This window comes from Pandoraea bronchicola (genome assembly GCF_902459805.1).
In the GTDB taxonomy this organism is placed as follows: Bacteria; Pseudomonadota; Gammaproteobacteria; order Burkholderiales; family Burkholderiaceae; genus Pandoraea; species Pandoraea bronchicola.
In genome coordinates this window covers 1-57671 of the sequence record NZ_CABPST010000002.1, presented here as the reverse complement: position 1 = coordinate 57671, position 57671 = coordinate 1, and the positions used below count along the sequence as shown (strand labels likewise).

At 63.2% G+C, this 57671-nt stretch carries 45 protein-coding genes and 2 pseudogenes; 21 read left to right on the top strand and 26 right to left on the bottom strand.

Features of this window, described 5'->3' with window-relative positions:
• Positions 1-120: 120 nt before the first annotated feature.
• On the bottom strand, positions 121-1194 hold the full coding sequence (locus tag PBR20603_RS04550; RefSeq protein ID WP_150558379.1) for a substrate-binding domain-containing protein: 1074 nt from the start codon (positions 1192-1194) through the stop codon (positions 121-123).
• Positions 1195-1424: 230 nt separating this feature from the next.
• On the opposite strand from PBR20603_RS04550, the gene PBR20603_RS04545 reads away from it, so the two are divergent.
• The 7 genes from PBR20603_RS04545 (at position 1425) to PBR20603_RS04515 (ending at position 10100) form a co-directional block, all read left to right on the top strand.
• Positions 1425-3737 (top strand): FdhF/YdeP family oxidoreductase, encoded by a 2313-nt coding sequence (locus tag PBR20603_RS04545; protein WP_150558378.1) that lies wholly within the window; start codon positions 1425-1427, stop codon positions 3735-3737.
• On the top strand, positions 3730-4002 hold the full coding sequence (locus PBR20603_RS04540) for a helix-turn-helix domain-containing protein (protein ID WP_174977779.1): 273 nt from the start codon (positions 3730-3732) through the stop codon (positions 4000-4002). Before PBR20603_RS04545 ends, PBR20603_RS04540 begins: the two co-directional genes overlap by 8 nt.
• 153 nt (positions 4003-4155) lie before the next feature.
• Positions 4156-5238 (top strand): fatty acid desaturase family protein, encoded by a 1083-nt coding sequence (locus PBR20603_RS04535; RefSeq protein WP_150558376.1) that lies wholly within the window; start codon positions 4156-4158, stop codon positions 5236-5238.
• Positions 5239-5538: 300 nt separating this feature from the next.
• Positions 5539-5817: a hypothetical protein gene (locus PBR20603_RS04530; protein WP_150558375.1), complete on the top strand. Its 279-nt coding sequence runs from the start codon at positions 5539-5541 to the stop codon at positions 5815-5817.
• A complete protein-coding gene (locus tag PBR20603_RS04525; protein ID WP_246174398.1) occupies positions 5807-6061 on the top strand; it encodes a hypothetical protein in 255 nt (84 codons plus the stop codon). Before PBR20603_RS04530 ends, PBR20603_RS04525 begins: the two co-directional genes overlap by 11 nt.
• A gap of 10 nt (positions 6062-6071) precedes the next feature.
• Positions 6072-7730, top strand: a complete 1659-nt coding sequence (locus tag PBR20603_RS04520; protein WP_150558373.1) for a PepSY-associated TM helix domain-containing protein — start codon at positions 6072-6074, stop codon at positions 7728-7730.
• 120 nt (positions 7731-7850) lie between these two features.
• On the top strand, positions 7851-10100 hold the full coding sequence (locus PBR20603_RS04515; protein ID WP_150558372.1) for a TonB-dependent siderophore receptor: 2250 nt from the start codon (positions 7851-7853) through the stop codon (positions 10098-10100).
• Between the two features lie 57 nt (positions 10101-10157).
• Here the strand turns inward: PBR20603_RS04515 and PBR20603_RS04510 are convergent, their stop codons facing one another.
• Both PBR20603_RS04510 and PBR20603_RS04505 read right to left on the bottom strand, forming a co-directional pair.
• On the bottom strand, positions 10158-11330 hold the full coding sequence (locus PBR20603_RS04510; protein WP_150558371.1) for an MFS transporter: 1173 nt from the start codon (positions 11328-11330) through the stop codon (positions 10158-10160).
• Complete coding sequence (locus PBR20603_RS04505; RefSeq protein ID WP_246174397.1) at positions 11327-12517, bottom strand: serine hydrolase domain-containing protein; 1191 nt, start codon at positions 12515-12517, stop codon at positions 11327-11329. The genes PBR20603_RS04510 and PBR20603_RS04505 overlap by 4 nt, the downstream gene beginning before the upstream one ends.
• A 127-nt stretch (positions 12518-12644) precedes the next feature.
• On the opposite strand from PBR20603_RS04505, the gene PBR20603_RS04500 reads away from it, so the two are divergent.
• Positions 12645-13541, top strand: coding sequence for a LysR family transcriptional regulator (locus PBR20603_RS04500; RefSeq protein ID WP_150558370.1), 897 nt, complete (start codon positions 12645-12647; stop codon positions 13539-13541).
• Between the two features lie 129 nt (positions 13542-13670).
• On the opposite strand, the gene PBR20603_RS04495 is transcribed toward PBR20603_RS04500, so the two are convergent.
• The 7 genes from PBR20603_RS04495 to PBR20603_RS04465 all read right to left on the bottom strand — a co-directional run bounded on the left by PBR20603_RS04495 (position 13671) and on the right by PBR20603_RS04465 (position 22653).
• On the bottom strand, positions 13671-14441 hold the full coding sequence (locus PBR20603_RS04495) for a ferredoxin--NADP reductase (protein ID WP_039374413.1): 771 nt from the start codon (positions 14439-14441) through the stop codon (positions 13671-13673).
• Positions 14442-14666: 225 nt separating this feature from the next.
• On the bottom strand, positions 14667-15689 hold the full coding sequence (gene galE / locus PBR20603_RS04490) for a UDP-glucose 4-epimerase GalE (protein WP_150558369.1): 1023 nt from the start codon (positions 15687-15689) through the stop codon (positions 14667-14669).
• A gap of 186 nt (positions 15690-15875) precedes the next feature.
• Entirely contained in the window at positions 15876-17252 is a 1377-nt protein-coding gene (pelG, locus tag PBR20603_RS04485) for an exopolysaccharide Pel transporter PelG (protein ID WP_150558368.1), read from the bottom strand.
• Complete coding sequence (gene pelF, locus PBR20603_RS04480; RefSeq protein ID WP_246174396.1) at positions 17252-18898, bottom strand: GT4 family glycosyltransferase PelF; 1647 nt, start codon at positions 18896-18898, stop codon at positions 17252-17254. The genes pelG and pelF overlap by 1 nt, the downstream gene beginning before the upstream one ends.
• Before the next feature lie 5 nt (positions 18899-18903).
• A complete protein-coding gene (locus tag PBR20603_RS04475) occupies positions 18904-20037 on the bottom strand; it encodes a lipopolysaccharide N-acetylglucosaminyl transferase (protein ID WP_150558367.1) in 1134 nt (377 codons plus the stop codon).
• A complete protein-coding gene (locus PBR20603_RS04470) occupies positions 20030-21508 on the bottom strand; it encodes a PelD GGDEF domain-containing protein (protein WP_150558366.1) in 1479 nt (492 codons plus the stop codon). The genes PBR20603_RS04475 and PBR20603_RS04470 overlap by 8 nt, the downstream gene beginning before the upstream one ends.
• Before the next feature lie 317 nt (positions 21509-21825).
• Positions 21826-22653, bottom strand: a complete 828-nt coding sequence (locus PBR20603_RS04465; protein WP_150558365.1) for a phosphodiesterase — start codon at positions 22651-22653, stop codon at positions 21826-21828.
• Positions 22654-23225: 572 nt separating this feature from the next.
• Between PBR20603_RS04465 and PBR20603_RS04460 the strand changes: the two genes are divergently transcribed.
• Together PBR20603_RS04460 and PBR20603_RS04455 are read left to right on the top strand one after the other, a co-directional pair.
• Complete coding sequence (locus tag PBR20603_RS04460; protein ID WP_150558364.1) at positions 23226-23504, top strand: HU family DNA-binding protein; 279 nt, start codon at positions 23226-23228, stop codon at positions 23502-23504.
• A gap of 378 nt (positions 23505-23882) precedes the next feature.
• Positions 23883-24920 carry a CHAD domain-containing protein gene (locus tag PBR20603_RS04455; protein ID WP_150558363.1) on the top strand — a complete coding sequence of 346 codons (1038 nt, stop codon included), beginning with the start codon at positions 23883-23885 and terminating at the stop codon, positions 24918-24920.
• 18 nt (positions 24921-24938) lie between these two features.
• Here the strand turns inward: PBR20603_RS04455 and PBR20603_RS04450 are convergent, their stop codons facing one another.
• Entirely contained in the window at positions 24939-27383 is a 2445-nt protein-coding gene (locus PBR20603_RS04450; protein WP_246174395.1) for a heavy metal translocating P-type ATPase, read from the bottom strand.
• A 68-nt stretch (positions 27384-27451) separates the two neighbouring features.
• On the opposite strand from PBR20603_RS04450, the gene PBR20603_RS04445 reads away from it, so the two are divergent.
• The 5 genes and pseudogenes from PBR20603_RS04445 to PBR20603_RS04425 all read left to right on the top strand — a co-directional run bounded on the left by PBR20603_RS04445 (position 27452) and on the right by PBR20603_RS04425 (position 34225).
• A complete protein-coding gene (locus tag PBR20603_RS04445; RefSeq protein ID WP_150558362.1) occupies positions 27452-27922 on the top strand; it encodes a Cd(II)/Pb(II)-responsive transcriptional regulator in 471 nt (156 codons plus the stop codon).
• A 364-nt stretch (positions 27923-28286) separates the two neighbouring features.
• Positions 28287-29528 (top strand): annotated as a pseudogene (locus tag PBR20603_RS04440) (NAD(P)/FAD-dependent oxidoreductase); the annotation flags it as partial.
• Positions 29529-29843: 315 nt separating this feature from the next.
• The gene (locus PBR20603_RS04435) at positions 29844-31178 is read left to right on the top strand and encodes a putative bifunctional diguanylate cyclase/phosphodiesterase (RefSeq protein WP_150558360.1); all 1335 of its coding nucleotides are present in this window, start codon (positions 29844-29846) and stop codon (positions 31176-31178) included.
• A gap of 234 nt (positions 31179-31412) precedes the next feature.
• Entirely contained in the window at positions 31413-32879 is a 1467-nt protein-coding gene (locus PBR20603_RS04430) for a sensor domain-containing diguanylate cyclase (RefSeq protein WP_150558359.1), read from the top strand.
• A 47-nt stretch (positions 32880-32926) separates the two neighbouring features.
• Positions 32927-34225, top strand: coding sequence for a phospholipase A (locus PBR20603_RS04425; protein ID WP_150558358.1), 1299 nt, complete (start codon positions 32927-32929; stop codon positions 34223-34225).
• 55 nt (positions 34226-34280) lie between these two features.
• On the opposite strand, the gene PBR20603_RS04420 is transcribed toward PBR20603_RS04425, so the two are convergent.
• Entirely contained in the window at positions 34281-34703 is a 423-nt protein-coding gene (locus PBR20603_RS04420) for an EamA family transporter (protein WP_150558357.1), read from the bottom strand.
• Positions 34704-34870: 167 nt separating this feature from the next.
• On the opposite strand from PBR20603_RS04420, the gene PBR20603_RS04415 reads away from it, so the two are divergent.
• Complete coding sequence (locus PBR20603_RS04415) at positions 34871-35086, top strand: DUF1289 domain-containing protein (protein ID WP_150558356.1); 216 nt, start codon at positions 34871-34873, stop codon at positions 35084-35086.
• Here the strand turns inward: PBR20603_RS04415 and PBR20603_RS04410 are convergent.
• Together PBR20603_RS04410 and PBR20603_RS04405 are read right to left on the bottom strand one after the other, a co-directional pair.
• Positions 35067-36500, bottom strand: a complete 1434-nt coding sequence (locus PBR20603_RS04410; RefSeq protein ID WP_150558355.1) for an aldehyde dehydrogenase family protein — start codon at positions 36498-36500, stop codon at positions 35067-35069. The genes PBR20603_RS04415 and PBR20603_RS04410 overlap by 20 nt on opposite strands.
• Before the next feature lie 249 nt (positions 36501-36749).
• Positions 36750-38345 carry an ABC-F family ATPase gene (locus PBR20603_RS04405; protein ID WP_150558354.1) on the bottom strand — a complete coding sequence of 532 codons (1596 nt, stop codon included), beginning with the start codon at positions 38343-38345 and terminating at the stop codon, positions 36750-36752.
• 437 nt (positions 38346-38782) lie between these two features.
• Here PBR20603_RS04405 and PBR20603_RS04400 point away from each other — a divergent pair, with 437 nt between their 5' ends.
• Positions 38783-39223 (top strand): cupin domain-containing protein, encoded by a 441-nt coding sequence (locus PBR20603_RS04400; RefSeq protein WP_174977778.1) that lies wholly within the window; start codon positions 38783-38785, stop codon positions 39221-39223.
• A gap of 94 nt (positions 39224-39317) precedes the next feature.
• Here PBR20603_RS04400 and PBR20603_RS04395 read toward each other — a convergent pair whose 3' ends face one another.
• The 4 genes from PBR20603_RS04395 to PBR20603_RS04380 form a co-directional block, all read right to left on the bottom strand.
• On the bottom strand, positions 39318-40466 hold the full coding sequence (locus PBR20603_RS04395) for a BMP family ABC transporter substrate-binding protein (RefSeq protein WP_150558353.1): 1149 nt from the start codon (positions 40464-40466) through the stop codon (positions 39318-39320).
• A gap of 83 nt (positions 40467-40549) precedes the next feature.
• Positions 40550-41479, bottom strand: a complete 930-nt coding sequence (locus tag PBR20603_RS04390) for an ABC transporter permease (protein ID WP_150558352.1) — start codon at positions 41477-41479, stop codon at positions 40550-40552.
• A 10-nt stretch (positions 41480-41489) separates the two neighbouring features.
• On the bottom strand, positions 41490-42596 hold the full coding sequence (locus PBR20603_RS04385) for an ABC transporter permease (protein WP_425495787.1): 1107 nt from the start codon (positions 42594-42596) through the stop codon (positions 41490-41492).
• 91 nt (positions 42597-42687) lie between these two features.
• On the bottom strand, positions 42688-44226 hold the full coding sequence (locus PBR20603_RS04380) for an ABC transporter ATP-binding protein (RefSeq protein WP_150558894.1): 1539 nt from the start codon (positions 44224-44226) through the stop codon (positions 42688-42690).
• A 235-nt stretch (positions 44227-44461) separates the two neighbouring features.
• On the opposite strand from PBR20603_RS04380, the gene PBR20603_RS04375 reads away from it, so the two are divergent.
• A complete protein-coding gene (locus PBR20603_RS04375; protein ID WP_150558350.1) occupies positions 44462-45400 on the top strand; it encodes a LysR substrate-binding domain-containing protein in 939 nt (312 codons plus the stop codon).
• 173 nt (positions 45401-45573) lie between these two features.
• Here PBR20603_RS04375 and PBR20603_RS04370 read toward each other — a convergent pair whose 3' ends face one another.
• Both PBR20603_RS04370 and PBR20603_RS04365 read right to left on the bottom strand, forming a co-directional pair.
• Positions 45574-46932, bottom strand: coding sequence for an 8-oxoguanine deaminase (locus PBR20603_RS04370; protein ID WP_150558349.1), 1359 nt, complete (start codon positions 46930-46932; stop codon positions 45574-45576).
• A complete protein-coding gene (locus tag PBR20603_RS04365; RefSeq protein WP_150558348.1) occupies positions 46932-48299 on the bottom strand; it encodes a nucleobase:cation symporter-2 family protein in 1368 nt (455 codons plus the stop codon). Before PBR20603_RS04365 ends, PBR20603_RS04370 begins: the two co-directional genes overlap by 1 nt.
• Before the next feature lie 437 nt (positions 48300-48736).
• Here PBR20603_RS04365 and uraH point away from each other — a divergent pair, with 437 nt between their 5' ends.
• From uraH to PBR20603_RS04350, 3 genes are all read left to right on the top strand, one after another.
• A complete protein-coding gene (gene uraH, locus PBR20603_RS04360; protein ID WP_150558347.1) occupies positions 48737-49087 on the top strand; it encodes a hydroxyisourate hydrolase in 351 nt (116 codons plus the stop codon).
• A 40-nt stretch (positions 49088-49127) separates the two neighbouring features.
• Positions 49128-50333 (top strand): urate hydroxylase PuuD, encoded by a 1206-nt coding sequence (locus PBR20603_RS04355; RefSeq protein WP_150558346.1) that lies wholly within the window; start codon positions 49128-49130, stop codon positions 50331-50333.
• A gap of 536 nt (positions 50334-50869) precedes the next feature.
• Positions 50870-52249: an MATE family efflux transporter gene (locus PBR20603_RS04350; protein ID WP_150558345.1), complete on the top strand. Its 1380-nt coding sequence runs from the start codon at positions 50870-50872 to the stop codon at positions 52247-52249.
• 70 nt (positions 52250-52319) lie between these two features.
• Here PBR20603_RS04350 and PBR20603_RS04345 read toward each other — a convergent pair whose 3' ends face one another.
• From PBR20603_RS04345 to PBR20603_RS04320, 6 genes and pseudogenes are all read right to left on the bottom strand, one after another.
• Positions 52320-53165, bottom strand: coding sequence for a proteasome-type protease (locus PBR20603_RS04345; protein WP_150558344.1), 846 nt, complete (start codon positions 53163-53165; stop codon positions 52320-52322).
• A gap of 49 nt (positions 53166-53214) precedes the next feature.
• Positions 53215-54018, bottom strand: coding sequence for a transglutaminase family protein (locus PBR20603_RS04340; RefSeq protein WP_150558343.1), 804 nt, complete (start codon positions 54016-54018; stop codon positions 53215-53217).
• Between the two features lie 4 nt (positions 54019-54022).
• Complete coding sequence (locus tag PBR20603_RS04335; protein ID WP_150558342.1) at positions 54023-55018, bottom strand: alpha-E domain-containing protein; 996 nt, start codon at positions 55016-55018, stop codon at positions 54023-54025.
• Between the two features lie 44 nt (positions 55019-55062).
• Positions 55063-56487: a circularly permuted type 2 ATP-grasp protein gene (locus tag PBR20603_RS04330; RefSeq protein WP_174977777.1), complete on the bottom strand. Its 1425-nt coding sequence runs from the start codon at positions 56485-56487 to the stop codon at positions 55063-55065.
• A 414-nt stretch (positions 56488-56901) separates the two neighbouring features.
• Positions 56902-57471: an ureidoglycolate lyase gene (locus tag PBR20603_RS04325; protein WP_246174394.1), complete on the bottom strand. Its 570-nt coding sequence runs from the start codon at positions 57469-57471 to the stop codon at positions 56902-56904.
• Between the two features lie 71 nt (positions 57472-57542).
• Positions 57543-57671: pseudogene (locus tag PBR20603_RS04320) on the bottom strand (allantoicase); the annotation flags it as partial.

Sequence of the window (57671 nt, the reverse complement as noted above, 5' to 3'; positions counted from 1 at the left end):
TTCATTTTTGCGCCGTTCGCTGCACAGCAACATGCAGTCACGGGCACAAGCCGCACTGGCCGGACGTCTAGCAGCATGAATCTCCGCACTCATAATATGCAAATAATTGCATATGCAATATCACCCCAACGAAGGGAACGCCTCGGCCAGCGGCGTGACGCGCCCCGTCGCCGCTTCGCTGTAGCCGGGAATGGCATGAACCGCCTGCCGGTACTCCCCGCTTTGCAGAATCTCCAGCAGTCCTTGCAGATGCGGAGAATCGCTGCCGCTCTCCGGGAACATCAGGCAATAGCGCTCGGTCAGGATCGGCAGAAAGTCGAGTCCGAACTGACTGGCTGCGGCTTCGATGGCAAGTCCCGCGTCGGCGCGGCCACTCGCAATGTAGGCGGCCACGGCGGCATGCGTGAACTCGATGTTCTCGGCGCCCGCAATGGCGGCCGGATCGATCCCTTCGCGCGCGAGCAGGAGATCGAAGATGATTCGCGTGCCCGACCCGCGCTCCCGGTTGGCGAACCTCGCCCCGGTACGCGGCAAGTCGGCTAGCGAGCGGATACCGAGCGGGTTGCCTCGCGCAACGATGAGCCCGAGACGGCGAGACGCGACATCGGCCACCCGATACGACTTGCCCTTGAGCAAGGGGCCGTAGTGAGCCAGCACAGGTTCCGCGAGCGCACCGATCGGCACATGAAAGCTCGCGACTTCGCACTCATGCTTCGCCAGTGCCGCAATCGCTTCGATACTGCCGCGATAGCTCACGTCGATGGGCAAGCCGGCGCGCCCCGCGAATTCGACCAACGCAGCGACGGCCAATCCGTGACTCGCGAAAAGCCGTAGCTGATCGCTCTCCTGCAGCAGCAGGTCGTCGAGTTCCGTCTGCAACTCCGACGCCATCGTCTCCAGCAGAGGCCCCAGCCGTGCCTGCAAACGCTTTTGCCCCCATAACAGGCGTTGGGCCAGCGGCGTGAGCACCGCACCACGTCCACGAGCCATCGTCAGCAAGGGCGCCCCCATGAGCGATTCGACTTCCTTAATGTGCCCCCACGCGCCGCGGTACGACTGCCCGAGTACCTGGCTGGCTGCCTGCAAGTTGCCATGCGTCTGCACTTCGGTGAGCAGCGACAACACCTTGTCGAGCGGGAGATCGTTGCCGTCGTGGCGAAAGCGGAGCTGCGGGGCGATGGAAATTTGCTTCACTGATTCACCTTATATGCTATTCATTGCATAAATGTATCTATGCAAAATCCTGATAAGATGCCTGAAAACGTCGAATTTACAGGGTGTTTTGCGTTCACATCAGTATGCAAGCACCCTCTCGATGCGCTCAAATTATGCATCAATTTGCCTATTTGACGTTAACGTTTGTCCTTGGCCGAGGCGCCCCCTCTCGACGCACCGTGCCAGCCACCCCCGCCTGAACTCGCGTCATGTCTGCCCCGAAAATTGCTCCGTACGATCGTCCCGCTGGTGGTTGGGGCGCGCTCAAGAACGTCGCCATCCAACTCGTCACCCAAGGCATTCCCCTCAAAGGCGCGCGCACGCTGCTCAGCGCGAACCAGCCCAGCGGCTTCGACTGTCCGGGCTGTGCATGGCCCGACCGAGAGCACGCCTCGACGTTCGAATTCTGTGAAAACGGCGCCAAGGCCGTCGCCGCCGAGGCCACCAAGCGCCGCGTCACGCCCGCATTTTTTGCCGAGCATAGCGTGACCGACCTGCTCGCCCTCGACGATTACACGCTCGAAGGTTACGGCCGTCTCACGCATCCCATGCGTTACGACGCGACCACCGATCGCTACACCCCGATCGCCTGGGACGACGCCTTCGCCTTGATCGGCAAACACCTGCGCGCCCTGCCCGATCCCGATCAGGCTGCGTTCTATACCTCCGGGCGCACGAGTAACGAAGCCGCGTTTCTCTATCAGCTCTTCGTTCGTCAGTACGGCACCAACAATTTCCCGGACTGCTCGAACATGTGCCACGAGCCGACGAGCGTGGGTTTGCCACCGGTCGTGGGACTTGGCAAGGGCACGGTCACGCTCGACGACTTCGCGCTGGCCGACACGCTGCTGCTGTTCGGACAGAACCCGGGCACCAATCACCCGCGCATGCTCGGTGAACTGCGCGAGGCCGCCCGGCGCGGCGCCACCATCGTGTCGGTCAATCTGCTGCACGAACGCGGGTTGGAGCGCTTCGCCGACCCGCAACGTCCGGCCGAAATGCTAAGCATGGGAGGTACCGCAATCAGCGGTCACTACGTCACGCCGTCGAGCGGTGGCGACTTTGCGTTCGTGAAAGGTGTCATCAAGCATGTGCTGGCGCGTGACAGCGAGGCGCGCGCCAATGGCGAACCTGCCCTGCTCGACGACGCCTTCATCGCGGAACACACCCACGGCTTCGAGGACTTCGCGGCCGACGTGCGTGCCGAGCGCTGGGACGATCTCGAGCGCGCTTCCGGCGTGCCGCAAGCGCGAATGTGCCAGATTGCCGACGTCTATCTGCGTGGCGAGCGCGTCATCGCCACGTGGGGCATGGGCATCACCCAGCACAAGCAGGCTGTGGCGACCATTCAGATGATCGTCAACCTGATGCTCCTGCGCGGCAACATCGGACGCCCCGGCGCGGGCCTGTGCCCCGTGCGTGGCCACAGCAATGTGCAGGGCGACCGCACCGTCGGCATCAATGAAAAGCCGTCGGCCGCGTTCCTCGACCGGCTCGGCAAGGTATTCGATTTCGCTCCGCCACGACGCGAAGGGCTTGGCGTCGTCGATACGATCTCGGCCATGCTGGGCGGCCGTATTAAGGTTTTCATCGGCATGGGCGGCAACTTCGCGATGGCCACGCCCGACACGCCGCGCACCTGGGAAGGTCTGCGCCAGTGCGACCTGACGGTGCACGTGGCGACCAAGCTCAACCGCAGCCATCTCGTTCATGGACGCGACGCGCTGATTCTGCCGTGCCTCGGCCGCACCGAAATCGACATGCAGAAGGGTGCCGTGCAAGGCGTCACTGTTGAAGACTCGATGAGCATGGTTCACCTGTCGTATGGCATCAATGCCCCGGCATCGGCGCATTTGCGCTCGGAACCGGCCATCGTGGCGGGCATGGCGCAGGCAACGATGGGCCGCGCCCCCGGCGGCCACGACGACTGGCACTGGTACGTGGACGATTACGACCGCATTCGCGACGCCATCGCCGCCACCTTCGACGATTTCGCAGATTTCAACCGCCGCGTGCGGCGTCCCGGCGGCTTCCGGCTGGCCGTGCCGCCGTCGGAGCGTCAGTGGCTGACGGCCAATGGGCGCGCCAACTTCACCACGCACGCACTGCCGCGCGAGTTGCCGATCGATGTGGCGCGCCGTCAGGCAGGCGAGCGCGGCGCCGACGTGCTGCAACTCGCCACGATCCGCTCGCACGATCAATACAACACCACGATCTACGGCCTGAACGACCGGTATCGCGGCGTGTTCGGACAACGCCGCGTCGTCTTCGCGAACATCGAGGATCTGGATGCCCAGGGCTTGCGCGCAGGCGAACATGTCGACGTCGTAGGTGTCTGGCACGACGGCATTGCACGACGTGCCGATGACTTCCTGCTCGTCGCCTACGACATTCCGCGCGGCTGTATCGCGGCCTACTACCCCGAGACCAACGGGCTGGTGCCGCTCGATGCCACCGCCGATGACGCCGGCACGCCGACGTCGAAGTCGATTCCTGTGCTGCTGGAGCGCCGTCATGGATGATGGAGGTGCCGGCACCCGTCTCGCGCAGGTCGAGCAGGACCTGGCGCGCTTGCTCGTGACGTTGGCCGATGGCCGCCGGGAAGGCCGCGAGTCGCTCTCGCTCGCGCGGCTCGCGAAGCGCTGCGCACTGCCCATGAGCACGCTGCTGCGTTATCTCAGCGTGCTCACCGACGCCGGCTGGATCTCGCTCGAAGACGGCCAACGGGGACTGCGGCTCGCGCGCCTGACTGACGCCGGCGTCTCGCAGTGCGACAGTCTGAGGTGAGCCGCCGGAAAGGCCCCGCAAGTAAGGCACTGCAACGCGACTGACATATTTCCATCCCGAGACGCGACTTACACTCGTCGCCACCGTGTCTGGCCATACCCGATCTGCGTATCTTGGCGTCCAGCACGCGGCCCCCAACGTCACGGAGACCCCATGGAGAATGTCGTTGCGCGTCCGGCAGAGATCGACACCGCCACGTCCGCCGCTGTTTCTGTTACCCCCTTATCGCTTGACCTGCCGCCCCCCCTCGCCAACGAGACCCTTGCGTCTCCCGCTTTGTGGCGTCATGCCCGCCCGTCGCGCTGGAACCCCTGGCTCATCGGTCTGACGGGATTCACCGGGCTCTGGCAATGGCTGGGACTGGGCTGGGCACTGCGCCATTGGGGCGAGGTCGCGGCCTGGACGCTGATTCCCGTGCTGGTGCTCACCCCCATGCACTGGGGTCTGATCCACGAGTCCATCCACGGCCAGTTGCGTCTGAAGGCGCGCGCCAATGAGCGCACGGGCCGCGCGCTCTCCCTGTTGCTCGGCCTGCCGTTCGAGATCATGCGGTTCGGGCATCTGATGCATCACCGCTTTACGCGCCAGCCCTTCGATCGCCCCGATATTTCAACGCTGCCCGACAATGCGCCACTGCCCCTTCGCGCACAGAAGTGGCTCGGCTACCAGTTGCGGCTGCTTGGCGGCATGTGGCTCGCGGAAGTCTTGGCCCCCGTCATCTCGTGGTTGCCCGTCAGGCGTCTGCCCGCACTCGCCCTGAGCGCGCTTGGCGGTGATCCGGAAGACGAGGACGTACGCCGCCGCGTCGTCATGTTCGCGTCCGATCCGATCCGTCGTCACCGGATTCGGCGCGACTTCCTTGTCCTGCTCGCCGCGCTGGCCGTGGCCCTCTGGACATATGGCCCCTGGTGGCCCGTGTTTGTGGCGACGTTCGCCGCGCGCGGCATCTGGCTGTCAATCGCCGACAACCTGCCGCACTATGGCGTGGCAATGGACGAGCCGGCACGCGCACGCAACTTCCTGGCCCCCGCGCCGGGCCGCGCCCTGCTGCTCAACCAGCACCTGCACCGCGTGCATCACCAGTACCCGACAGCGCCCTGGCATCTCTTGCCGCAAATCGATGCCGCCCAACCGACCGGCGGGCCGGCGATTCCGTACTGGCATGCCGTCTTGCGTCAGTTCGCGGGCCCACTGTCGACGGCAACGCTGGCGGCACGCAAAGCAGCGGCACCCTAAGCCCGGCACGTCTCGTCCACGCCCAGCCAATCCCCCGCACACAACGGCGCAGCAGGCGCCGTTGTCTGCTTACCACGCAAGCCACCCCAACGCCTCACGCATTCAGCTCAGGGTATTTCGGGATTTATCCGAATCGTGATATAAATGCGAATCGTTTTCGTTAACGTTCGCATTGAGATTCGCCTATTTGGGTGACCGAAACGTTCGACGAGAGCTGTTGGTGGATTTGCTTCGCCAGCCACGTCGCCCAAGGGCGGCGTTGTTGCTTGCGGGGACCTATTTTTTCAACGATTCCCAAGCATGTTGATTGCATTGGCCATTGCACTGGCATGGCTGGCGGGCGGCGCCTGCTACCTCACTTCGGAACACCAGCGCTTACGGGCGCGGCGTCTGCCGGCGCACCCCGCGCGGGTGCTCTCGTTGGCCGCTGCCATTGCCTGCCTCGCATGCTGGTGGCTGGCTGCCGGCGCGTCGGCCGGCATCGCAGCGACTTTCATGTCGCTGTGTTTCGGCCTGCTCTTCTGGCCGTATGCCGATGGCGGCTGGCACTGGCTGCGCGGAGACGCCCATGTGGAGTAGAACCTTCGCGGGCCTCGTGCTCGGCTTCTTCGCCGCCATGGCGCTGTGCGGAGCCATCGCCTACCTGACGCCCGCCGGTTGGCAAACCGCTGTCATTCCGGTCATCGCCCTCTTCCCGCTCGTGTGGCTCGGCCTGTTCGCCGTGGTCTACGCGAGCCGCACCGCCACGCGCGCTTGGGTTGGCCTTGGCGCCACCACCGTCGTCGCCTGGGCCGCGCTGCTGCTGGCGCGCACCGTCTGGTAAGGATCGTCCGATGCGCGCCCAAACCCTGCGTCAATACCTGAGTGTCCATACGTGGGCCGGCATCGTTGTCGGCTTTGCCCTGTTCATCGCCATGCTCGGCGGTGCCCTGACGGTGTTTCATCACGAGATCGAACGCTGGGAGCAACCCGCCACGCGTCATGCGCCGCTCTCGCTCGCGCAGACGGAACAGCTCGCCGAGAAGGTTCGTGCGAAATTCCCGGCCGCACGCGAGCAGATGGGCGTGGTGTTACCCAATCACTCGCCCACACCGTTCGCTTACTGGCAGGAACCCAACGGCGAATGGATGCAGGCGCGTCTGGGCCCGAGCGCCGAGGGTGCTCCACTGTCGCTGGTCGTTGGCAACGCCCGCCCCGGTCTGTCGAGCACGATCAACGCGCTGCATTACTCGCTGTCGATCCCGACGTACGGCCTTTACCTGATGGGCGTGGTGTCGCTGTTCTACGGCATGGCGCTGATCTCCGGTGTGATCGTGCATTTGCCGCGCGTGACGCGTGACATCTTCGCGCTGCGCCCGGGACGCAACCTCAAGCGCTTCTGGCAAGACGCCCACAACGCCATCGGCGTGCTCAGTTTGCCGTTTCACATCGTCTTCGCCCTCACCGGGGCGCTGTTGTGCTTGAGCCTGCCCCTGATGATGGCATTCAACGTCGTGACGTTCGAAAGCAAGCTGATGTCGCAGATCCCGCAAGTGACGGGCTCCGTGCCGGCCAAGATTGCGCCGGTCGAAGGCAAACCGCTCGACCTGCCGGCCGTGCTCGCGCGCGCCGAACACGCGGCGCCGGACATGGAGGCGACTGCCGTGGCGTGGACCGGTTACGGCAAACCGGATGCGGTGGCCGAAGTCTACGGCGAAGCCAATGGCTCTCTCGGCGTTTTCTCGGCTGTGGCCGTGCGTCTGAACGACGGAGAGATCGTCGGGCAGCACAGTCCGGGTGTACGGGACACGAACCATGCCGTACTCAGCATGATCTATGGCGCGCACTTCGGTAACTTCGCGGGCGACGCCATGCGCTGGGTGTACTTCGTGCTCGGACTGATGGGGGCAGTGCTTGTGTATAGCGGCAATCTGCTGTGGCTCGAATCGCGTCGCAAGCGTAGCGCGGCCATTCAGCCCGCCAATCTGCGCTGGATGGCCAAAGCCACCGCCGGCGTGTTCCTCGGGACTTGCCTGGGGATCGCCGCGGCCTTCGTTGGTGCAGTCGTCGCGCCAGGCGTGACGGCGCTGTCCATCATCGTCGCCACGCTCGGCATCTCCGTCATTTTCGCCGCACTCACGGCACCGGCCGTGGCAGCCACGGGATTGCTCGTGGCCACCTCGCTTGTTTGTGCCGCGATCCCGCTCGTCGATGCCGCGCTCACTTCCGACAATCTCGTGCGCTCGCTGGCTTCGGGCGACTGGGTACTCGCCGGTGTCGATCTGATCGCCATCGTCTGTGCCGCGATCTTCGCGCTGTTCGCCCGCGCAACGTGGCGGCGTGCCCGTCGAGGCGATCCGAACAGCGTGTGGGCGCGACCGGCTGCCGCGAATGACCAGACGCCGCGCGAATCCAGCACGGCCAATACAGCGCAACGCACCGCCATTGCCCGTCAAGACAACCCCGGCAACACAACAACGCTGCCCGAGCAGCCGGACCCGGCACGAACCTGACGGCTCGCGCCAGCGGCGAACGGCGGCATGACGTCGCGTTCGCCCACCCCACACAAGAAGACCGATTCCACGCTGAACCCGTCGGCACACGACGCATCACACTCAGGGAGATTCACACCGATGTTGCATTACCGCCCGCTCGCAGGGCGCGGTTTCGCTCGCACGCACGCCGCGCATGATCTGACGCCCCGTCCCGCTTCGCCCCTCTCGCCCTCCTCGGTGTCGCGTGCGGTGGCTGGCGTGTTCGCCATCTGCGCCACGTCGCTGACGCTGGCCTCGGGCAGCGCCCATGCCCAGCAAGCCTCGCCAACGCCTGACGCACAACCCGCCGCGAATGCTTCGCAAGGCACCGCCGCGCTGCCCGCCACCACCGTGTCGGCCGGCCGCGACGACGACATCAAGGTCGAGCGAGTGTCGAGCGGCGCGCTGGGCACACGGCGCGCAGTGGACACGCCGTTCTCGGTCGTCGCCGTCAACAGCGAGCAGATCAAGAATCAGATGGCGCAGACCGCGACGGACGCGTTCAAGTACGACCCGGCCGTCACCACGCTCTCGGAAAACAAGCGCACCGAGAACTCGTACTTCGCCGTGCGCGGCATGCGCGTGGACATGCTCGACGGCACCAAGGTCGATGGCCAGAACTTCGTCTCATGGCAAGCCGACATTCCGCTCGAGCCGTTCGAGCAGGTGGAACTGCTCAAAGGCCTGTCCGGCTTCATGTACGGATTCGGCGCGCCCGGCGGCATCGTGAATTACGTGCTCAAGCGTCCGACGGACGAGCCGCTGCGTCAATTCTCGGTCGGCTACGAAGCGAGCAATGTGTGGAGCGAGAAGCTCGACCTCGGCGGACGCTTCGGCCCCGACAATCGCTTCGGCTATCGCCTGAACCTCGTGAACGAGGAAGGCAACACTGCGGAGCCGAACAATCACGTGCGTCGCAAGACGATCTCATTTGCCACGGACTTCCGCATCACGCCCGACCTGACCTGGACGGCCGACGTGGCGTACTGGAAGCGCCAGACGACCGGCACGTTGTTCGGCATGAACTTCGATGGCGCGGGTGCAGTCCCCGACGCGAACAAGGTCGCCCGCAACCTCGCCCAGCCGTTCACGTACTACGAGAGCGATTCGCTTACGGCAGGCACGTCGCTCGACTATCGCATCAACGATCAATGGAAGGCGAACTTCAAGTATCGCTTTGCGCGCCAGAATCGTCTGAACGGCGACAGCTTCCTCTCCGTGCTCAACGCCGCAGGTGATTACGCCGACACGCAGTACAAGTGGAAGACGGCCTATTACTACCAGGCGTGGGATGGCATGGTGCAGGGCAAGTTCACCACCGGTCCGCTCAAGCATGACGTGGTGTTCGGCGTGGCGTATCAGAGTCAGGTCAAACTCAATGACAACGGCCTCGGCGGCAACGGTATTGCCCTCGGCACCAGCAACATTTACAACCCGTCGCTGCTGCCGAATCAGGACGTCGGGCTGGACTACCAGCCTTACCGCAGCGAGAAGATCTCGCAGCGTGCGATCTTCGCCAGCGATACCGTCGGCATCACATCCCGTATTTCGGTACTGGCTGGCCTGCGTTACACCCAGTTCAACGACGATCTGTACGACATCTCAGGCCAGACCGGTGCGTCTTACCGCGCGAAACCCGTCTCACCGACGGTCGCGCTGATGTACAAGACTGACAACGACTCGACCGCGTATGTCAGTTACGTCGAGTCGCTGGAGCCGGGCGGCTCGGCGAGCATTACCAACGTCAACTTCCCGCAGACCTTCGGGCCGCTCACAAGCAAGCAGTATGAGGTGGGCTGGAAGGCGGACAAGCAGACGTGGGGCGCCAATCTCGCCCTGTTCCGCGTCGAGCGGGGCTACGGTTACACGAATCAGGCGAACTATTACGTACAGGACGGCACGCAGCGCTTCCAGGGGCTGGACGCCAGCGGTTGGGTGCGTCTCGCGCACGACTGGCGCGTCATGGGTGGCGTGCTGCTGCTCAACACGAAGGCAGTGGACGTCGACGACCCGAGCGTGGCGGGCAAGCGCATTTTCGCCACGCCGCGCTACGTTGTGACAGGCCGCGTCGAGTACGACACGCCGTTCGTGCGCGGCCTGACCGTCGCCGCCGGCGTCAAGGTCACCGGACAGCAGGAAGTCGATGCCGCCAACACACTGTCGATCCCGTCATACACCACCATCGACCTGTCGGCTAAATACGCGACGCGTGTTGCCGGCAAGTCGGTTGTACTGCGCGCCGCCATCAACAACCTGACGGACAAGCACTACTGGACGACGACCTACAACGGGTTCGTGATGCCAGGCTCGACCCGCACGTTCCTCGCCAGCGCGACGATGGACTTCTGACCGGCGTTTGACCGCGAAGCGCACTGACGCCAGAGTCAGCGTGCTTCGCGGCATGTCTTAGCCCTGCACAGCCGGGAACCCGCGCAGTCTGGCCGTCCACACGACGATCAGCGTGGCGATGAGCAACGCCAGCAGCGCAGGCGAAAATGCCGCCACGCCAAGGCGATCGAGCAACACACCGCCAACGATGCCACCACCGGCAATCGCCATGTTCCAGGCCGTCACCAGCATCGACTGCGCCACGTCCGCCGCCTCCCCAGCCACATTGGCAATCGCCGTCTGAAAGAGTGTTGCCGCACCACCGAAGGCCAGCCCCCACACGGCGACCGACACATACACCACGACCGGAACATCGCCCCCCGTGCCAAGCGCCAACGCCGACAGGCCAAACAGCGCTGTGCTGACGAGCGTGAGCGAGCGCAGATGACGATCGATCAGGACACCGACGATCCAGATGCCGATCAGCGACGTGGCGCCGAACACCAGCAGCACCGCGTCGGTACGCTGCGCCATGTTGGCTCGCGCCAGAAACGGCGCGATGTACGTGTAGAGGATGTTGTGCGCCAGCACGAAAGCCAACACGACGAACAGCACCGGACGCACACCCGGCACAGTGAACACACCCGCCAGCGACAACCGTTTGCCCGCCGTCTGCCCGGCGAAATCCGGCAGCGTCACCCGCCCCCACGCGGCGAGCGCCAGCGCCAGCAGGCTCATGGCACCGAAGCACATCCTCCAGCCCACCCATTGCCCCAGAAAAGTCCCCGCCGGCACACCGAGCGAGAGCGCCAGCGGTGTTCCGGCCATGGCGACGGCAATGGCACGTCCCCTTTGATGCTCGGGCACCATACGCGCCGCATAACCTGCCAGCAGCGCCCAAAGCAACCCGGCCGACACGCCTGCCAGAAAGCGCGCCGCCATCGTCAGCGCATAACTCGACGACAATGCCGTCACCCCATTGGCGAGCGCAAAACCCAACATGGCGCTTAGTAGCAGCGCACGCCTTCGCATGCCCTGCGCGGCCGCCGTCAATGGAATGGCCGCCACCAGCGAACCGATGGCGTAGACCGAGATCGTTTGACCAGCCCACGCCTGCGAGACCGCGAGAGCCTGCGCCATCTGCGGCAGCAGCCCTGCGGGCAACACCTCCGTCAGGATGGTGACGAATGCCGCCATGGCGAGCGCCAGCAACGAGGCCAGCGGTAAACGCCCTTGCGCTCCAGTCGTCATTCCTGCACCTCGAGCGACGCGTAAACCGCATCGCGAAGATCCGTCACAAAACGGCCGGACATGCCTTCCAGTGCGGTGTTCGTGAACGCCACCACACTGAGCTCACGCGCGGGATCGACGAACCACGAATGCCCGTAGGTGCCTCCCATGCGCCAGGTGCCGGCGGACTCGGGCGACTGCGCTTCGGCAGGATCTTTCAGCACCGTGACACCCAAGCCGAAGCCTCGGCCCGGCCAGAACGCCATCGGCAGCCCGCCGATCTGATCCGTGGTGAACTCGCGCACAAGCGCTTCGGGCAACAGTGGTGCACCGCCTTTACGCAGCGTCTCCAGCAAGAGAAGAAAGTCGCTTGCAGACCCAACCATGCCAGCGCCGCCCGACGGATACGCATTGACATTCAACGCCCGGCCCGGGGATAGCCGGAAGCCGGCGGTGCCTTCAACGAAGGGGACGGTATCGGGTTCCGCCAGACGCCGGGGCACCGGCGTGCCGTCGGCGTAGGCGCACGCGAGGCGTCCCGCATCCACGGCAGCAAACGCCGTATCGCGCATTCCCAGCGGTGCAGTCACGAGTGTCGCGACCGCCTCATCCAGCGGCGACTGCGTCACGGCTTCGATGACCGCGCCGAGCACGTCCGTTGCGATCGAGTATCGCCACTCGGTGCCGGGCGAATACAGCAACGGCACGCTGGCAATACGCCGAACGTTCTCGCGCAAGCTCACTCGGCAGTCGTCCATGCCATCGGAGATGCCAGCGCCCGCATAGGTGCCATCCGGTTCCTGAAAGAACCCATAAGTCAGGCCCGCCGTATGCGTCATCAGATGACGAACGCTCAGGCGTGGTGTCGTGCCGTCCGCCAGCTTCGGCGCGAATTCGGGCAACCATCGCGTTACGTCGTCGGTGAGATGCAGCCGGCCCTGTGCCATCAGGACCAGCGCAGCAGTGCAGACGATCGGCTTGGTCACGGACGCCAGACGAAACAGCGTGCCGAGGGCCATCGGCTCCGCCCGTTCGCGCTCGGCAAAGCCGGCGGCTTGCTGATGGATCAGCGCACCACGCCGGGCGACCAAAACCACAGCGCCGACCAGTCGCCCGTCGTCAAGCGCGTCGGCAACTACGCTTTGAATCAGGGCAACTTGAGGGGGGGAAGTTCTCACCGCTGGCGCGGGAAATGCAGCAATCGTCACGGGATAGTCCTTTCGTTCATCGACAGTCCCGCCACGATAGAGCGTCCGCGATTCAAGAAAAAGTAGGCTACAGTTCCCTTTTATGCGGACGTCAATGTCCGCAATGTCAGGGCAATCAGGAGCGGACGTGGAGAGCCTGAACGGTTTCGTGGTTTTCGTGCAGGTGGCCGAGACGCGCAGCTTTGTCGCTGCAGGGCGTCTGCTGGGCGTGTCGGCGTCGGCCGTCGGAAAAGGCGTGGCGCGGCTTGAAGAAAAGCTGGGCGTGCGGTTGTTTCACCGCAGCACCCGCAGCGTAACGCTGACCGCCGAGGGCGCACTGTTTCTGGAGCGCAGTCGTCGCATTCTCGCGGAGATCGAAGCCGCCGAGCTGGAGCTGTCGCAAGCCAGCACCGCACCTCGCGGACGGTTGCGCGTGAGCCTGCCAATGGTCAGTTCGCTGGTACTGCCGGTGCTCGCCGACTTCATGCGGCAGTACCCCGACATCGAGCTGGATCTCGACTTCACCGATCGCATGGTCGATGTCATCGAAGAAGGATTTGACGCAGTGGTCCGCACGGGCGAACCGCTCGACTCTCGCCTCACCGCTCGCCGGCTGGGGGCGTTCCGGTCGCATCTCGTCGCCTCGCCCGGGTACTTGGCGCGGCGCGGCGTACCGGCCACGCCAGCCGATCTGCAGCAGCACACCTGCCTGCACTACCGGTTTCCCAACAGCGGCAAACTGGAGGCATGGACACTACGGCAAATCCCCGGCGAACCGGAGGTGCCTATCCCGGCGTCGATGGTTTGCAACAACATCGAGACGCGGCTGTGTTTCGCTCTCCAGGGACTGGGGATCGCATACCTGCCGGAATTCGCCATCCGGGAGCCACTTGCCGACGGCCGTCTTCAACCGGTGCTCCGGGACTACGCACAACGTACAGGCGTCTTCCACGTGCTTTGGCCTGCGAGCAAGCACCCCTCGCCCAAAGTGCGGGCCCTGGTGGATTTTCTCTGCGCGAATGTGTTTCCCGTCGCCAGGGCCTGAACGGCAAGCCCCATGAAAAAGCCCCCAGGGCCCGGATCAATGTCCAGTCCCTGGGGGCTCCTTGCGTATGACGCCGATTCACCCACGGGTGCCGGCAGCGCGCCGCGCCACCGGGCCATGCGTCAATGCTCAGCCCACGAACGCGCGCTCGACGAGGTAGTGCCCCGGCGCGTGGTTGTGGCCTTCGACGAAGCCGCGCTTTTCCAGCAGCTCGCGGGTGTCCTTGAGCATGGCCGGGCTGCCGCACAGCATGATGCGATCGTTCTCCGGCGAGAATTCCGGCAAGCCGATGTCGGTGAACATCTTGCCCGACTCGACCAGTTCCGTGATACGGCCCTGGTTTTCGAACTCTTCGCGCGTGACCGTCGGGTAGTAGATCAGCTTGTCGCGGATGTACTCACCCAGATACTCGTGTTCCGGCAGATGCTGCGTGATCAGGTCACGGTAAGCCAGTTCGCTGGCGAAGCGGCAGCCGTGCACCAGAATGATGTGCTCATAACGGTCGTAGACTTCCGGATCTCGGATGATGCTCATGAACGGCGCGAGGCCCGTGCCCGTCGAGAGCAGATACAGGTTCTTGCCCGGCAGCAGGTTGTCGTTGATGAGCGTGCCGGTCGGCTTGCGGCCAACGATGACCTTGTCGCCCGGCTTCAGGTGCTGCAGACGCGAGGTCAGCGGACCGTCCTGCACCTTGATGCTCAGGAACTCCAGCTCTTCCTCGTAATTCGCGCTTGCCATGCTGTAGGCACGCAGCAGCGGTTTGCCTTCCACTTCCAGCCCGATCATCGTGAACTGGCCATTGACGTAACGGAACGAAGCGTCGCGAGTGGTCTTGAAGCTGAACAACGTATCAGTCCAATGGTGGACTTCCAGCACAGTCTGTTGATTCTGAGTACTCATAGTGGCTTGACGTTAGACGAAGGGCGGCGGCGCGGCACATCGGCGGGGCCGAACGCCCGTGCGCCTGAAATGCTTGTGCGCGGGCCATCCCTAATGGCCCGATGCCCGGACTCCCGGCGCATGAGGTGCACGCGCTTTCGGTTTTGGGCGGGAAAACCCGATCATTTTACCCCAATTGGGAATTGCTTTCATTTGTCCCTGAGGGGTCGAAGGGGTTGGGCCCGGTTATCGATATCCATCAGGGTTTTGATGCTGCCAACGCCAGTGATCGGCGCACATGCGCGCCAGATCGTATTCGGCGCGCCAGCCGAGCAGCGCGTGCGCGCGCGAGGCATTGGCATACGAAGACCCCACGTCGCCCGAGCGCCGCTCGACGATCTCGAACGGCACTTTACGGCCGCTGGCCGCCTCGAACGCCCGCACGACTTCGAGCACGGTGTGCCCTCGCCCGGTTCCCAGATTGACGGTGAACCCCTCGTCCAGCTTGCGCAAGCCCGCCAGCGCCGCCAAATGGCCGCGAGCAAGATCCACCACATGCAGGTAGTCGCGTACGCCCGTGCCATCGGGGGTCTCCCAATCGCCCCCATAGACCTTGAGCTGCGGCAACTTGCCCACGGCGACCTGCGCGACATACGGCATCAGGTTGTTCGGCAGACCGCCCGGATCCTCGCCGATCAGCCCGCTTTCGTGCGCGCCCACCGGGTTGAAGTATCGCAACACCCCGACACGCCAGCGCGCATCGGATTTCACCGTGTCGGCGAGCATCTGCTCGGCCATCAGCTTGGTGTGACCATACGGATTGCCCGTCGAGAGCGGCGCCGTCTCATCGATCGGCACCGATGTCTGATAGCCATACACGGCGGCCGACGAACTGAACACGAGATGGCGCACGTCGTGGCGATCCATCGTCTCGATCAGCGTCAGCAGGCTGCCGAGATTGTTGCGGTAATAGAGGGAAGGCTTTTCGAGCGATTCGCCGATGGACTTCAGTGCGGCAAAGTGGATCACGCCATCGATGCGATGACGAGTAAAGACGTCGTCCATGACTGCGGCTGAACAGGCATCGCCTTCGATGAATATGGGCGCACGGCCAGCAATGCGTCCGATGCGAGCCACCGCGTCGGGGTGGCTGTTACAGAAGTTATCGACGATGACGACATCGTAGCCGCCCGCCAGAAGCTCGACACAGGTATGCGAGCCGATGTAGCCGGCCCCGCCAGTGACGAGAATGGTGCCCAGGTTGTTCATGAAGAGACTCTTGTGACGCCGGTTTGGCGCCTTTGATATCGCACGGATCGATCACGGTACGACCCCACGCGCGAGACCTGCGATATTACTCCAGCCGCCGTTCTGCCGCCAATGGCACGCCAAGGCGCGCCAAGACGGGCCAAGACCCGCCAAGACATTAAGCGGCGCACGCCCCGGTCGACCGCGTCATGCGCTCTGGCCCATGTAGGTATCGTATTCAAGCGCCGCCAGCCGGCGGGTCAGACGGTGCGCGCCGAGCCCCAGCACACACAGCAGCGCGAGCGCGAACCCATAACCATACAGCGCTGGCCCGTATTGCAGACTGGCCCAGGTGAAGGCCGCATTGAGCACCACCAGCAGCGAGGTGAGGATCAGCACGTCACGGCGCCGGTCCAGATAGAACAGCACATTGAGCACGCCGAGCAGCAGCACTTGCAGCCCCGCGGCGATGACATCGATGCGCAGCAACGATTGCCACGCCTCGGGCACCCCCACCAGTCTTAGCATGTCGTCGCCGAACGCAAAGACGAGCAGCGTCACCACGGCTTGCACCTTGAGGATCTCGTAGAGGCCGGTGCGCACTGCACGCACCATCGACACACGCGACGCCGAAATCTGACGCAACGTGCCGCCCTGACGCACAGCGTCGAAGAACCCGGCGTAGGCTTCGGCAAAATCCGTCTCGATTCGCAGCAGGAATACCGCCATGCCCGGAATCACGCAAAGGTACGACAGGAACACCGGCAGATCATAGATTGGGGCAGCGCGCAGCGGCCCGATGATCGAGATGCTGGTCGCAGGCGACGCCCAGAAGATCAGCTTGTCGATCCACACGCCGAGCCCGAAGCACACGCCGACGCCGACCAGCGAGAGCCGCAAATTGCGCGGCACGAAGACCGACCACGACAGCCAGGTGGTGGTTCGATAGTTCCGCACGACAATCGCTGTGAGCCCCAGCAGCAGACACGTGTGGCCGATCACGAAGCCGCCCAGCAGGCCCGTGAGCCCGAAGCGCCCCAACAGCACGGCACTGACCACGCTCAGGCTGTAGCCCGCGCAGAACACGCCGAGAATCGCCCGGTACTGCTTCACGCTTGTAAGGAACAGCACCACGATCCACAGATTGCCGAGCAGCACGAAGCCGGTCCACATCAGCCAGCGATACGTCAGCGGCAGGTTCGAGAAAAGTGTCTGCGACAAAACAAGGCCAATGGCCCCAAGCACCACTGTGGTGACCAGCGTCACCGCATTGAACGACGGCATGACCGCCTGCGGCTCTCCCGCAAACAGCCGGTCGCTCAGATAGCGGGTGAACGCCAATTGGATGAGCCCCGTTGCCATCACGCTCGACGCGATCAGATACGTCACCGAAACCTGAAATTGCGTCAACACGTCGTGCGCATGGACATGCGTCAGACTCATCAGCCCGACCAGTACCACGCTGACCATCGACAGCACCAGCGGGCCCGCGCTGATGATCCCCGCATAGCCGTAGGCGGCGAAAGTGCCCGAAAGCGTGTCGCTGCGCAGCAGCCGCCGCAACTCGAAACCGATACCCGCCATCAGTCATCCCCTCCGTCCATCCACCGCCGGTACAACGTGCGATAGGCATCGCACATGGTGTCGAGCCGGTAGTAGCGCTCGACGCGCGCGATGCCGGCGCGGCTCGCGGCATGCCATGCGCCGGGCTCCAGCACGTCGACGATGGCGGCGGCGAGTGCCTCTGGGTCGGCCATCGGCACGATGCGTCCCGCGCGGCCGAGCGCATGGTCCTGCGCGCCGTTGCCGTCGATCACCTGACGGCATGCGCCAACGTCTGTGGCCACGACCGGCACACCGGCCGCCGCCGCTTCGAGCATGACCAGCGGCAATGCTTCGGAAACGGACGACAACGCCAGCACACCGATTTGCGGCAATACCGATTCGATAGCCCGATACCCCATGAATCGCACTTGATATTCCATGCCGAGGCTCGCGGCGAGATCCCGGCACTCCTGCGCGTAGCCCGGGTCTTCCGTGTCGGGCCCGACGATCCAGCCCTGCAAGTCAGGCCGCGCACGGTAGGCAATGAAAACGGCCCGCAGAAACGTCTTGATGTCCTTGACGGGCACCACACGTCCCACTAACGCCACCACCGGGGGGATGTCCGCTCGATCCATCTGCGCTTCGGTCTCGCGGCGCTCGACACGCAACGCGGCAAAGCGCGCGATGTCCACGCCATTGGCAATGCTGCGCGTCTTATGCCCAGGCGCTCCGTCGCTCACCTGGCGCTGGCGGCTGCCCTCATACAGCGAGACGATCTCGTTTGCCGAGTCGTAACACACCCGGCCGATGGCCTCGAAAAAACGCATCCATAGATTCTGGAAATAACCGACGCGCGAGATGTCGCGCTCGAACGGGCCACGATTGTCACGCAGCCATTCGCTTTGCAGCAGGTCGAGCTTGCGCTCTTTCGTGTAGCTGCCATGTTCGGTGACGAGCAACGGCCGGCCAGTACTCATGCGCAGCATCGCCCCCAACAGCCCGGCATATCCGGTCGATACGGTGTGATACACGCGGGCCGGTGGCAACGCACCGGCGATCTGCGCCAATTGCCAGATCGGCTTGTGCATGGCACGTATCGTCCAGAAGTAATCGGTAAACGACGGGTCGTGGCAGTAGCGCTCATAGCGCTGCGTGATGAAATCCCAGGCACGCTCGCTATGGAGAAACGCTGGCTGGGCCAGCGCCTGCCCCTGGCGCAGCATTGGCAGAATTCGCGACAGCATCGCAGACAGATCGTCGCCCGCCCCGTCGTCGGCCGTGCCGTCGCGCGCCTCGTGCCGCTGACGGAACCGGTCGTGCATCCGGGCAACTTGCGCGAACGCACTCGCATCGCCCGAGCCCTGGCGCGTTCGCGCCGTATTGTCGGCCGCCTCCGCCGGCCGCTTGGCCGCCTCGTACAGGTAATGCGCCTCGAAGTGGACAACATTCGCGGGCATCGGATAGACGGGCGCGCCGTAGTCGCCCCGGCGGCTGCCGATGAACACCACCGCGAAGGTCAGATCGGGAAACGCGCGAATGAGCAGATCGACCCACGACGACACGCCGCCCCGCACATAGGGGAAAGTGCCTTCGAGGAGTAACGCGATGTCTGCGACCGGGGCAGCGTTCGCCCCCCCGGCAGACGGTTTGGAAGTCGGAAGATCGCCGTGCGGGCGCATTGGCATGGGCCCTAACGCGTCCAGAATCGCACGGCGGGCTGCACCGCTGGCGAGGCCGTTGAGCCTCTGGCGCCCGCCACACCCGCCCCGACGCCGCCAAGCAATTGCGACACCCGGTCGTAACGACGCCTCTGGAACGCAGCTTCCGCCAGCCAGGGCAACAGGCGCTCCGTGGGAAAGTTGTGAAACTGCGCGTGGCGCAGGTACATCTCGGCGGCGTCCGGCGTCTCACGCAATAGCGCGCAGCGGCCGAGCAGGTACCACATCGAGGCATCGTCCTCGTGTTGCTCCAGCGCGTCGCGCGCGAACTGCTCGACACGCTCCAGCGTGAAGCGCAGCACTTCGCCACGCACCAGGTTCTGATAGATCAGTTCCCAGTACAGTTCGGCGAGACGGCGGCACGCATGCGCGCGCTCATCTTCGTCCTGCGCCGCCGCGTGCCGGTCACGCATCGCGTAAATTTGCTGCGTGATGCGCTTCTCCATCCCGTCGAGAATGCCGTACGCCAGCAGACGCACCTCTTCGACAGGATCGGCCAGCAAATCGCGAGCGATCTCACTCGTGACCCGTGACGGCAGCGCCTGCACCGAGATCAAGGCCGCCACGCGGTCGTCGCGCTCGCCTTGCACATTGCGCAACCTCGCCCGCAAGCGCATTCCCGCACCATGCCGAACACGCGCCACCAGATGCGAGATGAAGCCCGGGGGCGTCACCTGGCCGGCAGCCAATGCCTCGCGTGGCGGTGGAAACAGGTATCCGATCAGGAGCACGCCCAACACGACCGTGAGGCCCGCACCGGGCAAGAAAAAGGTGACGAGCGCAATATGCCAGAACGCTCCGCGCCGTCCGCGATAGCTGGCCGGCAATACGCAAATCATGAAACCGCCCGCCAGCAACGCCGCGACAGCCTGCCACGCCAGTACCGCTGACATCGACACCCTGGCCGAGTCCAGCGCCTGTGGCAGAGAATTCCATGTTTCATCTTGCAAGACGAGGCGCAATGCCTGTGCTTGCGCGGCAACCGCAAACGCGGCAATCGCAAATGTGAATGCCCATTGCAGCAGACGCAGGCCACGTGCGGCACCGTTCTGACGCCGACGCCAGCCGGTCGTCACACGCTCGCCCTGTGATGTGCGCTCAGGCATGGTCGACGCATCGCTCCATCAGTTTGAGCAGCCCGTCCCCAGGGGCATCGGCGTCTACGTGAGCCGTGTGCACCGCGATATGACCGCTTTGGAAATCGACGTCGTACTGTTGCCGCAGAAGGGTCTCGATGCGCAGCAGGTAGCCGTCGATGCCATGCTCGTCAGTGATCGGCATCAACGCGATGGCGATCTGCCGGCGAGGCGTGCCGATGGTCCATATCGCGTCGAGGGCCCGGCGTTGGCGCACCGTCTGCTCGAACAGCGAGTCGCCCCGTGCACCGCGCGGGAACGCCAGCGCAACGAGCGAGGACTCGATGCCGCTCGCCCGCTTGAGCCGGGCCAGACGTCCCAGCTCGAGCGCAAAATCGTAAGGCACTTGCGGCACCGACTCCCGCACGGTCGCGACCAGTGGTTGATGGGCCACGCCATCTGCGTAATAGGCAAGCAGCACCAGCAGCAATTGAAGGTTGTCGTGATTGAGCGCGAGAAACGGCATGCGACGCACGATCAGTACGCTGACCAACATGCCGTCGGCGTCGAGCAGCGGCGCGCAGGCGAGATAGGGACTGGTGTCGCTCGCCGCGTCGTCGGCGCGCACATGCGCGAGCGTACCCTCGCGAAGACAATGCTGGACGAGCGGGTCGTCGGCATCCGGTTCGAAGCCCTCTCCAACGCGCGCGATGGGCGTCGTGTCGAGCCTGCCTGCACGTACGGGGAATAACGAGGCGACTTCGATCTGGCACGTCAACGATGCGAATTCGAGCATCGGCTGCGCATTCGGCAAGCCGCCAGCGTGCCCGTGAACATCGCCCGCCCGCCGCACGGTGAGATCGCGCAGACGCGTCAACGCATCGCGCAGCGTCACCGGACGCGCCAGCAAATCACGTTCAAGCCGTTCGTGCGAGACACGCAGCAGATAGTGGTTGTGCGTGATCGCAACGAGCCGGTCGCTGAAGTACGCGTTGATGCCCTGCGCCCGATTCGCCCGGTGGGACCAGACATCGCAGAAGTGCCCTGCGATCAATGCCGCCGTCATGCCCCCCGCGAAGTGCACCATGGGAAACGGGCCACCCGCCGGTGCGTACGGTGCATAAAGGGCATACCAGGCCGCCACGAGCACCAGCCCGCTCGCAGCCCCTGCCAGCGAGCCATAGCGCAATGCAGCGACGAGCGCCGCCAGCCACAACCACGGGAACTGCGCGGAAAGCAACAAGGGATCGGCCGGGTGCAACCGCCAGGCGACCAGCACCAGGAGCGCAGTGCCGCCCAGTACTTCAAGCCAGGCAAACGGACTTGCGATGGCTGGGGCAATCCAGCGCCCCCACCGCCCGAGATTGCCAAGCGGCTGCGAGCGGCGCACGCGAGCCGGCAACTTGGCATTGCGTGCCGGTTCGGCTTCGTTAGGCGTAGCGGCGGTCACGTGGTGTTCGCGGAAGTGGAAATCGGCCGGGTGCGCACGCGCGGATTCCATGGCACCGCGTCCGCGCATGCCATCGAAAAGCCCGGCGCGAAACGCCGGCATTCGCGCAAGCGCTGCGCGATGGCGGTTTGCATGATTCCCCGTTATCGGAATGTGCCCTGCCCGGCGTCTTCGGCCGGGGCCCTGGGCGACGGATCGACAGTTATCTCGGGAAGACCCGTCGCTCCCGCCCCGCGATACTTCCCCGTCGGGACGGCCTATGACTGCTGATCCGAACTGATCTCTTATGTTTAATGGAGATGAACTTTACACACGTCCAGTCCTACTTTCGTCCCCATTTTTTCCTGCCGCAAAGCCGCATGAATCCTTCAGGAGACCGATTCACCGTCGAACGAATACGGGCCGTCGTGCGGGCCAACATACGCCAAATGGGTGCGCACGCCCGCCCCCGGTTGCCACAGATGCAACGCGAAACCCGGCGGCTCGAGTATGATCGAACCCGGCGCCCCGGGCGAGAGCCCGAGGGTGATCTGATGCGCCGTCGACATGCATGTGCTCGCCATGACACCGGGCGCCCCCTCGACGCTCGCCTGAATACTCCGGTGCAAATGGCCGCTGATCACTCGTTCAATGTGACGGTGCCGTGATACCACACTCGCAAAACCTGCGCGGCCTTGCGCCGTAAGGCCGTATCCATCCATGAACTCGATACCTGTCTCGAATGGCGGATGATGCATGGCAATGATCGTCGGACGTCCGGCGCACGCATGCAGTTGTTCGTCGAGCCAGGTGAGACGGGCTTCGCACAAATGCCCGCCGGGATTCGGCGGATCTTGCGTGTCGAGCGCGAGCACGGTCAACGGCCCGAGATCGACGCGGTACTGCACGAACTCACTCGCCGCGTGCAGATAGGTGTGCTGCGGAAATGCCGCGCGCAGCCCCTCGCGATGATCGTGGTTCCCAACGACCAGATACAGCGGGATCGTCAGCTCCGCCAGGCACTCGCGAAGTACTTCGTATTCCGATAGATGGGGCGTATCAATCAGATCGCCAGTGGCAATGACGGCATCGGGCCGCGGCGTCCAGCGGTTGATGGTAGCGATCGCGCGCCGCAAGGCCTGCGCGGTATCGACGCGCCCGCAGGCAAGCGCACCGGGTCGCGTGATGTGAAGGTCGGTGATCTGACAGAGCAACATGAAGGCGATTCCTCAAAAACACGCGGCGACGCGCCTCGCTCGCCGCCATTCGAGTGTAGGACGCACACAGCGTGTACGTAATCCATCGTGCGGCGCCACGCTAGACATGGCAGATGACACGGCAATGAATTCCGGACAATCCGGACGCCGATTGAGCGGCGCCAACCAAAAGTCGGCCCGGTACGCAACCCTTAACGCGCTAGGGGAAACCTCCAAAGCCCGCCCAGCAAGGGATTGCGCGACGGCGTGACCGAAGATGCCCGCAGTTGCCGGGGTTTTATCATCAAGAACAAGAAAGTACGGGGCACAGCACAACAAAATCGCCGCAAACCGTTGTCAATGCTGGCCCACAGCCCGCCGAAGGCTCTATAATGCGGCTGCCCGGCCAGTGCCGGCGCCCTCTCGATACGTGACAGGACAGATCTTCGGATCGCGTTCGCGTGACGTGCCGTGAAGGCGATAGCCTGGCGTGCGCCGCGTGCCTTATGGCGCGGATACAACACCGACACTCGCCAAATGGCGAAAGTGTTAGAGTTGTCGCCGATATTCACCACCTCTCAAGGGAAACACACATGAACAAACAGGAACTGATCGACGCCGTCGCCGGTGTTACGGGCGCGAGCAAGGCTCAAACTGGCGAAACCCTCGACCAGCTGATCGAGACGATCAAGAAGACCGTTGCCAAGGGTGACTCGGTTCAGTTGATCGGCTTCGGCTCGTTCGGTTCGGGCAAGCGCGCTGCGCGTGAAGGCCGCAACCCGAAGACCGGCGAAACCATCAAGATCCCGGCTGCCAAGACCGTGAAGTTCACGGCTGGCAAGGCGTTCAAGGACGCTGTGAACAAGAAGTAACACCAGTTGCGCGCAGGCCGGCCTTCGTGCCGGCCTATCTTTTTGCTCGCATTGCCGTCCTGCGGCGTGTGGCATCGGATACGTGTCACGTCATCCTCTCGCGAGGTCCACGACTGACGTGACGCTGCGCGCCTCGCGGGTGTCCTGCGCACCGATCATCCGACTCGGAGACCGGGCGCCCGCGGCAGCAACACACCCCGCTCAGCCTTCGGGCCGGCATCTCCTGCCTGCGCAATTCGGCAACGCCTCCCCCTCAGTCATCCCCTTGCCGTTCCCGGCTCGTACGACCGATTTGTCCTGCCAATCCCGGTTCTGAGCCTCCGACGCCCTCTCGTTGCGCCCTATTTTCCCCGGCTCATTTCCCAAAGCATCTATGCTATGTTGCGTGACATGACACGCGTGACGACAGCGGCCATCGCCGCCTCCGGTCAGGTATCGCCCTCGGACGGCACGGCCGGCGCAGGGGCTATGTCGCCGCCCGATGCCGCAAAAATGCGGCGCATGTCGGCCTCGCGTCTGCTCGTCACGCTCGCCGCCTATCCGCTTGCGCAGTGGCCATCACTGCCGAATGCCTCGGAGCGCGGCGCTCACGCCGGGACCTTCGATCCCGACGCCCTTCATCAGTTGCGTATTGCGACGCGGCGTCTGCGTGCGCTGATCGATGTCTTCTCTCCGTGGCTCAAGCCCCGTTGGCATCGCCAACTGAAAGCGGAGTTGAGCTGGCTGGGACACTCGACGGGACCCGCGCGAGACGCCGACGTGCTGGCGACAACCACACTACCCGAGTTGCGCACCGACCATCCGGATATCGACTGGCCGGCGGTAGACACCTACGTGGCGAAACTGCGGGGCGACGCTCACGCCCAAGCCGCCGACGCGCTGGCCAGCGAGCGTCAGCGGACACTGCATGGGTTGTTATTGAAGGCATTCGGCATCGGAGACGACGGCCGCGCCGAACTGCGAGCGGCGAAGGCGCTGCGACGCCCCTCACGCACGCCCGGCAAGCGGCCACGCGCACTAACAAAGCACGCTCGCAGCGTGCTCCGCGCCCGATACATTGCGTTATTTCCGGATTGTCGCCAGTTGGCGATGCTCGACACCGAGCAGTTGCACGCGTTGCGCGTGAAGGTCAAAAAAGCCCGTTACAGCGCCGAAGCCCTGACGCCATGGCTTCGCAAAGCGGTCCGCGCCCCTTATCAGGACACACTGCAGGCCGCGCAATCGCTGCTGGGCCTTCTCAACGATGCCGTGGTGGCGCAGCGAGTTTGTGAAGACATGCCGATTTCGGTGGCGCAACGCGACGTATTGATCGCACGCCTCGATTCGGTCATCGTGAACGCGACCAGCCGCGCTGCCCATGTCCTGTGTCAGTTACCCGACGCGCACACCCTCAAGCGCGGGATGCGCAAGGGCTGAGCGTCGGGCGATCCAATCTCACGCCACTTTCGTGCGCAGCAAGCGCATGCCGTTGGCGATCACCAGCAGGCTGGCGCCCACATCCGCGAATACCGCCATCCACAGCGACGCCAACCCTGCAATGGCCAGCGAGAAAAACACCGCCTTGATGACCAGCGCCACGGCGATGTTCTGCCTGAGCACGCTCGCCGAACGCTTCGACAACGAGAGGAAGGCCGGCAGCTTGCGAAGATCGTCGTCCATCAACGTGACGTCAGCCGTCTCGAGCGCACTGTCTGTGCCCGTCAGACCCATCGCAAAACCGACGTCTGCGGCGGCAAGCGCAGGCGCATCGTTAATGCCGTCGCCGACCATGCCGACGTGGCCAAACGCTTCACGCAACGCCGACACCGCCTGCCATTTGTCTTCCGGCAGCATTTCGGCGCGCACCTCGCTCACCCCCGCCTGCTGACCGATGACCTGGGCAGTCGCACGGTTATCCCCTGTCAGCATGACCGTCCGAACGCCCATTTGCGTCAGTCTCGCGATGGCTTCACGGCTTTCCTCTCGCAAGGTGTCGGCCACGGCCAGCACTGCAAGCGCCTGTGTTTCGCTAGCCAACACGATGGCCGTGCGGGCCTGTGCTTCGAGACGCTCCAGTTCGGCCTCCACATTCGCGTTGCATACGCCAAGCGATTCGATCAGACGGTGGTTGCCAAGGTAGTACAACGCTTGGCCGATCCGTCCCTTCACACCCATGCCCGCGAGTGCTTCGAAGTCCGTTACGGACGGCAGTGCCCCCAGGCCGGCTTGCGTATGACCATCGACAACCGCGCGCGCGATCGGGTGCGTGGTATGCGAGTCGAGTGCGGCGGCCAGCGTCAGCATCTCGTCGCGCGACGCCTCCCCCAGCGGCACCACATCGGTCAGCCGAGGCTCGCCACGTGTGAGCGTGCCTGTCTTGTCGACCGCCACGGCCCGAATCAGACGGCCGCTCTCCAGAAACGCGCCTCCCTTGATCAGGATGCCGGCGCGCGCCGCTGCCGTCAGACCGCTCACGACCGTGACGGGCGTCGAAATCACGAGCGCACATGGGCACGCGATCACCAGCATCACCAGCGCTTTGTAGATCCACGGCGACCAGGCCAGACCGAAGGCCAACGGCGGCACGAGTGCGACGAGCAGTGCGCACAGCACGACCGCCGGGGTGTAAATACGTGAGAACTTGTCTACGAAGCGCTGCGTTGGCGAGCGTTGCTGCTGTGCGGTCTCGACGACACGCACAATGCGGGCAAGCGTCGTATCGCCCGGCGCAACGTTCGTGCGATACACGATGAGGCCGCTCTCGTTGATGCTGCCCGCGTAGACTTCGTCGCCAATGGTCTTGTCGACGGGTACGCTTTCGCCGGTAATCGACGCCTGATTGAGCGCGGAACTTCCCTGCTCGATCACGCCGTCGATGGCAATACGCTCGCCGGGACGCGCACGCACGCGCGCTCCGATCGCAAGCGATGCAGCGGGCACGTCCGCCCAACTGCCGTCCGCCTGTTCGACCGATGCGTGATCGGGCGCCAGCCGCATCAGTGCCTCCACGGCACGCCGAGCCCGCGTGAGCGACGCGGCCTCCAGCTTTTCGGACAAGGCAAAGAGGACAATCACCATCGCCGCTTCCGGCCACTGGCCGATGAACATCGCACCGATCACCGCCAGCGACATCAGGAAGTGGATGTTCAGCGTGACATGACGTAGAGCGATCCACCCCTTCTTGAGCGTCGGCAGACCGCAAGCCAGAATGGCGATGACGACCATGGCGCCAACCCAAGGGCTGTGTTCGGGCACGCCCGACCAGACGGCAGCCTCGCTAGCCGCCGCCAACACACCCCCTGCAACCAAACGCGCAACATCGCGCTTGTGGCTCGCGGGCGGCGGTACAGCGTTGGCGTTGTCATCGGCAAGCGGCATTGGCGACATGCCGAGCTTGCGCAGCGTGTCGGCGACAGCCTCGCCACGCTGGGAGACGTCGACGGCCGACGCAGTTCTGTCGAAAACCACCGTCAATTCGCGCTTGAGAAGATTGAAGTACAAGGCGTCGACGCCGGGCCGCCGCTCGAGTTGGTCACGGATGAGGCGTTCTTCCGTCGGGCAATCCATCTGATCGATGCGAAACCGGGCCTGCGGCGCATTGGTCGACGGCACCGGCTCGACGAAGGCCAACGTTGCGTCACCTGCGCAACATGACGATTCTGCGTGCGCATGCGCCGCACCCGTGGTGCGCGACGCGGCGTGATCGTGCGTATGGTCATGATCATGATCATGGCCGTGGCCGTGGCCGTGGCCGTGGCCGTGGCCGCGATCGTGCGACTGATCGTGCTGATGCCCCTGATCACGACGATGCGGATGTCCCGGGGCTTCCCCGTGGTCAAGCACCATACGATCGGCCGCCGTCGTGCCCGCCAGACGAGCCGAATCCGAGGGGTTGGACATGTGAACTCCTGGTTTCCTGATTCGTGTTACCCTTCATTCAAAACCCTGTAGTGACTACGGAGTCAAGTATGAAAATCGGCGAACTGGCCCGGGCGGCGGGCACCGATGTCGAAACGATCCGCTACTACGAGCGGGCGGGCCTGCTGTCGGCCCCGCCGCGGACCGATGCCGGCTATCGCACCTACGGCGAAGACCATCTGGAAGCACTGCGCTTCATCCGCCATTGCCGCTCGCTCGACATGCCGCTCGCGGATGCAAAGCGGCTCGGCGAACTCGCTCACGACACGAGCGTGACTTGTGAAGACGCGAACCAACTGATCGAAGCGCACATTGCGCGCGTGCATACGCGCATTCACGAATTGCAAGCGCTCGAGCAACAGCTGCTGCACCTTCAGGCGCAATGTCATAGCCGCCACGAAACAAGCGATTGCGGAATTCTGCGCGCACTCATTCAAGGCGCGCATGGTGAAGCCTGTGCCTGTCACACCGACACCGATCCGATTGAAGTCGCCTGCGATCACGATCACATGCACGCGTGAGCGTCGGGGGGCGTTACCGCACGGGTCGCGCCCGCTTCGTTTCACTAAGTAATGGCACGCGCCATCTCTTTGCACAAAACATACGTGCTCGAGCACCAGACCGGCGCGTGCCTTTCAAATCCTTTCCTCGCCTCGCATTTCGCTGAACGCCTCGATGATCGCCGTCGTGCCCGCGTTCCCCGTGAAAACAGGGGCAAACCGGCATAGTTTCTATACAATGTCCCGCACGCGGCGCGCCAGTCGTTATTCGTTCGTATGAAGGGTCATGGCGCGGCCCGCAGGATGTGCGCATCGATATGTCGCAATCCGTTCCAATTTTTGCCCATTTGTCGGAGACCTTATGTCCAGCGATGTATCCGCTACGCCAGCACCCGCGACGCAAGGCAACGCCGACATCGTGATCATGGGAGCTGGCGCGGCAGGTGTCTCCGTGGCAGCCAGTTTGCGTCGCCGCCGCCCGTCGCTCTCGATCACGATCGTGGACCCGGCCGACACGCACTACTATCAGCCTGCGTGGACACTCGTCGGTGCGGGCGAATTCGATCCCGCGCGCACGGCGCGCCCGATGGCAAGTGTCATCCCTGAGGGCGTGCAGTGGATCCAGGCCGCAGTGACGGCATTCGCGCCGGACCACCAACAGATTCTGCTCTCGGACGGTCGCCGTCTCAGCTATCGCTACCTCATCGTTGCGCCAGGCCTTCAACTGAATTGGGAAGCCATCGACGGCCTCACCGACACGCTCGGTCGCAACGGCGTCACTTCCAACTATCGCTTTGATCTCGCCCCATATACGTGGTCGCTGGTCCGTGATTTCAAGGGTGGCAATGCGCTGTTCACGCAACCGCCGATGCCGATCAAATGCGCAGGCGCACCGCAAAAGGCGATGTACCTGTCCGCCGACACGTGGCGCCAGAACGGTGTGCTGGACAAGACGAAGATCGAGTTTCATCTCGTGGCTCCGGCACTGTTCGGCGTGAAGGATTACATCCCTGCGCTTATGGAATATGTGGGGCGCTACGGCATCTCGCTCAATCACCTCTCGCATCTGCGCGCCGTGGATGGTGAGCATCGCGTTGCCCGTTTCGAAATCTTCGACGCCGATGGCGGGTCGCAGTTTGTCGACAAGCCGTTCGACTTGCTGCATGTCGTGCCGCCGCAAAGCGCGCCGGATGTGCTGCGCGCGAGTCCGCTTGCCGATGCCGCCGGTTGGTGTGAGGTGGATCCTGCGACGCTGCGCCATGCACGATATGCCAATGTTTTCGGCTTGGGCGATGCCATCTCCGCCCCGAACGCCAAGACGGCTGCCGCAGCGCGCAAGCAAGCGGTCGTCGTCGCGGAAAACCTGCTCGCCGCCATGGACAACCGCCCGCTTACACTGCATTACGACGGTTATGGTGCTTGCCCGCTTACGGTAGAGCACGGCAAGATCGTACTTGCCGAGTTTGGCTACGGCGGCAAACTGCTGCCGACTTTCCCCATTGACGGTACGCGCGCGAACCGCTTCGCATGGGTATTGAAGAAGTACGTGCTGCCAAAGGTTTATTGGGATTTCATGCTTCGCGGGCGCGAGTGGCTGGCGCAACCCAGCCGCTCCGGCCATAGGTGAAACCCGTACTTAATTTTTAATGACGAGTGCCGTTAAAAGTCAAAGAACCCGGTTTCGCGACCGGGCACGAGCTTCTAGTCGGGCCACGCCTTGCGCGCGGTCTGCCTGAGTGCGAAGGATGCAGCGCTCCGGCCGGTGCGCCCCACCCGCCCCTCGCATGACGGCCGACACATTTACGCGTCTTATGCTGAACATGATTCAAGGGTATTTTGGCGGCACGACCTGTTCGACGCGTGGGCTTGCTCTGTCCTGTGGCATCGCACGCGGCAATGACAAACGTTCAACCGTACGGGTGACGGCTGCCCGTCTGCCGAGATGAACGATACCAACGCGCTGCGACGGCAAGTCGTCCTCGCCGATTTGCTGCTGGATCGCCAGCGGCTATTGCGCGCCCTCAGCCTCGAGTTGCGCACCCCGAGCCCGCCCGGCAGCCACAGCGCGCTGGTGGTGCTGCATGTGGGCCGCGGCCAACGCAAGGCGAGCAGTCAAATCGCCATTTCAGATGCCGACCTGCTCGCTACCATCGCGTTTCGCATAGGCTCTCGCATCCGCCGTCGCGACCTCATCGGACGCGTCTCCGATCAGCAGATTGGCATCTTGCTGCGTGACCTCGGCAGCCGCGAAGCCGCCTCACAGATCACCCGCCGCTTCATCCGTGCTGGCGAATCGCCCGTGCCTTGCGGTAATGGTCTTCTCTACCCGATTCTCTCGGCGGGTGTAACGCATCTGCCGCAGGTGCCGGTCTGGCCCGCCACGCTGCTCGAACACACGTCGGAGGTCGCCGATCAGGCCATTCGGGAAAGCGCCTCCCGGTTTCTCGTTACCGAGGCGCCATCCGCTCCGACCGAGGGCATCAATCCGCCGGACGAAGCAGGCAACGAACACTACTGGCGCAGCGCCATCGGCCGCGCGCTGTCGGGGTCGGAATTCCGGCTGCATTATCAGCCGCAGATCGATATGCGCACCCATCGGCTGACCGGTCTCGAAGCCCTGATCCGCTGGCAACGCGACGACGAACTGATCATGCCGGGCGAATTCATCCCGGCCGCCGAGCGCTGCGATGTGATCGGTCCTATCGGCGACTGGACACTGCATGAAGCGTGCCGCCAGCTCGACAAGTGGCACACGGATGGCGAGGAATACCCGCGCGTGGCCGTGAACCTGTCAGCGCAGCAAATGCGTGTGCAGACGCTCGAAACGGTCCGCTATGCCCTCAAGCACCATCGCGTGCCACCCGACAAGCTCGAGATCGAGATTACCGAGTCGTCGCTGATTTCCCACCTCGACGAAGCCGCCACGCTGATGAACGAACTCGTGGCAATGGGCGTTCGCCTGTCGCTCGACGACTTCGGCACCGGCTATTCCAGTTTCGTGCGTCTCAAGCGCTGGCCGTTCGGCACCGTCAAGATCGATTACCAGTTTGTGGCCGGCGTGCTGCTCGGCGGCTACGATACCGAGCTGATTCGCGCCATCATCGCGATCGCGCGCAAGCTCGAGATCGAGACGGTTGCGGAAGGTGTCGAGACCAGCGCGCAACGTGACGCACTCGCATCACTGGGCTGTCATGCCTGGCAGGGGTATCATTGCACGCGCCCCTTGCCGCCCGGGCACATCGAGACATTCATTCGCAACTGGCACGGGCGCCTGTAACCGCGTCAGCAATCGCCTCTGCCGTTGGTCAACGCTCCCTTCAATCGTCGCCGCGCCGCTTCCGCTGTTCTCAGCGGCCTGGTGATTCTCGTTTGCGTCCTCGTCGCCTGGGGGCTCGCCCGCTTCGCTGCCGATCAGTTGGTGGCGAACCGCTCGGCGCGGCTGCTCTTCGAAGAGCGCAGCGTTGCGGCCCGCCTCGCCCAAGGCACCGTTCACACGGTCAATCAGGACCTGATGCTCATTCGCGGCATTCCGCAGGTGCTTGCCCAGATCGAGCAGATACAGGACACCGCGGCCAGTATCGCAAAGCATCCGCTCACGAGCGTGCCACCGGAAAAGGCCCGCCGGATGCTGCTCGCCAACCCCGCACTGAAACCCGTCAATGAGTTGCTGCGCGCCGCGCAGCTCTACTTCGGTGCCGATCTGGTGTGGCTGGGCACACCGGATGGCGTTACCATCGCCTCCAGCGATGCGTACACGGCTGACCCGCTGATCGGCGACAACTATGGCGATCGGGGCTACTTCAACATCGCCGTGCTCGGCGGAGCCGGGCAGCAATACGTCATCGGCCGCAAGACCGGCTTGCCCGGCATCTACTTCACCGCCCCCGTCTATCGGGACGGCCGGCTCGTCGGCGTGATGGTGGTCAAGCTCGGCCTGCGCCGGCTGGCTCACTGGGTTGATTCGGGCGCCTCGTTCGTGACGGACACCAATGGCGTCATCGTACTCGCCAACGACCCGACCTTTACCGGTCAGGCAGTCCCCGGCGCAGCGGTCTTCAAACTGACGCGAGCGGAACGACGTCATCTCTACCAGCAGGAAGACTTCACGGTTGTTCCCATCGAAGACTACGACCTGGCGCCCGGCACGCCGGAGATCATGCAGCATGCGCCCGGCGACGAGCCAGGCGAGCACCACGCTCGCCTGGTCCGTGTACGCCCCGACAATCAGCCATATCTTCTGGAGGCCGAGCCCTCGGCGGACAGCGAACTGGTCATCTACACCATGAACGACGCGCCAACACTGGGCAGCCTGTCCGTCGAGCGGCGCCGCTATGCGGTGCTGGTCTTCGCGCTTTTGCTCAGCTCAACGGGTGGGCTCTGGCTTCTCGTTCGCTATCTGCGCCGTGAAAAACTTCAGTTAACCGACACATTGGCCAAGAATGCAGCGCTCGAGCATGAGGTCAAATACGATGCACTCACGGGCGCACTGTCGCGCGGACACTTCCTCAAACGCCTTCGCGCCGAGGTCGCACAGGCCGAATCGACAGCGGTGCCGACCTGCGTCATCCTCGTCGATATGGACTATTTCAAACAGATCAACGACACCTGGGGCCATGCGCTCGGCGATACCGTGCTGGCCACATTCGTCAGTCTTTGTCACGAATCGTTACGCGAAGACGACATCTGCGGTCGTTTGGGGGGCGAAGAATTCGCTATTATCTTGAGTGGCGCCAACGAGACACGAGCCCTTGAAGCCGCCGAGCGTTTGTGTGAGGCGGTACGCACGGCTCGCATCAATGCCGACGGCAAGTCGCTTCAGTTCACGATCAGTGCCGGCATAGCGCAATGGCACGCCGGTGACGACGACAACGCGTGGCTGCGACGTGCCGACGCGGCGCTGTACCTTGCCAAATCTCGCGGACGCGATTGCTGCGCCCGCGAATCCGACCTCCGGGTACTCACCCGGGGCGGGTCGTAACGGACTTCGGGCTCACCGGCCCGGGGTCGCCAACCCAGACCGGACCGATGCCCAAGACGAATCTCACCACATTCGCCCCATCGCCGTTGCGCGCTATCCGAATCGGCACAGCAACACTCTGCCTCGCCCTGAGCGGTGCGGCAAACGCCGAACTCTCACTCTTGCAACCTCCACGCGCCCTCACGGGCGAAGCACCGTTGCAATTGACCCTGCTGGTCACTCAGGACACCCCGGGTCGCAAGACGATCAAGCTGCCGGACGAGATCGTCGTGCGCATCTCCAACGACGACTTCAAGCCGACGCTGCTCCATCTGAAGCGGGCCGCCATGGCACCCGCCAGCGTGACACTCTCGAACGGTCAGTTCCGGCGCATCTCATATTCCGCCGCACTCCCCACGGCATTGCGTGGCACCGTCCGTATCGAACCTGTCGATTGGGATGCCTCGACCACGACCCTCGTGCTCGATCGCGCCGCACCGTCCGAACCGATGGTGGCAGCCGCCCCCGCATCGCCCGACGCTAGCGCGGCGCAAAACGCGGCGGCAGGCGCCACGGCGTCTGCCGCCGCCCCGGCATCGAGCGCGATCGCCAGCGCCGCCCCCGACGCCATTGCGCCAACGACCGACACCGAGTTCGCCCGCATTTCGTCGAATGAGCCGATGTACATTGCGTTCGGCAAGAACGGTGACGCGAACGCGCGGTTTCAACTCAGCTTCAAGTTCCACATTCTCAAGCCAGACAATCCGACGTCGAAGTCCTTCCTCGACAACCTGTATTTCGGCTATACCCAGTTGTCGATCTGGGATCTGCAAGCCGAATCGGCCCCTTTCCGCGACTCAAACTATCGGCCGAGCCTCTTCTACTACGTTCCGGACACGGGCGTGCGCACGAGCTGGTTCACGTCGCTGGGCGTCGCCGCAGGTATCGAACATGAATCCAATGGCAAAGCAGGCGACGATTCGCGCAGCATCAACACCGTCTTCGTCAAACCAATCCTGAAGTTCGGGAATCCATCCGAATACCACTTGACGGTGGCACCGAAGCTCTACGCCTATCTGGAAAAGAACGACAACAGCGATATCCAGGACTACCGTGGCTACATGGATCTGCTCGTGCTATGGGGTAAGCCGAATGGCTGGCAGATCGGTGCGACGCTGCGCAAGGGCATGAAGCGCAACTATGGCAGCGTAGATGTGCAGGTGACTTACCCGCTCGGCAAGTTGATCCCGGGCACAGGGGGCTACGTCTGGCTCGGGTACTTCACTGGCTACGGCGAAGACCTGCTCGACTACAACCGTCATTCGACCTCGCAAGTACGTATCGGGTATAGCGTGTTCCGCTGGTGACACCGCCTGCCTGTAGGTGCCGCGGACCGCTCGTGATGCCGCCCCCCCCTCAAGCTCACAACACCAGCACGAGAGCTCCCGCGACAATCAGCGCCCCACCGATGGCTTCCTTGAGCGAGAACGGCTCACCGAGCAGCACCCAGCCGATCAGCATCGCCATCGCGACGCTGAGTTTGTCGAGCGGTGCCACGCCCGACACCGGTCCCAACTGCAGCGCCCGGAAGTAGCAAAGCCACGACAAGCCGGTCGCCACCCCGGAGAGCACAAGAAACAGCCAGGTATTCGCACTCAGGCTGGTCGGCCGCTGCCACTCGCCTCGCATGCCCACGATCGCCAGCGTCACCGAAAAAATGATAACGGTGCGAATCAACGTGGCCATGTTCGAGTTGACCTGCGCCACCCCGAGCTTGCCGAACACGGCTGTCAGTGCCGCAAAAAATGCCGAACCCAGCGCAAATAGTTGCCAGCTACGCAGCATAGCGAACCACCATCGTGATAGAGATTTGAGTACCACCCACCCGAAACTCGCCGAAAAGTCCACCGCCCGCCCCCGGCCGTAGGGGAATGGCAGCCGGTTCGGCCATCGGTGAGATAATGGCGGCTCCCCGTGACACTGACCCGCCTCCGGCCAAATTCGCTCCCCCTATGTCCGAACTGCATGACCGCCCCGACAGCCCCTGCATTGGTGTTTGCTCGACCCTTTTCGACGACGTCTGCAAGGGTTGTGGCCGCACCGCTTACGAAGTGTCGAACTGGGTGTTCTTCACTGACGAAGAAAAGGCCGCAGTCTGGGCGCGCATCAACCGCGAAGGGACGGCGATGCGCTTTTGCGACAACGGGACTACGACTTCGCAGACTTGAACTGCAACGACTTGTACTCGAGGAATTCCTCGAAGCCGTACACGCCGTTCTCGCGCCCATGCCCCGACTGTTTGAAGCCGCCGAACGGCGCTTGCACGTTGAACTCCCCGCCATTGATGTCCACCTGCCCCGTGCGGATCTGACGCGCCACGCGCACTGCACGCGCCTCATCGCCTGACCACACGCCGCCACCCAATCCGTAGATGGAGTCGTTGGCAATACGCACGGCATCCGCCTCGTCCTGATACGTGATGATCGAGAGTACCGGGCCGAAGATCTCCTCCTGAGCCACCGTAGCGTCGGGGGCGACACGCCCGAGCACCGTCGGCTGGACGAAGAAGCCCGCCTCAAAGCCCTCCGGCACCGCATCGCCGCCCGCGATCAGTTCGGCCCCTTCGGCAAGGCCCTTGCGGATGTAGGTCTGCACGCGTTCGCGCTGTGCGGCCGATGCCAACGGCCCCAGACGCGTTGTTTCCTCGCGCGGATCGCCCAACGTAAAGCGAGCGACGGCGTCCTTTACGAGCGCCTTGATTTCCGCATAGCGCGACGCAGGAACGAGCATGCGCGTGTGTGCCGAACATGTCTGGCCGGAGTTCAGATAGCAGGCGTTAAGCGTGCCTTTGACCGCTGCGGCAAGATCCGCATCGTCGAGCACCACCGACGCCGATTTTCCGCCCAACTCCAACGCCACGCGCTTGACCGTTTGCGACGCCACTTCGGACACACGCTTGCCCGCGCGAGTCGACCCGGTAAACGAGACCATATCGACGTCGGGGTGCCGCGCCAGCACCTCACCGACCACCGGTCCGAGGCCCGTCACCAGATTGAACACGCCCGCCGGCAGGCCGGCCTCGGCAATCACCTCCGCCAGAATGAACGCGTTGAATGGCGCCACCTCCGACGGCTTGAGTATCACCGTGCACCCGGCAGCCAGCGCCGGCGCAACCTTCAAAGTGATCTGATTCAGCGGGTAATTCCACGGCGTGATCGCTCCGACCACCCCCACCGGCTCGCGCACCACCAGCGAATTGCCCACGCGCGCTTCGAATTCGAACGCCTCGGCCAGTTCAGCGTAATTGTTCCAGTGATAAACCGGGCCACCCACCTGAATCGCACGAACGAGCTTGATCGGCATCCCGGTCTCGCCCGTCATGACATTCGCCAGATCGTCTGTGCGGGCCTTCAGGCCTGCCGCGATCTTTCGCAGATAGGCAGCGCGCTCGGCAGGTGGCGTCGCCGCCCAGGTGTCGCGCGCCGCCAGCGCCGCGGCAATGGCAGCCTCCGTGTCTTCTGCCGCGCCCTCGGGAATGCGGCCCATGAGCTTCGCATCGGCCGAGTGGAAGACGTCCAGTGTGCCGCGCCCCACCGGCGTTACCCACTGACCATCGATGAAAAACTTGTCGTACGTGATCATGCAATGTCTCCTGCTGGCAGATGAACGTCGAACGGTCATTGTAGACCGCTCTCCTCCGCACTTCCCGATCCGACGCTGAAATCAGGTGGCGCCGACCCGATCGTTCCGATATTCCGAAGGCGCGATCGGAAGACATGCCTCAGCCCTCAGCGGCAACGCGCCGTAAACGCAAACAGGGCGCCTGCCACGCAAGCGCCCTGCCGGGTAATTACAAGTACAAGTGCGGCGTGAACGCCTGGAGGTCTTTCGTCAGACTTCCACGCCCTGGCTGGCCAGGTACTCGTCGTAAGTGCCCGCGTAGTCGATCAGCGTGCCGTCGCTCTTCACTTCGATGATGCGCGTCGCCAGGCCCGACACGAATTCACGATCGTGCGAGACGAAGATCAGCGTGCCGGGATACTTGTCGAGTGCGATCTGAAGCGACTCGATCGACTCCATATCCATGTGGTTGGTCGGCTCGTCCATCATCATCACGTTGTGACGGCCCAGCATCAGCTTGCCCCAGATCATGCGGCCCTTCTCGCCACCGGAGAGCACCCGCACGGACTTGCGCACGTCGTCGCCACCAAACAGCAGCCGGCCCAGCGAACCGCGAATCACCTGATCGTCGTCGCCTTCCTTGCCCCATTGCGTCATCCAGTCGGTGAGCGATACATCCTGCGGGAACGCTTCCGACGTGTCCTGCGGCATGTAGCCGATGTTGGCATTCTCCGCCCACTTCACGGTGCCTTCATCGACCGGCAGTTCCGCCATCAGGCTGCGCAGCAGGGTGGTCTTGCCCGCACCGTTCTCGCCAATGATCGCCACGCGCTCACCGGCACGCACGGCACCGGAATAGTGCTTGAAAATCTGGCGGTCAAACGACTTCGAAATACCTTCGAACTCAAACGCGAGATTGTGCAGTTTCTTCTCGAATTCGAAGCGAATGAACGGGTTCTGACGCGACGAAGGCTTGATGTCTTCAACCTTGATCTTGTCGATCTGCTTGAGACGGCTCGTCGCCTGACGCGCCTTCGACTTGTTCGCCGAGAAGCGGCGCACAAAGTCTTGCAGATCGGTGATACGTTCCTTGGCCTTGGTGTTTGCCGCCATCTGACGCTCGCGGGCCTGCGCCGACGCGAGCATGTAGTCGTCGTAGTTGCCCGGATAGATCGTCAGCGTGCCGTAGTCCATATCCGCCATATGCGTGCACACGGCGTTCAGGAAGTGGCGATCGTGGGAAATGATGATCATGGTGGAGTTGCGCTCGTTGAGCACGTCTTCCAGCCAGCGGATCGTGTTGATGTCCAGGTTGTTGGTCGGTTCGTCGAGCAGCAGCACGTCCGGATTCGAGAACAGCGCCTGCGCGAGCAGCACACGCAGCTTCCAGCCCGGTGCGACGTTGCTCATCGGCCCCTGATGCTGGTCGGTCGGAATGCCCACGCCCAGCAGCAACTCACCCGCGCGCGCTTCAGCCGTATAGCCATCGTACTCGGCGAACTTCGCTTCGAGTTCGGCGGCGTGCATGTAGTCGTCGTCCGTCGCTTCCGGATTGGCGTAAATCGCATCGCGCTCGCTCATGGCGGCCCACATCTCGGTGTGGCCCATCATCACGACGTCGAGCACGCGCATGTCTTCATACGCGAATTGATCCTGCTTGAGCTTACCCAGACGCACGTTGGGTTCGAGCATCACGTTGCCGGCGCTCGGCTCCAGATCGCCACCGAGGATCTTCATGAACGTCGACTTGCCGCAGCCGTTAGCGCCGATCAGGCCATAACGGTTGCCCCCGCCGAATTTGACGGAGATGTTCTCGAAGAGCGGCTTGGCGCCGAATTGCATCGTGATATTGGCAGTAGACAGCACAGGCGGTATCCGGGGAAATGAAGTGCGGCGGCACAAAATTGCGCCACGAAACCCAATATTTTAGCACCGATGCGTGTCACGCGCCCTCAGTCGGCCTCAGCGCTTGTGAAGGCTCCGAAATACGGCGCGTGAAGGGGGTACAAGGCGTCCGCCAGCTTTAGGTTGCGTCCAACCGCGTGAGGCTGCCCGAGCCCCTCACATGCCGTATGCGGCCAGACGGCACCGGGCCGGCGCGTCTTGCCAGCCCAGGCGCCTCCCATCATCTTCCCAATGCCCTTCCTATGTCTGCCATCCGCCTATCGATGCGCCCTGCACGCGTGCTGCGCCCTTTTTGCCCTCTTCGCCCTTTTTACCCTCTTCGCCCTCTTCGCCCTCTTCGCCTGCTTCGCCCTCGCTGCCCCCCTCTCCTCGGCCGCCTGCTCGGCGCCGCCGCACTGTTGAGCGCCGTTGCCGCGCCTTTCGCCGCCGATGCCCGCGCCACGGGGATCAGCACCGAAACCCTCGCAAAATCCACGACGGCATGGGACCAGACCGGCTATACGGCGTATCCCTCCGGCGTTCCCGAGCCAACGCTCGTGCGCATCACGATCGCCCCGAACACGCGGCTGGACTGGCATATCCACCCCATGCCTGCCATCGGCTACGTGGCTTCGGGCCAGTTGACGGTCGAGCGGGCGGATAACGGTGCGCAACGTTCGTTCGTGGCCGGCCAAACGGTCACGGAACTGGTCGACGTGCCGCATCGGGGCTGGACAGGCGACACCGGGGCCGAATTGCTGGTCTTCTACGCACGCTCGGTGCAGCAACCGCTCGCCGTCATCTCTCCCAATGCGGGACAGCTCGCGCAGGACGAAACGGCGAGCCTCCCCCGCGACTAACGCGCCGTCCAAAGCCTCGGCACGTAAAAAAACCGCCGGCAGATACCGGCGGTTTTCCAGACAACGCGATGCCGCACAGGGGCGGCGCACGTCATTACTGCTTCGGCAGCGAGCCCTCGACCCCTTCGACGAACCAGTTGATCTGGTGCTTCTCGTCGTCGTTGAGCGTCTTGCCAGCCGGCACGATTTCCTTGCCGTCCTGCCCCTTGATCGGGCCCGTGAACGGATCGTATTTGCCATCGCGAATCGCGTCGTGACGTGCCGTGACAGCCTTGCGGGCAGCTTCCGGCACGGCCTTGTCGTTAATGGCCACCAGGTTGATCTCGTCTTCCTTGATGCCGCCCCAGACCGGGGTGTTCTTCCACGAACCCTGCATGACCTCGTCGACGGTGCGGATGTAGTACTTGCTCCAGTCGATAGCCGCCGATGCAAGATGCGCGTTCGGGCCGAACTTGCTCATGTCGGAATCCCAGCCAAAGGCGTGGATCTTCTTCTCTTCGGCCACCTGCATCACCACGGCCGAGTCGACGTTCTGCATCAGCACGTCGGCACCTTGACCGACGAGCGATTCCGCCGCCTGACGCTCCTTGCCCGGATCGAACCAGCTATTGATCCAGACGACCTTCACCTTGACCTTCGGATTGACTTCGCGCGCCGCGATGGTGAACGCATCGATATTACGGATCACCTCGGGAATCGGCACCGATGCCACATAGCCGATCACGTTGGACTTCGTTACATGCCCGCCGACCACGCCGGCCAGATGCGCACCTTCATACGTACGCACGTCATACGTGCCGAGGTTCGGAGCCGTCTTGAAGCCGGTCGCATGCTCGAATGTCACATCGGGGAAATCAGCGGCCGTCTTGACCATCGAATCCATGTAACCGAACGACGTGCCGAAAATCAGCTTGTTGCCCTTGCTCGCCAGATCGCGGAACACGCGCTCCGAGTCCGCACCTTCGGGCACGTTCTCGACACGGGTCACGCTCACTTTGTCGCCGAACTTGGCTTCGACGGCCTTGGCACCTTGCTCGTGCGCATAGGTCCAGCCGGCGTCGCCCGGGTTGCCGATATAGACGAACGCCACGCCCATCGGGCCCTTGCCTGCCGGCGCGGCCGATGCCTGAGCGTCGGATGCTGCTGCTGGCGCGTTGGCGGTGTTGCTCTCCTGCTTGCCGCAGGCGGAAACCAGCATGGCAGCCGCAAGACTTGCCATCGTGATCAGGACTTTACGTCGCATCGATTTTCTCCTCGTCATCGATTGTTTCAGGTTGAAGCTTTTGCCGCGATTACCGAACGTTCGCGCTGTCCGCAGACAACGCGTCAAGACCCCGCAAAAAACGGCTTGCCGAGGGACGCGGGTGCATTCAGGCGAATCGTCTGGCGATTCCGCGAGATGATCACGAGCACGGCGATGGTCGCCAGATACGGCAGGCTGGCCAATGCCTGCGACGGGATGCGAATGCCCATCGCCTGCGCCTGGAACTGCAACGCCATGACCACACCGAAGAGCAGCGCGCCGAGTACCGTACGTCCCGGACGCCACGTCGCGAACACCACGAGCGCCAGCGCAATCCAGCCACGCCCTGCCGTCAGGTTTTCCTGCCATAGGCGCAGATAGCCCACCGAGTAATACGCGCCTGCGAGCCCCGACATCGCGCCGCCGAACAGCGTCGCAAGATAACGGATGCGCACCACCGGGTAGCCAATGGCATGGGCGACAGCGGGCGCCTCACCGATCGAGCGCAGCACCAGTCCGGCGCGCGTACGGTACAGGAACCAGGCAATCGCCACGAGCAGCACCACCGAGAGATAACCCAGCGGGTTGAGCGAGAAGATCGACGGCCCCAATACGGGAATCGACGACAAGCCAGGCATCGGCAAGTCGCGCAGCATCGGGATCGTGGCGTCCGTGTAAGGACGGCCGGCGTAGGCAGACAGGCCGATGCCGAAAATCGTCAGCGCCAGGCCCGTCGCCACCTGATTGGCCATGAGCGAGAGCGTGAGCCACGCGAAGACGGCAGACATGGCCACCCCCGCAGCAATGCCTGCGAGCACGCCGAGCCAGAGGCTTCCCGTCTGCACGGTCACGGCGAACGCGCCAATGGCGCCCATGAGCATCGTGCCTTCCACGCCGAGATTGAGGACACCCGATTTTTCCGTCACCAGTTCGCCCAGCGCGGCCAGCATCAAGGGAATGGCCGCGATCACGGCACTTGCCGCCAGCGGCGTCAGCAGATTGATCCAGTCCATGCGGCGCTCCTCAGGCTTCTCGCGCGTGTGCTCGGGCACGACGGCGCAGACGGTAGTTCACGAAAACGTCGCAACCCAGCAGGCTGAATAACAGTAATCCCTGAAACACGCCGCTGATCGCCTTGGGCAATTGCAGCGACGTCTGCACCGCTTCGCCGCCGAGGTACAACAGCGCCATGAGCAGGCTCGCCAGAACGATTCCGACCGGATGCAAGCGGCCGACGAACGCCACGATGATGGCCGTGAAACCATATCCGGGCGCCCACGTCGCCTGAAGCTGCCCGACCGGCCCCGCCACCTCGCCCGTGCCCGCCAGCCCCGCTGCCGCCCCGCCGATCAACAAGGCGAGCCAGACCGCGCGCGGCTCGGAATAGCCCGCGTATCGAGCGGCAAGCGGTGCAAGTCCGCCGACCTCCATCCGGTAGCCGGCGAAGCTCTTGCGCATGAAGAACCACGCCGCCGGCACGGCGATCACCGCCATGAACACCGACGCGTTCAGGCGAGTGCCGCGCCACGGCGCCCAGTGCCAGTCACCGAAAAAGCGCGGGAACAGCGCATCGCGGCCGAAGTTGATCGACTGAGGAAAATTCATGCCGTGCGGGTCTTGCCACGGCCCGCTCACCAGATAGATCAGAAGCTGCGTGGCAACGTACGTCAGCATCAGGCTCACGAGAATCTCGTTGGCGTTGAAGCGCACGCGCAACAGCGCAGGGATGGCGGCCCACAACATACCGCCCAGCGCGCCTGCGGCCATCATCAACGGCAATAGCCACGGGCCGCCATGGCCGTCGAAATGAATCGCGACACCGGAGGCGAAAATCCCACCCAGCAGCAACTGGCCTTCTGCGCCGATGTTCCATACGTTGGCCCGATAGCCAATGGCCAGCCCAAGTGCAATCAGACACAAGGGCGACGCCTTGAGCAACAACTCGGACCAGCCGTTCAGGCTGCTGATAGGTGCCAGAAAGAACGCAGCCATCGCCTGTGCCGGATTCTTGCCGAGAAAGCTGAAGATGAGCACACCGCCGGCCAGCGTGATGAGCGTGGCCACCAGCGGCATGGCGAGCCGCATGGTGCGGGAAGGACTTGGCCGTGGCTCAAGCGTGAAATCGAACATGATGTCTGGAAATCGTTGAAAAACGTTACAGTGCCCGCGGCGGTGCGAGCGAAGACCCGCCGATACTAGTCAAGCCAGTCGTGCCGGCACGTCAGGCTGCGCGTTCGCCCGGGCCGCCGGGGAACATCCCCGCCATCCAGAGGCCGATCTCGCGGGCGTCGGTCTGCTCGGGCTTGCGTACAGGCGACAAACGCCCCTGCGCGAGCACCGTGATCCGGTCACAAATTTCGAAAAGTTCGTCGAGTTCTTCGGACAACACCAGCACTGCGACGCCGCGTGCCGAGAGGTCGAGCAATTGCTGGCGGATGAAGCTCGCGGCCCCGACGTCGACACCCCACGTCGGCTGGGCCACCACGAGCACCCGGGGTTCCTGAAGGATTTCACGTCCGACGATGAACTTCTGCAGATTGCCGCCCGACAGACTCTGCGCGGCAGCGTCCGGGCCGCCCGCCTTCACATTGAAACGCTCGATGCACAACGACGCGAACCGCCGAAGCGTGTTTCGACGAATCCAGCCGCCGCGCAGCAATCCCAGATGCGCCGTGCCGGACGCCCCGAGCAGCGCGTTGTCCGTCAGCGACATACTGGGCACCGCGCCACGCCCCAGGCGCTCTTCCGGCACGAACGCCAGCCCGAGACGCCGCCGGGTGGCGGCCCCCATGCGGCCGACGGCGCGGCCGTTCATATGAAGCGCTTCTGCTTGCGGCGCCCGGGCCTCGCCCGACAGTGCGGCCAGCAACTCGGCCTGTCCATTACCGGACACGCCCGCAATACCGACGATCTCGCCCGCGTGCACGTCAAGGTTGACGTCATGCAGCGAAGTGCCGAACGGGTCTTCACTGACCATCGACAGGTGACGCAGGGAAAGCAGCACATCACCCGGTTGGTGCTTGCGACGCTCGATCTGCGGCAACGCACGGCCGATCATCATCTGAGCAAGCGTCTCGGCAGTCTCTTCGCGTGGCACGGCGTGCCCCGACACGCGCCCGGCACGCAACACGGTCGCCCGGTCGCACAGGTCACGGATTTCGTCGAGTTTGTGACTGATGTAGACGATGCTGCAGCCTTCGGAGGCCAGACGGCGCAGCGTCGTGAAGAGCTTCTGGACGGCTTGCGGCGTCAGCACCGACGTGGGCTCGTCCATGATGAGCAGACGCGGATTCTGCAGCAGGCAGCGCACAATCTCCACGCGCTGCCGCTCGCCCACCGAGAGACTATGCACGTGACGCGCCGGATCGACTTCGAGCCCGTACTGCGCCGACACGTCGCGGATGCGGCCGGCGAGCGCCTTCAGATCGTGACCCGCGTCATCGAGGGCGAGGGAAATATTCTCGGCGACGGTCAGCGTCTCAAACAACGAGAAATGCTGGAAGACCATGCCGATGCCGAGCTTGCGGGCTGCGGCCGGGCTATCGATGCGCGTCGGCTGCCCTTCCCAGCGGATTTCGCCCGCGTCAGGGCGCACGGCACCGTAGATGATCTTCATCAACGTGCTTTTGCCTGCGCCGTTCTCGCCCAGTACCGCGTGGATCTCGCCGGGTAATATGCGCAACGCGATGTCGTCGTTGGCCACCACGCTCGGATAGCGTTTGGTGATGCCGGTCAGCGCCAGACGTGGCGTCGATTGCATGGAAGATGTCACGGGCGAAGTCTCGGTCCTGAGCTTGGGCGGGGACGAAAATACCCAATTCGCGGCGAAATGTCGAGCATGCGTCAATAACATGGCCTGACCTGACGTATTGCGGGCGACAAGCGCCTATTTTGGTGATAGGGGCTTTCCGCTATAGAGACGCCGGGCGCTTGTGCTTCATAATGATTTAATTATGCAATTCAAGGTCCGATATATTCGGATTGTTATATTCCTCATGAGCCAAAACCGCGAACCGATCGACACTTATTTGCTGCGCGTTCTTCACACCTTGTTGATCGAGCGTAGCGTGACGCGTGCGGCCGTCAAGCTGAACCAGTCGCAACCCGCGATCAGCGCGGCGTTGCGGCGTTTGCGCGATATCACCGGCGATCCGCTGCTGGTGCGCGGCAAATCGGGCATGGTGCCCACGGAGTACGGTCAATCGCTGCTGGAACCGACACAAAACGCGCTGCGTGAAATCGAGCGCATCACGGTTCAGCAATCGAATTTCGATCCGGCCACGACGGTCCGCACGTTCCGCATCGGCTCCCCCGACTACCTGAATACGCTGTTCGTGCCGACGGTTGTCGAGCGCTTCCGCCAGCAGGCCCCCAACGCGCAGCTTGAACTGCATTCGCTCGGCCCCGCCTTCGACTACGAGCACGCGCTCGAGGACGGCAAGGTCGACATCGTCATCGGCAACTGGCCCGAGCCGCCCGAGCAGCTTCACCTCTCGAACCTGTTCGTCGACCAGATCGTCTGTCTGGTGCGCAATACGCATCCGTATGCCAAACGCGGCCTGACCCTCGAGCAATACCTCGCCAGCCCGCACCTCGCGCCGACGCCATACTCCGTCGCGCAACGCGGCGCCATCGATATGCATCTCGCGCGCGAGCGCCTGAAGCGTAATGTGGTTGTGACGATTCCGTACTTCAACCTGGCACCGTACGTCCTGCTCAAATCCGATCTGATCTTTACGACGACACGCCTGTTTGCCGACCATTACGCGGAGTTCCTGCCGCTGACCGTGGTCGAAGCACCCATCGACTTTCCGCCGATGCAGTACTACCAGTTGTGGCACGAGCGTACGCACTACTCAGATGAAGTGCGCTGGCTGCGCAGCGTCATTTCCGACGCCACCCGCACGCTGCTCGAGACACGCACGCTGCCCTGAGCGTCAATGCCTGCCGGGGGTCCTGCCCCGTTTTTACCGGCGGAGCGGCCCCCACCGCCCCGCCGAACCGAACGGCGGCGTTCCCCATGCACAGGAACGCCCCCCCGATTTCCCGCTTGTCCATTGCCACGCTCGGCCACACACCATGAATATGTGGCCGGTGTGGCAACACCTTACCGGGAAGCCTCGGCCAGTTGCCGCGCCAAGGCGTTGTGACGCGTGACGAGCGACGGCAGGTCAAGCGTCGCCAGACGCCCTTCACGCACCACCACCCGTCCGTTCACCACGCTATACGCGGCTTGTCCAGGGTTACAGAACACCAAGGCGGCGACCGGATCGTGCAGACCGCCCGCCATGCCCACACTACGGGTGTCGAACGCCACGAAATCGGCCGCCATGCCTGCCGCCAGCACGCCGATATCATCTCGGCCCAGCACGCGCGCGCCGCCCACCGTGGCGATTTCCAATGCTTCGCGGGCTGTCATTGCGCTCGGGCCGAAGCCCACGCGTTGCAAGAGCAAGGCCTGACGCGCTTCGCCGATCATGTTGGCGGCGTCGTTCGAGGCCGAACCATCCACACCCAGCCCGACCGGCACGCCCGCGTCGCGCATGCGGCGAATTGGCGCAATGCCCGAGGCGAGCCGCATGTTCGAACACGGGCAATGCGCCACGCCGGTGCCGGTCTTGGCGAACAGCGCAATGCCTGCATCGTCGAGTTGCACGCAGTGAGCGTGCCAGACATCGTGCCCGACCCACCCCAGATCCTGAGCGTACTCGGCCGGCGTCATGCCGAACTTCTCGCGGCTGTAGGCGATATCGTTGACGTTCTCGGCCAGATGGGTATGCAGCGACACCCCATAGTGACGCGCCATCGACGCCGATTCGCGCATCAGGTCACGGCTCACCGAGAACGGCGAGCAAGGCGCCACGACCACCCGCAGCATCGCGTAGCGGCCTTCGTCGTGATACGTCTCGATGAGACGCTGTGTGTCCTTGAGAATGGCGTCTTCGCGCTCGACAACGCGATCGGGCGGCAGTCCGCCCTGACTCTGCCCGACGCTCATGCTGCCCCGGCTCGCGTGAAAACGCATGCCGATCTCGGCGGCCGCTTCAATGCTGTCGTCGAGCTTGCAACCGTTTGGGTAGATATACAGATGGTCGCTCGACGTCGTGCAACCCGAGAGCAGCAATTCGGCCATCGCCGTCTGCGTCGAGACGCGAATCATCTCCGGCGTGAGATTCGCCCACACCGGATACAGGTTCGTCAGCCAGTTGAACAGTTCGCCGTCCTGCGCCGCCGGAATGGCACGCGTGAGGCTCTGGTACATGTGGTGATGCGTGTTGACGAGACCGGGAATCACGACGTGCCCGGTCAAATCCAGCACCTCGTCGGCCGTGGCCGGCAGCGTATCGCTGGTGCCGACAGCCACGATCCGGTTGTCCTCCACGTACAGCCCGCCGCGGGCAATCTCGCGGCGGCCTGCGTCCATCGTGACCAGAACCTCGGCATTCTTGACGAGCAGTGTTTTCATCAGTGCGCCTCCAGCCCCATGCCTGTGCCGTTCTTCTCGCCGTGACCGTTGGCCGCCGGGGCTTTGAAGCCATTGAAGTAGGCGTTCAGAATCACGGCCGAGAGTGTGGCAAGCAGAATCCCGCTGTGCAGCAGCGGCGCGAGCTGCTCCGGCATCTTCGCGAAGAACTTGTTCGACGCGACCGGGATCATCGCCATGCCGATGCTGATGGCCACAATGTACAGGTTGTAGCGGTTATGCGAGTAGTCGACCTTCGACAGGATCTTGATACCCGTGGCGAGCACCATGCCGAACATGACCACGCCCGCACCGCCCAGCACGAATTGCGGAATCGAGGCAACGATCACCGACATCTTGGGGATCAGGCCGAAAACCAGCAGGATGACGCCAGCCGACGCGCAGACCCAACGGCTCTTTACGCCCGTCACGCCCACGAGGCCGATGTTCTGCGAGAACGAGGTGTGCGGGAAGGTGTTGAACACGCCGCCGATCACCGTGGCCACACCATCGACACGCAGCCCCGCCACCAGCGCCTTCTCGTCGACGGGCTTGCCGACGATCTCGCCGAGCGCCAGGAACATGCCCGTCGATTCGATAAACGTGATCAGAATCACGATGGTGAGCGTGACGATCGCCCACGGATCGAACACCGGCATGCCGAAATGGAACGGCAGCACGACGTCAAACCACTTCACCTGATCCAAACCGTCGAAATTCACTTTGTGCAGCATCAGCGCGATCGCGAAGCCGAACAGAATGCCCATCAGCACGGCGATATTCGAGAAGAAGCCCTTCACGAAACGCGTAATCAGCAAGATGAAAATAAGCACCGCGAACGACACGCCCAGATAGACCGGGTCGCCGTAATCGGGGTTGCCCACGCCGCCTGCGGCCCAATTGATACCCACGCCAATGATCGTCAGGCCGATGGACGTGATCACGATGCCTGTGACGATCGGCGGGAAAAAGCGCAACAACTTGCCGATGACCGGTGCGATGAGCGTTCCGATGATGCCCGAAGCGATCGTCGCGCCAAAAATGCCGGGAAGGCCGAGCGACGGGTTGGTGCCGATGGCGAGCATCGGACCGACGGCCGCGAAGGTCACCGCCATGATGACCGGCATGCGAATGCCGAACCGGCCCACCCCCACGCTTTGCAACAACGTGGCAATGCCGCAGCACATCAGGTCGGCGGAAATAAGAAAAGCAATCTGATCCTTGGGCAAGCCAAGGGCACCGCCAATGATCAGCGGCACCGCGACCGCCCCTGCATACATCACCAGCACGTGTTGCAGGCCCAGCATGAACAATTTTCCGATCGGCAGTCGTTCGTCGACCGGATCCACGGCTTTCGTTGTCACACTCATTGCGTCTCCGTCCCAGGGGGGCTGTTCGATTAATATTTTTGGGGTGGCTCAATGGTGAAGGTCGACGCCTTTTGCGGCAAGACTACCCAGGGCTATAGTGCTTTTTACATAGAACGTATGCCTGAATGCTTATCATGCGTCTCGGGTTTTCCCCAAGAATGCACGTCACCATTGGGCTTTCCGGGCGGCGGGACTGGCGTCACGACAACACCTCATACGCCAACCGTTATGCACTGGATAACAGAAGCAAATAGTGGTCCAAAAAATCCCAAACACAGCGGCTGCAGCGTACGCTCGAACATGCGGGTACGCCCCGGGGATCGCCGTCATCTTTTTGTCTGGCGTGACACGGTATGTGCGCATTTTTATCTTTGGTATTGCGCCCGTTGCCCGGCCGCTATCTCCCTACAATGCACCCATCCATCACAGGAGACACCATGGGACGACTGACTACCCACGTACTTGATACATCGCACGGCAAGCCTGGCGCAGGCATCCGTGTCGAACTGTGGCGCGTGGACGGCGAGCGCCGTTCGCTGCGCGACGTGCAGACCAATAGCGACGGCCGCTGCGACAAGCCGCTGCTCGAAGGCGAGGAATTCGTCGCGGGTGAATACGAGCTGGTGTTCCACGCGGGCGATTATTTCGCCGCGCAAGGCGTGGACGTTCCTTCGCCGCGTTTTGTCGACCGCGTTGTGCTGCGCTTCGGCATTGCCGAGCCTTCCCAGCATTACCACGTGCCCCTTCTGGTTTCGCCGTGGAGCTTTTCCACGTATCGCGGCAGCTGAAACGCGAGCGTGAACGTCAGGCAGTTGAGGAGAACATAAGATGGAAGCGTTTATTACCGACTGGGTCAATCTGTTGCTGCGCTGGCTGCATGTGGTGGCCGCCATTGCCTGGATTGGCGAGTCGTTCTATTTCGTGATGCTGGACAACGGTCTGAAGCCGCCCAAGGCTGCTGAGGACAAGCAAAAAGGCGTGTTCGGTGAGATGTGGTCGGTGCATGGCGGTGGTTTTTACCACGCCCAGAAGTATCTGAACTCGCCGCCGCAGATGCCGGAAGACCTGCACTGGTCGAAGTGGAAGTCGTACACGACGTGGCTCTCGGGTTTTGCCCTGTTCTGCGTGCTGTATCTGCTGCAACCGCAGACGTATCTGATCGACAAGAACGTGATGGATTTGCAACCGGGTCAGGCGGTGGGCATCGCGGTGGCGTTCCTGATCGGCGGCTGGTTCGTCTATGACTTCCTGTGCCGCATGCTGGGCAAGAACGAGCGCGTGCTGGGCATTGGCGTTGCGCTGTTCGTGGTCGCCGCGACCTATGCCACGACGCATATCTTTGCCGGTCGTGCCGCATTCCTGATTGTGGGCGCCATGATGGCGACGTCGATGTCGGCCAACGTGTTCTTCTGGATCATTCCGGGACAACGCAAGAGTGTCGACGCGCTGTCGAAGGGCGAAGTCCCGAATCCGATCTGGGGCAAGCTGGGCAAGCAGCGTTCGGTGCACAACACGTACTTCACCCTGCCGGTCGTGTTCATCATGATCAGCAACCACTATGCGTTCACATACAGCAATCCGTACAACTGGGTGATTCTCACGATCATCATGGCCGCAGGCGCGATGATTCGTCAGTTCTTCGTGCTGCGCCATGCCGGCAAGAACCTGTACGCGCTGCCGGTCGTCGGCGCGGCACTGCTGGCAGGCGTTGCCGTCTTTGCCGCACCGCGCCCCACGCCGGCCCCGGCCGCAGGTGCGCACGGCGAAGCCGCGGCCCCGGCGGTGAAGCTCTCGGAGATTCAGCCGATCCTCACGCAACGCTGCGCCACGTGCCACTCGGCCAAGCCGACGATGATGGGCAGCGCCCCGGCGGGCGTGATGCTCGATACGCCGGCCGAGATCTCGCAGAACGCGCAGCGGATCTATCAGCAGGCCGTGGCACTCAAGTCGATGCCGCTGGGCAACGTGACCCAGATGACCGACGACGAACGCCAGAAAATCGCCGCGTGGTTCAACGGCGGCGCACAACAATAACGGCGGCAACCGTCTTTCTTGCTGGACCCATGTTGGGGCGCTCAGGCGCCCCTTTTTTCATGGCCCCCGTGCCCGCACTGGCCGCCTTGCCCATCGTAGGAAGCATTGCCGGTCCGCCCTATAAACCATCGGTTGGGAACTTCAGCACGGGTACGCAGGTCTGTACTACGCGCCCGGCAGTCCGGGCGTAACGTTTTTGTGAGGGCGGCATCCGCCCAACCTTCCCATAACGTTCAACCACTGGCGCGATGCTTTTGAAGGCAGGCGCGTCACGCAAAAAACATCATGAATTTCCTGCTTTTCTCCGCTTCCCGGCAAGGCGTCGTCTGGGTGCATCTGCACCAGGCCATGTTCCCGCCGTCGGGTCTGTCTGCCTGATAACGTCTCTCGCGCACTGCTGCGCGTGATGTGTCGGGCGGGGCGGGTGCGCCATCGCTTGCGCGCGCCCGGTCGATCTCCCATCTCGAAGTATTCGATGTGCAAGCCACGGTGAGCTGCGTCCCGACACGACGCGGCGATATGTCATCGGGGGGACCATGTCTCATTCCACTTTCTGCCAATCCACGCACGGCGTCAGGACGTCGCTGCTCAAACAATTTGCGTCGCTCGCGATCCCGACCATACTTTCCGGCTGGGTGTACACGGTCTACACGCTGATCGACGGCATCTTCATCGGCCGCTATGTCGGCGAACAGGCGCTCGCCGCGCTCAACCTCGTCGTGCCGCTGCTGTATGTGCCTTACGCGTTCAGTGTGATGGCGGGTGTGGGCGGCGCCACGCTCATTGCCCGTCTGCTTGGCGAGGGACGGGAAGCGGAAGCGCGTCGCGCATTCTCGCAGGTGCTCTGGGTGATGCTCGCCTTCGGCATCACAATGAGCGCCGCGGTGCTCGGCTTCCGTCATGAAATCGCAGCCGCGCTCGGTGCCGAGGGCCCCATCACGCAAGATGTGGTGGCCTATTTGTCGGGCTGGGGGTGGTTCGTGCTCTTCGCCAACGGCCTTTACGCGCTGGAGCTGTTCCTGCGCGTGGAAGGGGCACCGGCCGCACGTTTCGGTCTGTACGCGATGTTCATGGGCGCACTTGCCAACGTGGCGCTCGACTACTGGTTCATTGTCGAGCGTGAGATGGGCATGTACGGGGCGTCGCTCGCCACGGGCTTGTCGATGATGGTCTCCAGCAGCGCGATGCTCGCTTATCACTTCGTGCTGGCCAAGCAGGTCGTACCCGCGTGGCGCGCGTTCGGGAAAGCCGAGGCCCATGTCTGGCGCGCAATGTACAACGGCGCCTCGGAGTTTCTGGGTGCGATCGCGCCGGCGGTGACGGTATTCGCCTTCAATCGCGTGATTCTGTCGAACTTCGGCGAACCCGGACTGGCAGCCTACGCCATTCTGGAATACATGACGCTCGGCGCCACCGTCACGATGGTCGCGCTGGTGCAGAGCATGCAACCGATGATCAGTTTCTATCGTGGCGCACGCGATCTGCATGCCCTGCGCGAATCGTTCCGGCTGGGCGCGATTGCCGTGACAGGCTTCTCGGTGTTGGTGGCAATCGCCATGGCGACGCTCGCTCGTCCGCTCACATTCCTGTTCCTGCCGGCAGGCGCTCAGGCATGGTCGATTCTCGAGCACGCCGTGCTTTGGTACGCGCTGGCGTTTCTGCCGGCCGCGGGCAATCTGATCGTGGCGGGTTTCCTGACCGCCGTGGAGGCACCGGGTCCGTCGGCAGCCATTGCGATGCTGCGAAGCTGGGTGCTGTTGCTGGGCATTCTGTGGTTGCTCAACGTCTGGCTCGGCGGCGCGGCCATCTGGTACACGTTGCTGATCACCGAAGTGCTGACGCTGGCGATCAGCGCATGGCTGTACTGGCGTAGTCTGCGCAGCGAAGCGTTACTGACACCCGCAACGTCTTGCTGAGGCGCAGGCGTAACGCAAAACGGCGTGACTTCATCGTCACGCCGTTTTTTTATCCCGATGCGGCGAACCCTCAGCTCGGCATTTTCAGCGAGAAGGTTTGTGCAAGCGATTGAACGTTGGTCGCGTCATCCGCGCCCGGCGCGCCGTCGGGCGGTGTAGCACGCGGGGGCGGCAGGACGGAGACGCCAACGTCGCTGGCAGCCCATTGCGGCTCGGGCAGTTCGTCGAACACCTGACGCAGACGCGAACCCCAGGTATCGTGAATCATCTTGTAGTAGACGTTTTCGTCGTCGAGCGACGCGAAGCGCGTCACGCGCAGGCTGTCTTCTTCATACACGAGCAGGTCGAGCGGCAGCCCCACGGAGACGTTGGAGCGCAGCGTGGAATCCATGGAGATAAGTGCGCATTTGGCGCCGTCGTCCAGCGACGTGGCGGGTGTGACGAGCCGGTCGATGATGGGCTTGCCGTATTTGGACTCGCCGATCTGGAAATACGGGTTGACCGACGATGCTTCGATGAAGTTACCTGCCGAGTACAGTTGGAAGAGTCGGCTCGGCGCCCCGGCGATTTGGCCGCCGAGCAGGAAGCTGCAGTTGAAGTCGACACCGAAGGCTTCCAGCGCCTTGGCATCGCGTGCGTAGACGTCGCGAATCGCCTGGCCAACGACGCGCGCCACGTCGCTCATGGTCTTGGCGGTCCACAGGGTGTCGGTATCGCGCGCTTCGACCAGGTGCTGGCGCACCGCTTGCGTGAGCGCGAGGTTGCCCGCCGAGAGCAGCACAAGCACGCGCTCGCCGGGACGCTCGAACACGAGCATCTTGCGAAAGGTGCTCACGTGATCGACACCTGCGTTAGTACGGGTATCGGAGAGAAATACGAGCCCGGCATCGAGCTTCATGGCCACGCAATACGTCATGTCGTTCCTGTCTAGCCGTGCGGGGTACTCCACCCCGTCACGCTGAAAGCTATTGTTGATCGAGCGGCACGGTATCGACGCTCACCGATACGTGCAGCGCTTCGGTCGCCCCACCGCTGCGCATGCCCCTGACCGGCGCCGCAGACTCGTAATCGCGTCCGACGGCTAGCCGGCAGTAGTTGCCGCTGGCAAAGCAGGCATGGGTCACGTCGATGCTGACCCACCCTGCCCCATCGACCCATACGTCGACCCACGCATGACTGGCCGCATGCGGCACGTCACCCGGGTCGATGTATCCGCTGACGTATCGCGCCGGCACACCGCGTGCCCGGCAGACGGCGAGCATGAGATGCGCATGATCCTGACAAACGCCCCGTCCCAGCGCCAATGCCTGCGCGGCGGTGCTGGTGACGGCGGTGATACCGGATTCATAGTCGACTTTCTCGCAGATGGTGGCCGCAAGCGCCAGCAGTTCGCCCGGCGTCGCCACCCCGGCGTCGCCAGCGAGTGCGTCGATGGCATCGTTGCGCGCAGTGAGCGGTGTCGGGCTGGCGAAGCATAACACTGGTACGGCATGGCTCACCTCTGAGAGCTTGCCGTCGACGAGGGGGGTGGTTTCGACTTCGCCTTCGGCAAGCAGGTGGATTTCGCTGTGCGGCTGGTGCAGCACGAGGGTATGCATGTCGTTGCCGAAGGCGTCGCGCGAGGCGGTGAGCTTGCCGGGCGCACTCAGCCGCCAGTGCACGATGCGCTGCACCTCGGAGCCCACAGGCGTGAGCCGAAGCTGCTGGATGGTGTAGCGTACCGGCGTGTCGTAGCGGTAGGTGGTGTCGTGGCGGATGATCAGGCGCATGGCATCAGGCGGCAAGCGGAATCAGGAATGTCTGGCTGATCTTGTTGCCGAGCACGGAGACTCGCTCGAGGAACTCAGTCAGGACGGGGTGGAGCCCTTGCTGCTGGACCTGCTGGATGTCGGTGTACTTGAGTTCGGCCTGTAGCTTGCCGGCATAGCGTTCGACGTCACCCGACTGGGCGTTGGACAGTGTGGCGAGGTTTTCACACACGCCCGTGAGCGACGCGAGCAGCGAGCGTGGCATGTGGGCGTTGAGCATGAGCAGTTCGACGACGCGCTCAGGGGTGATGACATCCCGGTACACCTTGCGGTAAATCTCGAAGCCGGACACGCTGCGCAGCACGGCGGACCAGTAGTAGAAGTCGGTCGGATGGGAGTCGGCTCCCGCCCGGTCGGCGCGTACGGCTTCGTGGAAGCGCACGTCGAGGATGCGGGCGGTGTTGTCGGCACGCTCGAGGAAGAGGCCCAATCGGGTGAAGTAGAAGGCATCGTCCTGGAACAAGGTGCCGAAGCTCACTCCGCGTGAGAGGTGGGAGCGCACTTTGACCCACTCGAACAAGTGCGCCGGATCGCGCTCGAGCAGCTCGAGTATGCGCGGGAATTCGAGCCAGGTGCTATTGACGGTTTCCCACAGTTCGGTGGTCAGGGTGCCGCGCACGGCGCGAGCATTCTCGCGCGCGGCCGCGAGGCAGCAGGCAATGCTGGACGGGTTTTCGCGATCACGCACAACGAAGTCGAGGACGTTGGCGCGTGTGGCACGCGCATGTTTGCGATTGAACGCGGGTTCGAGTTCGGAGATACGCAAGGTGGCGCGCCACCCGGCCTCGTCGTTGAAACTGCCGGCGAGCAGACGCACGTTGTCAGCGTCTTCTTCGTCATCGATGGCATCTTGCGGCAGCAGCAGGTTCTGCAGGTTAACGTCGAGCAGGCGGGCGGTGTTTTCGGCCCGCTCCATGTAGCGAGCCATCCAGAACAGGTGATCGGCAGTGCGGCTAAGCATGATCTCTTCTCGCTATGATGTTTGTCGTATCCGGCTGACGCGGCTTATTTCTCAAGCACCCAGGTGTCCTTCGTCCCGCCGCCCTGGGAGGAGTTGACGACCAGCGATCCTTCTGTCAGCGCAACGCGGGTGAGTCCGCCCGGCACCATGTTGACGCCCCGGCCAGAAGACAGCACGAACGGGCGCAGGTCGATGTGCCTCGGCGCGACACCCGCCTCGACGAAGGTCGGGCATGCGGACAAGGCAAGCGTAGGTTGTGCGATGTAACCGTCGGGTTTGGCGATGAGCCGCTGGCGAAAGGCCTCGATCTCGGCTTTGGTGGATGCCGGGCCGACGAGCATGCCGTAGCCACCCGCACCGTGGACTTCTTTGACGACAAGCTCGGCGAGGTTGTCCAAGGTGTAGGCAAGATCGTCCGGTCGACGGCACTGGTAGGTCGGCACGTTGTTCAGGATGGGCTTCTCGCCAAGATAGAACTCGATCATGTCAGGCACGAACGGGTAGATGGACTTGTCATCGGCAACGCCCGTACCAATGGCATTGGCCAAGGTGACACGCCCCGCCCGGTAGACGCTCAACAACCCCGGCACCCCCAAGCTGGAGTCGGCCCGGAAGGCCAGCGGATCGAGAAAATCGTCGTCGATTCTGCGATAGATGACGTCGACTCGCTTCGGGCCATTGGTGGTTCGCATGTAGACAAGGTTGTCCTCTACGAACAGGTCCTGCCCTTCCACCAATTCAATACCCATCTGTTGCGCCAGAAATGCATGCTCGAAGTAGGCCGAGTTGTAGATGCCAGGGGTCATGACGACGACCGTCGGGTCATCTACCCCCATCGGCGCCACAGCGCGCAAGCTGTCCAGCAAGAGGTCCGGATAGTGCTCGACCGGCGCAATCCGGTTTCTCGCAAACAACTCCGGGAACAACCGCATCATCATCTTGCGGTTCTCCAGCATGTATGACACGCCAGACGGCACCCTCAGGTTGTCCTCCAACACGTAGAACACGCCGTCATCCCCCGTGCCAGCACGTACAACGTCTACACCCGCAATGTGCGCATAGATGTCGCCCGGCACATCCACACCCTGCATCTCCGGACGATATTGCGCATTCTTCAATACCTGATCCGCCGGAATGACGCCCGCACGCAAGATGTCCTGCTCGTGATAAACGTCATGGATAAAGCGGTTCAACGCCTCCACCCGCTGACGCAATCCCGTCTGCAACGTCTGCCACTCATGCGCAGGTATGATTCTCGGAATCAGATCGAATGGGATCAGGCGCTCCGTGCCCGCCTCGTTGCCATACACAGCAAACGTTATCCCCACCCGTCGGAACGCAAGGTCAGCCTCAGCCCGCTTGTGGTGCAAGACATCGTCCGGCTGACACTTCAACCAATCGTCAAACCGACGGTAATGCGCCCGCGTCGCACCCGTGATGCTCGCCATCTCGTTATAGCTCTCGACCATACGCTTCTCCGCAGATTGCTGTGTCGAGATCGAGCAATATCCATGCCCGAGCCGTTTTCTCACCCATTCCGCACGTTTTCGGTGCGCACCTCCTCCACCCGCACCACGTCGGTGATTTTCAGTATAGGAGTCGGTGTTGTTTCGGGCTTTTTTATGTTTGCCTCGTTTCCTCCCTTCCCTCCTTCCTCCTCTTAACACCGCCCTCCAGACGGACCGGAGCCCCTTTCCGCCTCTCAGACATAAACCCAACTCGATTCAGAAAGGGGCCCCGGTCCGTCTCCCCATCGCTTCCGTACTTCCCGCCCTTTACACCCCCCCCTTCGTTTTCCCTCCGCTCAAACGCAAAACGCCGGACTGTCCCCGGCGTCTTCGCTGTCCTGCTTCACACTTCCTGCTCTCTTCGCTTCTTCTCGCTTATGCCGCCTTCTGGGGCGCCCGCACCGCATCCAACGCCGCCTGCGTCAACACATACTCACCCGGCAAATCCTGCTCGTCACAGTTGTGCCCCTCTCCCCCCCGATCCACCACCACGAAGTCACTCACCTCATGCAACGCCAATAACGGGTGATGCCAGACCCCTCGCGCATAGTTCACTCCCTGCCACCCATCCGAAACGAATGCCCTCATCTGTCCCACATCCAACTCGCCCGCCGGAGCTACCACCACCAAATACGGCGTCGTCTTCAACGGAATGAACGCCTGACTCCCCAACGGGTGACGCTCCAACATCTTCACCTCATACGGCAATTGCCTCGGCTGACCCCGGAACACATTCACCAACGCTCTTCCCCCCTCCGGACCCAAATCTACCTTCGCCAGATCGTGAAATCGCTCCGTCGTCCCGCCATTGATCCCGAAATGCTTCGCCCCCGACAACTCAATCACGTCGCCAAACAGCGCAAACGCCTCCCGCGTCAATCGCTCTATCTTCAACGCCAGACCCGCCATGTCACGCTCCTTTTCCTTTTCCCTTTTTTTGCCCATCGCTGCCTCTCGCCTCCCGGCTTTCTCCCGGATGCGAGAGGTCTTCCGTTCGCTGACGTCGCCTTCTTCGCTTACGCCCTCTTGTCGCTCAGGCAACCCCACAAGCGCAGACGCGATACGCCCCCATCCGGGATGATGTTGAAACGGATATGCGTGATCGCCCCCAACTTCTGCACCGGCTCCTCGAAGAAGAACTGCTT

Bases quoted from the DNA above. Each gene is read 5' to 3' on its own strand.
- PBR20603_RS04515 (WP_150558372.1), top strand. From the start codon at position 7,851: ATGTTGCATTACCGCCCGCTCGCAGGGCGCGGTTTCGCTCGCACGCAC.
- PBR20603_RS04540 (WP_174977779.1), top strand. From the start codon at position 3,730: ATGGATGATGGAGGTGCCGGCACCCGTCTCGCGCAGGTCGAGCAGGAC.
- PBR20603_RS04345 (WP_150558344.1), bottom strand. From the start codon at position 53,165: ATGACGTATTGCGTGGCCATGAAGCTCGATGCCGGGCTCGTATTTCTC.
- PBR20603_RS04410 (WP_150558355.1), bottom strand. From the start codon at position 36,500: ATGATCACGTACGACAAGTTTTTCATCGATGGTCAGTGGGTAACGCCG.
- PBR20603_RS04340 (WP_150558343.1), bottom strand. From the start codon at position 54,018: ATGCGCCTGATCATCCGCCACGACACCACCTACCGCTACGACACGCCG.
- PBR20603_RS04380 (WP_150558894.1), bottom strand. From the start codon at position 44,226: ATGCAATCGACGCCACGTCTGGCGCTGACCGGCATCACCAAACGCTAT.
- PBR20603_RS04495 (WP_039374413.1), bottom strand. From the start codon at position 14,441: ATGAGTACTCAGAATCAACAGACTGTGCTGGAAGTCCACCATTGGACT.
- PBR20603_RS04350 (WP_150558345.1), top strand. From the start codon at position 50,870: ATGTCTCATTCCACTTTCTGCCAATCCACGCACGGCGTCAGGACGTCG.
- PBR20603_RS04545 (WP_150558378.1), top strand. From the start codon at position 1,425: ATGTCTGCCCCGAAAATTGCTCCGTACGATCGTCCCGCTGGTGGTTGG.
- PBR20603_RS04530 (WP_150558375.1), top strand. From the start codon at position 5,539: ATGTTGATTGCATTGGCCATTGCACTGGCATGGCTGGCGGGCGGCGCC.
- PBR20603_RS04385 (WP_425495787.1), bottom strand. From the start codon at position 42,596: ATGTTCGATTTCACGCTTGAGCCACGGCCAAGTCCTTCCCGCACCATG.
- PBR20603_RS04420 (WP_150558357.1), bottom strand. From the start codon at position 34,703: ATGCTGCGTAGCTGGCAACTATTTGCGCTGGGTTCGGCATTTTTTGCG.
- PBR20603_RS04395 (WP_150558353.1), bottom strand. From the start codon at position 40,466: ATGCGACGTAAAGTCCTGATCACGATGGCAAGTCTTGCGGCTGCCATG.
- uraH (WP_150558347.1), top strand. From the start codon at position 48,737: ATGGGACGACTGACTACCCACGTACTTGATACATCGCACGGCAAGCCT.
- galE (WP_150558369.1), bottom strand. From the start codon at position 15,689: ATGAACAACCTGGGCACCATTCTCGTCACTGGCGGGGCCGGCTACATC.
- PBR20603_RS04460 (WP_150558364.1), top strand. From the start codon at position 23,226: ATGAACAAACAGGAACTGATCGACGCCGTCGCCGGTGTTACGGGCGCG.
- pelF (WP_246174396.1), bottom strand. From the start codon at position 18,898: ATGCCAATGCGCCCGCACGGCGATCTTCCGACTTCCAAACCGTCTGCC.
- pelG (WP_150558368.1), bottom strand. From the start codon at position 17,252: ATGGCGGGTATCGGTTTCGAGTTGCGGCGGCTGCTGCGCAGCGACACG.
- PBR20603_RS04535 (WP_150558376.1), top strand. From the start codon at position 4,156: ATGGAGAATGTCGTTGCGCGTCCGGCAGAGATCGACACCGCCACGTCC.
- PBR20603_RS04465 (WP_150558365.1), bottom strand. From the start codon at position 22,653: ATGTTGCTCTGTCAGATCACCGACCTTCACATCACGCGACCCGGTGCG.
- PBR20603_RS04365 (WP_150558348.1), bottom strand. From the start codon at position 48,299: ATGAGTGTGACAACGAAAGCCGTGGATCCGGTCGACGAACGACTGCCG.
- PBR20603_RS04470 (WP_150558366.1), bottom strand. From the start codon at position 21,508: ATGGAATCCGCGCGTGCGCACCCGGCCGATTTCCACTTCCGCGAACAC.
- PBR20603_RS04435 (WP_150558360.1), top strand. From the start codon at position 29,844: ATGAACGATACCAACGCGCTGCGACGGCAAGTCGTCCTCGCCGATTTG.
- PBR20603_RS04390 (WP_150558352.1), bottom strand. From the start codon at position 41,479: ATGGACTGGATCAATCTGCTGACGCCGCTGGCGGCAAGTGCCGTGATC.
- PBR20603_RS04520 (WP_150558373.1), top strand. From the start codon at position 6,072: ATGCGCGCCCAAACCCTGCGTCAATACCTGAGTGTCCATACGTGGGCC.
- PBR20603_RS04510 (WP_150558371.1), bottom strand. From the start codon at position 11,330: ATGACGACTGGAGCGCAAGGGCGTTTACCGCTGGCCTCGTTGCTGGCG.
- PBR20603_RS04455 (WP_150558363.1), top strand. From the start codon at position 23,883: ATGTTGCGTGACATGACACGCGTGACGACAGCGGCCATCGCCGCCTCC.
- PBR20603_RS04525 (WP_246174398.1), top strand. From the start codon at position 5,807: ATGTGGAGTAGAACCTTCGCGGGCCTCGTGCTCGGCTTCTTCGCCGCC.
- PBR20603_RS04415 (WP_150558356.1), top strand. From the start codon at position 34,871: ATGTCCGAACTGCATGACCGCCCCGACAGCCCCTGCATTGGTGTTTGC.
- PBR20603_RS04355 (WP_150558346.1), top strand. From the start codon at position 49,128: ATGGAAGCGTTTATTACCGACTGGGTCAATCTGTTGCTGCGCTGGCTG.
- PBR20603_RS04325 (WP_246174394.1), bottom strand. From the start codon at position 57,471: ATGGGCAAAAAAAGGGAAAAGGAAAAGGAGCGTGACATGGCGGGTCTG.
- PBR20603_RS04335 (WP_150558342.1), bottom strand. From the start codon at position 55,018: ATGCTTAGCCGCACTGCCGATCACCTGTTCTGGATGGCTCGCTACATG.
- PBR20603_RS04445 (WP_150558362.1), top strand. From the start codon at position 27,452: ATGAAAATCGGCGAACTGGCCCGGGCGGCGGGCACCGATGTCGAAACG.
- PBR20603_RS04375 (WP_150558350.1), top strand. From the start codon at position 44,462: ATGAGCCAAAACCGCGAACCGATCGACACTTATTTGCTGCGCGTTCTT.
- PBR20603_RS04425 (WP_150558358.1), top strand. From the start codon at position 32,927: ATGCCCAAGACGAATCTCACCACATTCGCCCCATCGCCGTTGCGCGCT.
- PBR20603_RS04450 (WP_246174395.1), bottom strand. From the start codon at position 27,383: ATGTCCAACCCCTCGGATTCGGCTCGTCTGGCGGGCACGACGGCGGCC.
- PBR20603_RS04370 (WP_150558349.1), bottom strand. From the start codon at position 46,932: ATGAAAACACTGCTCGTCAAGAATGCCGAGGTTCTGGTCACGATGGAC.
- PBR20603_RS04430 (WP_150558359.1), top strand. From the start codon at position 31,413: ATGCTCATTCGCGGCATTCCGCAGGTGCTTGCCCAGATCGAGCAGATA.
- PBR20603_RS04475 (WP_150558367.1), bottom strand. From the start codon at position 20,037: ATGCCTGAGCGCACATCACAGGGCGAGCGTGTGACGACCGGCTGGCGT.
- PBR20603_RS04330 (WP_174977777.1), bottom strand. From the start codon at position 56,487: ATGGTCGAGAGCTATAACGAGATGGCGAGCATCACGGGTGCGACGCGG.